The sequence below is a fragment of the Devosia insulae DS-56 genome, assembly GCF_000970465.2.
Lineage (GTDB): Bacteria > Pseudomonadota > Alphaproteobacteria > Rhizobiales > Devosiaceae > Devosia_A > Devosia_A insulae.
Map to the genome: position 1 here is coordinate 1 of NZ_LAJE02000189.1, position 55,411 is coordinate 55,411.

Annotated in this window: 51 protein-coding genes and 1 pseudogene; 23 read left to right on the forward strand and 29 right to left on the reverse strand. The window is 64.8% G+C overall.

The features are described 5' to 3' along the window. Window positions 1-138 precede the first annotated feature (138 nt). Together VW23_RS28590 and VW23_RS13295 are read left to right on the forward strand one after the other, a co-directional pair. Window positions 139-351 carry a hypothetical protein gene (locus VW23_RS28590; protein ID WP_141728327.1) on the forward strand — a complete coding sequence of 71 codons (213 nt, stop codon included), beginning with the start codon at window positions 139-141 and terminating at the stop codon, window positions 349-351. A 266-nt stretch (window positions 352-617) separates the two neighbouring features. After that, window positions 618-1,358 (forward strand): response regulator transcription factor, encoded by a 741-nt coding sequence (locus tag VW23_RS13295; RefSeq protein WP_084646084.1) that lies wholly within the window; start codon window positions 618-620, stop codon window positions 1,356-1,358. 3 nt (window positions 1,359-1,361) lie between these two features. Here VW23_RS13295 and VW23_RS13300 read toward each other — a convergent pair whose 3' ends face one another. The 3 genes from VW23_RS13300 to VW23_RS13310 all read right to left on the reverse strand — a co-directional run bounded on the left by VW23_RS13300 (window position 1,362) and on the right by VW23_RS13310 (window position 5,655). Beyond that, on the reverse strand, window positions 1,362-3,818 hold the full coding sequence (locus VW23_RS13300) for a PAS domain-containing protein (RefSeq protein WP_176730389.1): 2,457 nt from the start codon (window positions 3,816-3,818) through the stop codon (window positions 1,362-1,364). A gap of 127 nt (window positions 3,819-3,945) precedes the next feature. Next, complete coding sequence (locus tag VW23_RS13305; protein WP_244513569.1) at window positions 3,946-5,043, reverse strand: MBL fold metallo-hydrolase; 1,098 nt, start codon at window positions 5,041-5,043, stop codon at window positions 3,946-3,948. 144 nt (window positions 5,044-5,187) lie between these two features. Beyond that, on the reverse strand, window positions 5,188-5,655 hold the full coding sequence (locus tag VW23_RS13310) for a DUF4126 family protein (RefSeq protein WP_069910048.1): 468 nt from the start codon (window positions 5,653-5,655) through the stop codon (window positions 5,188-5,190). Window positions 5,656-6,101: 446 nt separating this feature from the next. Between VW23_RS13310 and VW23_RS28985 the strand changes: the two genes are divergently transcribed. After that, the gene (locus VW23_RS28985; RefSeq protein WP_069910049.1) at window positions 6,102-6,506 is read left to right on the forward strand and encodes a helix-turn-helix domain-containing protein; all 405 of its coding nucleotides are present in this window, start codon (window positions 6,102-6,104) and stop codon (window positions 6,504-6,506) included. Between the two features lies 1 nt (window position 6,507). Beyond that, complete coding sequence (locus VW23_RS13320; protein WP_069910050.1) at window positions 6,508-7,323, forward strand: universal stress protein; 816 nt, start codon at window positions 6,508-6,510, stop codon at window positions 7,321-7,323. An 85-nt stretch (window positions 7,324-7,408) separates the two neighbouring features. Here the strand turns inward: VW23_RS13320 and VW23_RS13325 are convergent, their stop codons facing one another. Continuing rightward, window positions 7,409-7,675 (reverse strand): hypothetical protein, encoded by a 267-nt coding sequence (locus VW23_RS13325; RefSeq protein WP_069910051.1) that lies wholly within the window; start codon window positions 7,673-7,675, stop codon window positions 7,409-7,411. 241 nt (window positions 7,676-7,916) lie between these two features. Beyond that, a complete protein-coding gene (locus VW23_RS28990) occupies window positions 7,917-8,210 on the reverse strand; it encodes a hypothetical protein (RefSeq protein ID WP_176730390.1) in 294 nt (97 codons plus the stop codon). A gap of 3 nt (window positions 8,211-8,213) precedes the next feature. On the opposite strand from VW23_RS28990, the gene VW23_RS13330 reads away from it, so the two are divergent. The 3 genes from VW23_RS13330 to VW23_RS13340 are packed head-to-tail and all read left to right on the forward strand — an operon-like array spanning window position 8,214 to window position 12,499. Then, complete coding sequence (locus VW23_RS13330; RefSeq protein ID WP_176730391.1) at window positions 8,214-11,408, forward strand: PAS domain-containing sensor histidine kinase; 3,195 nt, start codon at window positions 8,214-8,216, stop codon at window positions 11,406-11,408. Beyond that, on the forward strand, window positions 11,405-11,776 hold the full coding sequence (locus VW23_RS13335) for a response regulator (protein WP_069910053.1): 372 nt from the start codon (window positions 11,405-11,407) through the stop codon (window positions 11,774-11,776). Before VW23_RS13330 ends, VW23_RS13335 begins: the two co-directional genes overlap by 4 nt. 39 nt (window positions 11,777-11,815) lie before the next feature. Then, window positions 11,816-12,499: a response regulator transcription factor gene (locus tag VW23_RS13340; protein ID WP_069910054.1), complete on the forward strand. Its 684-nt coding sequence runs from the start codon at window positions 11,816-11,818 to the stop codon at window positions 12,497-12,499. Window positions 12,500-12,712: 213 nt separating this feature from the next. Here the strand turns inward: VW23_RS13340 and VW23_RS13345 are convergent, their stop codons facing one another. The 6 genes from VW23_RS13345 to VW23_RS13370 all read right to left on the reverse strand — a co-directional run bounded on the left by VW23_RS13345 (window position 12,713) and on the right by VW23_RS13370 (window position 18,219). Next, window positions 12,713-13,804: a redoxin domain-containing protein gene (locus tag VW23_RS13345; protein ID WP_069910055.1), complete on the reverse strand. Its 1,092-nt coding sequence runs from the start codon at window positions 13,802-13,804 to the stop codon at window positions 12,713-12,715. 79 nt (window positions 13,805-13,883) lie between these two features. Further along, entirely contained in the window at window positions 13,884-15,125 is a 1,242-nt protein-coding gene (locus VW23_RS13350) for an epoxide hydrolase family protein (RefSeq protein ID WP_244513571.1), read from the reverse strand. A 123-nt stretch (window positions 15,126-15,248) separates the two neighbouring features. Further along, window positions 15,249-15,536 carry a UBP-type zinc finger domain-containing protein gene (locus VW23_RS13355; protein ID WP_069910057.1) on the reverse strand — a complete coding sequence of 96 codons (288 nt, stop codon included), beginning with the start codon at window positions 15,534-15,536 and terminating at the stop codon, window positions 15,249-15,251. Between the two features lie 5 nt (window positions 15,537-15,541). Next, a complete protein-coding gene (locus VW23_RS13360; RefSeq protein ID WP_069910058.1) occupies window positions 15,542-16,312 on the reverse strand; it encodes an alpha/beta fold hydrolase in 771 nt (256 codons plus the stop codon). A 34-nt stretch (window positions 16,313-16,346) separates the two neighbouring features. Then, a complete protein-coding gene (locus tag VW23_RS13365; protein WP_069910059.1) occupies window positions 16,347-17,072 on the reverse strand; it encodes a sensor histidine kinase in 726 nt (241 codons plus the stop codon). An 88-nt stretch (window positions 17,073-17,160) separates the two neighbouring features. Next, the gene (locus tag VW23_RS13370; RefSeq protein ID WP_069910060.1) at window positions 17,161-18,219 is read right to left on the reverse strand and encodes an alpha/beta fold hydrolase; all 1,059 of its coding nucleotides are present in this window, start codon (window positions 18,217-18,219) and stop codon (window positions 17,161-17,163) included. Window positions 18,220-18,580: 361 nt separating this feature from the next. Between VW23_RS13370 and VW23_RS13375 the strand changes: the two genes are divergently transcribed. Continuing rightward, window positions 18,581-19,876 (forward strand): epoxide hydrolase family protein, encoded by a 1,296-nt coding sequence (locus VW23_RS13375; RefSeq protein WP_069910061.1) that lies wholly within the window; start codon window positions 18,581-18,583, stop codon window positions 19,874-19,876. A gap of 70 nt (window positions 19,877-19,946) precedes the next feature. Next, on the forward strand, window positions 19,947-20,699 hold the full coding sequence (locus VW23_RS13380) for an SDR family NAD(P)-dependent oxidoreductase (protein ID WP_069910062.1): 753 nt from the start codon (window positions 19,947-19,949) through the stop codon (window positions 20,697-20,699). A 125-nt stretch (window positions 20,700-20,824) separates the two neighbouring features. Here VW23_RS13380 and VW23_RS13385 read toward each other — a convergent pair whose 3' ends face one another. The 3 genes from VW23_RS13385 to VW23_RS13395 are packed head-to-tail and all read right to left on the reverse strand — an operon-like array spanning window position 20,825 to window position 22,461. Further along, window positions 20,825-21,295 carry a DUF3237 domain-containing protein gene (locus VW23_RS13385; RefSeq protein ID WP_069910089.1) on the reverse strand — a complete coding sequence of 157 codons (471 nt, stop codon included), beginning with the start codon at window positions 21,293-21,295 and terminating at the stop codon, window positions 20,825-20,827. Window positions 21,296-21,297: 2 nt separating this feature from the next. Then, the gene (locus VW23_RS13390; RefSeq protein WP_069910063.1) at window positions 21,298-22,215 is read right to left on the reverse strand and encodes an alpha/beta fold hydrolase; all 918 of its coding nucleotides are present in this window, start codon (window positions 22,213-22,215) and stop codon (window positions 21,298-21,300) included. Between the two features lie 9 nt (window positions 22,216-22,224). Continuing rightward, entirely contained in the window at window positions 22,225-22,461 is a 237-nt protein-coding gene (locus VW23_RS13395; RefSeq protein WP_069910064.1) for a tautomerase family protein, read from the reverse strand. A 153-nt stretch (window positions 22,462-22,614) separates the two neighbouring features. Here VW23_RS13395 and VW23_RS13400 point away from each other — a divergent pair, with 153 nt between their 5' ends. The 5 genes from VW23_RS13400 to VW23_RS13420 all read left to right on the forward strand — a co-directional run bounded on the left by VW23_RS13400 (window position 22,615) and on the right by VW23_RS13420 (window position 25,758). Next, complete coding sequence (locus VW23_RS13400; RefSeq protein ID WP_069910065.1) at window positions 22,615-23,478, forward strand: enoyl-CoA hydratase/isomerase family protein; 864 nt, start codon at window positions 22,615-22,617, stop codon at window positions 23,476-23,478. Between the two features lie 37 nt (window positions 23,479-23,515). Next, window positions 23,516-24,040, forward strand: coding sequence for a hypothetical protein (locus VW23_RS13405; protein ID WP_069910066.1), 525 nt, complete (start codon window positions 23,516-23,518; stop codon window positions 24,038-24,040). A 25-nt stretch (window positions 24,041-24,065) separates the two neighbouring features. Further along, the gene (locus VW23_RS13410; protein WP_069910067.1) at window positions 24,066-24,704 is read left to right on the forward strand and encodes a cysteine hydrolase family protein; all 639 of its coding nucleotides are present in this window, start codon (window positions 24,066-24,068) and stop codon (window positions 24,702-24,704) included. Between the two features lie 129 nt (window positions 24,705-24,833). Continuing rightward, entirely contained in the window at window positions 24,834-25,463 is a 630-nt protein-coding gene (locus VW23_RS13415; RefSeq protein ID WP_069910068.1) for an NADPH-dependent FMN reductase, read from the forward strand. A gap of 10 nt (window positions 25,464-25,473) precedes the next feature. Beyond that, entirely contained in the window at window positions 25,474-25,758 is a 285-nt protein-coding gene (locus VW23_RS13420; protein WP_069910069.1) for a hypothetical protein, read from the forward strand. A 68-nt stretch (window positions 25,759-25,826) separates the two neighbouring features. On the opposite strand, the gene VW23_RS13425 is transcribed toward VW23_RS13420, so the two are convergent. The 7 genes from VW23_RS13425 to VW23_RS13460 form a co-directional block, all read right to left on the reverse strand. Continuing rightward, window positions 25,827-28,139 (reverse strand): ATP-binding protein, encoded by a 2,313-nt coding sequence (locus tag VW23_RS13425; protein ID WP_069910070.1) that lies wholly within the window; start codon window positions 28,137-28,139, stop codon window positions 25,827-25,829. Between the two features lie 691 nt (window positions 28,140-28,830). Further along, window positions 28,831-29,898, reverse strand: coding sequence for an ABC transporter ATP-binding protein (locus VW23_RS13435; protein ID WP_069910071.1), 1,068 nt, complete (start codon window positions 29,896-29,898; stop codon window positions 28,831-28,833). Window positions 29,899-29,927: 29 nt separating this feature from the next. Beyond that, entirely contained in the window at window positions 29,928-30,842 is a 915-nt protein-coding gene (locus tag VW23_RS13440; protein ID WP_084646074.1) for a carbohydrate ABC transporter permease, read from the reverse strand. 3 nt (window positions 30,843-30,845) lie between these two features. After that, window positions 30,846-31,736: a carbohydrate ABC transporter permease gene (locus VW23_RS13445; RefSeq protein ID WP_069910072.1), complete on the reverse strand. Its 891-nt coding sequence runs from the start codon at window positions 31,734-31,736 to the stop codon at window positions 30,846-30,848. 61 nt (window positions 31,737-31,797) lie between these two features. After that, window positions 31,798-33,096, reverse strand: a complete 1,299-nt coding sequence (locus tag VW23_RS13450) for an ABC transporter substrate-binding protein (RefSeq protein ID WP_069910073.1) — start codon at window positions 33,094-33,096, stop codon at window positions 31,798-31,800. 23 nt (window positions 33,097-33,119) lie between these two features. Beyond that, complete coding sequence (locus VW23_RS13455; RefSeq protein WP_201788046.1) at window positions 33,120-34,778, reverse strand: MGH1-like glycoside hydrolase domain-containing protein; 1,659 nt, start codon at window positions 34,776-34,778, stop codon at window positions 33,120-33,122. An 82-nt stretch (window positions 34,779-34,860) separates the two neighbouring features. Continuing rightward, a complete protein-coding gene (locus VW23_RS13460; RefSeq protein ID WP_176730392.1) occupies window positions 34,861-35,733 on the reverse strand; it encodes a phytanoyl-CoA dioxygenase family protein in 873 nt (290 codons plus the stop codon). A gap of 482 nt (window positions 35,734-36,215) precedes the next feature. On the opposite strand from VW23_RS13460, the gene VW23_RS13465 reads away from it, so the two are divergent. Then, entirely contained in the window at window positions 36,216-37,094 is an 879-nt protein-coding gene (locus tag VW23_RS13465) for an aldose epimerase family protein (RefSeq protein WP_069910074.1), read from the forward strand. Here the strand turns inward: VW23_RS13465 and VW23_RS13470 are convergent. After that, window positions 37,054-37,950, reverse strand: a complete 897-nt coding sequence (locus VW23_RS13470; RefSeq protein ID WP_069910075.1) for a 2-dehydro-3-deoxygalactonokinase — start codon at window positions 37,948-37,950, stop codon at window positions 37,054-37,056. The two genes, VW23_RS13465 and VW23_RS13470, sit on opposite strands and share 41 nt — an antisense overlap. A gap of 128 nt (window positions 37,951-38,078) precedes the next feature. Here VW23_RS13470 and VW23_RS13475 point away from each other — a divergent pair, with 128 nt between their 5' ends. From VW23_RS13475 to VW23_RS13510, 8 genes are all read left to right on the forward strand, one after another. Continuing rightward, complete coding sequence (locus VW23_RS13475) at window positions 38,079-39,005, forward strand: dihydrodipicolinate synthase family protein (RefSeq protein ID WP_069910076.1); 927 nt, start codon at window positions 38,079-38,081, stop codon at window positions 39,003-39,005. Then, on the forward strand, window positions 39,005-40,174 hold the full coding sequence (locus tag VW23_RS13480) for a mandelate racemase/muconate lactonizing enzyme family protein (RefSeq protein WP_069910077.1): 1,170 nt from the start codon (window positions 39,005-39,007) through the stop codon (window positions 40,172-40,174). The genes VW23_RS13475 and VW23_RS13480 overlap by 1 nt, the downstream gene beginning before the upstream one ends. A 27-nt stretch (window positions 40,175-40,201) precedes the next feature. Then, complete coding sequence (locus tag VW23_RS13485; RefSeq protein ID WP_069910078.1) at window positions 40,202-41,461, forward strand: ABC transporter substrate-binding protein; 1,260 nt, start codon at window positions 40,202-40,204, stop codon at window positions 41,459-41,461. Window positions 41,462-41,529: 68 nt separating this feature from the next. Beyond that, window positions 41,530-42,486 carry a carbohydrate ABC transporter permease gene (locus VW23_RS13490; protein ID WP_084646080.1) on the forward strand — a complete coding sequence of 319 codons (957 nt, stop codon included), beginning with the start codon at window positions 41,530-41,532 and terminating at the stop codon, window positions 42,484-42,486. A 13-nt stretch (window positions 42,487-42,499) separates the two neighbouring features. Beyond that, window positions 42,500-43,330, forward strand: a complete 831-nt coding sequence (locus tag VW23_RS13495; protein ID WP_055884301.1) for a carbohydrate ABC transporter permease — start codon at window positions 42,500-42,502, stop codon at window positions 43,328-43,330. Window positions 43,331-43,334: 4 nt separating this feature from the next. After that, the gene (locus tag VW23_RS13500; RefSeq protein WP_069910079.1) at window positions 43,335-44,465 is read left to right on the forward strand and encodes an ABC transporter ATP-binding protein; all 1,131 of its coding nucleotides are present in this window, start codon (window positions 43,335-43,337) and stop codon (window positions 44,463-44,465) included. A gap of 12 nt (window positions 44,466-44,477) precedes the next feature. Further along, entirely contained in the window at window positions 44,478-46,181 is a 1,704-nt protein-coding gene (locus VW23_RS13505) for an SMP-30/gluconolactonase/LRE family protein (RefSeq protein ID WP_069910080.1), read from the forward strand. Next, window positions 46,181-46,933, forward strand: a complete 753-nt coding sequence (locus VW23_RS13510) for an SDR family NAD(P)-dependent oxidoreductase (RefSeq protein ID WP_069910081.1) — start codon at window positions 46,181-46,183, stop codon at window positions 46,931-46,933. The genes VW23_RS13505 and VW23_RS13510 overlap by 1 nt, the downstream gene beginning before the upstream one ends. 82 nt (window positions 46,934-47,015) lie before the next feature. On the opposite strand, the gene VW23_RS13515 is transcribed toward VW23_RS13510, so the two are convergent. From VW23_RS13515 to VW23_RS13540, 7 genes and pseudogenes are all read right to left on the reverse strand, one after another. After that, window positions 47,016-48,599 (reverse strand): FGGY-family carbohydrate kinase, encoded by a 1,584-nt coding sequence (locus VW23_RS13515; RefSeq protein WP_069910094.1) that lies wholly within the window; start codon window positions 48,597-48,599, stop codon window positions 47,016-47,018. A gap of 66 nt (window positions 48,600-48,665) precedes the next feature. Beyond that, window positions 48,666-49,289, reverse strand: a pseudogene (locus VW23_RS29490) (HAD family hydrolase); the annotation flags it as partial. A 63-nt stretch (window positions 49,290-49,352) separates the two neighbouring features. Continuing rightward, complete coding sequence (locus VW23_RS13520) at window positions 49,353-50,831, reverse strand: mannitol dehydrogenase family protein (RefSeq protein ID WP_069910082.1); 1,479 nt, start codon at window positions 50,829-50,831, stop codon at window positions 49,353-49,355. An 18-nt stretch (window positions 50,832-50,849) separates the two neighbouring features. After that, entirely contained in the window at window positions 50,850-51,851 is a 1,002-nt protein-coding gene (locus VW23_RS13525) for an ABC transporter ATP-binding protein (RefSeq protein WP_055885866.1), read from the reverse strand. 10 nt (window positions 51,852-51,861) lie between these two features. Further along, a complete protein-coding gene (locus VW23_RS13530) occupies window positions 51,862-52,686 on the reverse strand; it encodes a carbohydrate ABC transporter permease (protein ID WP_069910083.1) in 825 nt (274 codons plus the stop codon). A 183-nt stretch (window positions 52,687-52,869) separates the two neighbouring features. Next, a complete protein-coding gene (locus tag VW23_RS13535) occupies window positions 52,870-53,742 on the reverse strand; it encodes a carbohydrate ABC transporter permease (RefSeq protein ID WP_069910084.1) in 873 nt (290 codons plus the stop codon). A gap of 254 nt (window positions 53,743-53,996) precedes the next feature. Further along, window positions 53,997-55,304, reverse strand: coding sequence for an ABC transporter substrate-binding protein (locus tag VW23_RS13540; RefSeq protein ID WP_069910085.1), 1,308 nt, complete (start codon window positions 55,302-55,304; stop codon window positions 53,997-53,999). Window positions 55,305-55,411: the final 107 nt, after the last annotated feature.

The following is a 55,411-nucleotide window of genomic DNA, read 5'->3' on the forward strand; positions in this document are numbered from 1 at the left end:
CAGGGGGGTGGGGGGGTGGGCGGGGGGGGGTGGGTGGTCCGAGGGGTGGAGGTGGGCCGATGGGCGGCGGTTGCCGGAGGGGGGTGGGGTACGTGATGGGCGGTGGCTACGCGATGGGTGGTGGCTAGCGGGTGGTTGGTGGCTACCCGATGGGTGGTGGCGGCGCAATGGGTGGTGGTGACCACTGGGGTGGCGGCGACCATGGCGGTGGCGGTGACCATGGAGGTGGCGGTGACCACGGCGGTGGCGGTGGTGACCACGGCGGTGGCGGTGGTGACCACGGTGGTGGCGGTGGTGACCACGGTGGTGGCGGCGGGCGCCGTTAACGCCGTGACGAACCCCACCAACTAGTGGCGCTTGAAGTTGCACCCGTCACCCGTGAGTCGGGCGACGGGTGTCGATTCAAAGAACGACGGCTCTCCGGGGGCGTGAGGCGATCGGTCCGCTGATCGAGGCAAGTCGCGAGCGGGTTCGCCGGTTTGCCAACTCTCGAAGTTGCAGAGGTTGAGGTCGTCTGTCTCGGCGATCGATACCAAAAGGCTATGGAGGAGGGAAAGTCCGCCGCTTATCTCGAATGGCATCTGCGAATTCGGGCGACGAGCAACAGGTGCCCCTCAATGAGAGATCCATTCACCACTATATTGGATGAGCCGCACGCCGGCAGCAGACCGCGGGCTTTTCACCGGCGTTTGTACCATGGGGATGGTGCGAGGCCGTCCGTCGCCGAAGACCCGATCGTCTTCATTGTCGATGCCGAGAGACGCAGTCGCGAAGCACTTCAGCAGCTGCTGGAGTCGGTGAGCATCAAGTCGCTGGCCTTCGGGTCTGTGGACGACCTTCTGGTTCGAGGTCTGCCTGACAAGCCCAGCTGTCTGGTGCTCGACGTGAGACTGCCAGGCATCGGCGGGCTCACGTTTCAGGAGCAACTCATCCGGTCGGCCATAGAGATCCCGATCGTCTTTCTCACCGGTCATGCCGACATTCAGATGACGGTTCGGGCCATGAAGGCCGGCGCCGTCGATTTCCTCACCAAACCAGTCCGAGATCAGGACGTCCTGGATGCCGTGACCGTCGCACTGCAGCGTGACCTGCGCCGGCGTAGCAGGCTTCACGCTCTGGCAGAGCTGAGGGAGAGACTGTCGCAGCTTTCGGAGAGGGAGCGAGAGGTCATGCCGATGATTGCGGCAGGTCGCATGAACAAGCAGGTCGCCGCCGCACTGCACATCAGCGAATCCACGGTGAAGATTTACCGTGGCGGCGTGATGCGGAAAATGCGGGCAAGAACGGTTCCCGATCTGGTCCGCATGGCTGACACCCTTGCCATCACGATCGATCGGCCGATCGATCGGGACTGGTAACGCTCACGCCTGGTGCTGACCGCCTGCCGGGCCTTTCGTGGCGGCAATGCAGGGGATGGAAAAGGTAAAGGTCACGCCCGGACCATCCTCATTGGTCGCGGCCCGAAGCTTTCCACCATGACGGTCAATAATGGAACGGCTCACCGACAGGCCGATGCCCATCCCGTTCGGCTTGGTCGTGTAGAACGCGTCGAAGATCCTGGCGATATCCTCGGCAGGGATGCCGGGACCGTTGTCCCGCACCGTCAGGGTCACGTTGCCGGCTTCCGCCTCGGTGGCCTCGACGATGATCTGACGAGAATCCCGCTCAACGCTGCCAACGGCATCTGCTGCGTTGAGCACCAGATTGAGCACGACCTGCTGCAGCTGGATGCGGTCGCCTTCGATCCTGGGCAGTGCGGCATCCAGTTTCGACTTGAGGATGATGCGTCGCCGCTGCATTTCGTGCGCACAGGTCGCGAGGACTTCCTGGGCGGCTTCGTTGAGATCGAAGGGTTCAGGATTGAGGTCCTGCTTGCGATAAAGGTTCCTCAGGCGTTTGACCACCTCAGCCGCCCGGTTGCCGTCGCGGATGCTGAGCTGCGCCGTCCGTATCGCGCCCTCGATGTTCGGTGGATCGGCCGCCAGCATGCGCAGGCAGGTGCTCGCATTGGTGATGATCCCCGAGAGCGGCTGATTGACCTCGTGGGTGATCGAGGCGGCCAGTTCGCCCAGACTCATGACCCGCGTTACATGCGCGAGTTCGCTTCGAAGCTGGTCAGCGGCATCGTCGGCGAGCCGCTGTCGGGTGACGTCCTGTGCCACCCCGACGCTTTCGAGGCGGCCGTCCTCGTGGGTGATCACCCGGAACGCGGTGCTGATGTACTTGATGCGACCGTCCGGAAACAGCAGCCGTTCGACGTTCGGCGGGCTGTTTTCTCCCCGGAAGGCGCGTTGCGCCTTCTCCTGCACCCACGCCTCGTCATCGGGATGCACCTTGGCCATCAGGTTGGGATAGACCGGCTCCATTCCATCCGGGACTTCGTAGATGCGATGCATCTGGGTCGACCAGAACAGCTTGTTGGTCTTCATGTCCCAGTAGAAAGATCCCGTTTCGCTGATCCGCTCAGCTTCCTCGAGCAGGAACTTCCGCCGCCGCAGCTGATCCTCCGCCCAGAAGCGCTCAATGGCGATACTGGCGATCTGTGTGGTGCGGTCGATGATGTCCTGGTGCGCCGGTAGCAGCTTCTGTGACGTGCCGCGGCAGATGCTCAGGCTGCCCAGGATCGTGCCGTCCTTGGAGGTGACCGGAGCGCTCCACATCAACTTGAGACCTTGCGCGAGGAAGTGAGCCCTCGCCGGCGTATCCGTCCACAGAACGGGGCTGCCGAAATTGTCCTCGATCACCTGCATCCTGCGGCTGATGGCCATGTCGCACGGCGATGCCTTCTCGGCGACGCGGCTGCCGATGATCGCCGCGACGTAGTTCTCGGGAAACGATGGTGCCTCGACATGTTCGAAGACCGTGCGGCTCGCATCGAGTGTCCGGATCTCGCACAGCGAACCGGGCAAGGCGGCTTCAACCACGCTGCAGAGCTTTGCCAGCACCTCATGCAGCGGTCGCCCCCACGCAATCAGTTCGAGCAGTTGCCGCTCGCCCGCAAGAAGCAGCGTCGCTCGCTTCTGCTCGTCTATATCGACCTTTACGCCAAACCATTTGACCACATTGCCGTGCTCGTCGCGCAGCGGGTGGGTACGGAAGTTGAACCAGCGGTAGGTTCCGTCGTGGCGCCGCACCCGCGCCTCGATATCGCCTCCCGTGCCAGCCGCGTCGAAGCGCTTCCAGGCAGACAAGACGGTCTGTTGATCATCCGGATGGACCACGCTTGTCCACTGCCAGTCGACGAGCTTCTCGATCGGTAGACCGACATAGTCGAGGTAATGCCGATTGAAGAAGTCGGCGGTGCCGTCGCTCCGTGCCGACCAGGCCAGCGCTGGGATGGTGTCGATGGTCAGTTGCAGGTTCTGCTCGCTGGCCTTCAGCGCATCCTTGGCGAGCTTGCGGTCGTGCACGTCAACCAGCAGCACATGCCAGGCGACAATGCTGCCGTCTGCAGCGCGCCGTGGACGGCCGTGATTGTCGAACCAGCGGTACTCGCCATCGTGCCGGCGCAACCGCTGCTCGATGGTGTATGGGGTGCCTGAGGCGATCGACTGCCCGAAGAGTCTCGCCACATTGGGCATGTCGTCCGGATGGACGATGCCGTTTGTTCCCCACTCCCTCAGCTGGTCCAGTCTGTGGCCGCAATAGTCCTCGATCTCCCGGTTGACCTGCTCGACGCGTCCGTCCGGCGCGAGGACCGCGACCAGTCCAGGGATCGCTTCGATGAACGAGCCTACACTTTGGGCCCAATCCACCTCGGTTTGCTGGTCATTGGCAGGTAAAGATGGTTGCCCGTCATACGAAGATGCATAGTTCATGCAATGCCCCGCCGGTCCATTGAGACCCGCTCCCATACCACCAAAAGGGCGGCATGGGAGCGGTCCATCACGTGACCGATACCATGGTATCGGCATCGGCCGGGCTGTTCGCAGCTCCTGTCCAGCTTCAGTCGATGCGCAGGCTCTGCTCCATCGCGTAGCATTGGTCCCAGATGTAGACGTCGAACGCGGCAAGCCTCGGCTGCCATTTCGGGGTCACGGCATTCACGCACTGCACGACGACCCGGTCGATATAGTTGTCGAACACCGCCCAGGGGTTGGCGAAGTCCGCCGGGTCCATCTCCTTTTCGGGGGCGGTGGTTTGGAGGGACGTCAGGGCTGCCGCCTTGACGTCGTTCATGAACTCGAGCTGGTCGCGTACGTCCTGGTGCGTCCCGACCCGGTTGACGTGGCCACCGACGAAGGTTTCGAACGGAACCTTGTCGATGTCGGCAACCTGCTGGAAGTAACCGGGGACGTCCTGGGCCAGGGCGAAGCGGCGCCACGGCATCCAGCCCGGGAACACCACGTCGACCACCATCAGCGTTTTCTGCTCCGGGGCGTAGATGAAGATGTTGCCGGGCTCATGCGCCACCCCGTGATAGCTGAGCTCGAGCACCTGGCTGCCGACCTTCAGGCTGTAGGTGTCACCGAAGGTTACCGTCGGCACAGGCCGCTTGGGGTCGGCGGCTCGCGCCAGCAGGCGCTTGGTCTCGTCGTGCGCGATAGTGATCGGGCTTCCGCCCAGATCCAGGACGCCGCCGATGTGGTCGATGTGGGAGTGGCTGTAGATCACGTGCGTGACGGGCTGATCAGTGACCTCGGCAATGGCCTTGAGCAGCTGCGCTGAGTACCTTGGTGGCGCGTCCACCATTACGACGCCGGTCTCGTAAACGAGGAACATCGACTGATAGGCGTTGTCGGTGACCAGATAGAGACCACGGCCCAGTTCCTGCAGCCGATAGCCCTTCGCGGCATCCACCGCCGGCGCCGCGGCCTCATCCGGCACCGGAAGGTAGCGATCGACACGTTCGCCGATCGCCGCCAGTTCGGGTTGGTTCGCATAGGGCGCCCCTGCATGTCCTGGCAGCGCGGCGGGGGCGGCACGAGCGGGCCCGGTGAGGCCCAGCCCGAAAGCGAGTGCGGCAATCGCCACGAAGCTTCCGGCTATTGCGATCATATTGGGCAGCCTGGTGCGGCTTGCAGCTGCTGATCTGTTCGGCATGGCAATCTCCTGGTTTGACGGCGCGACACGGGCGCACGCCTTGCCTTGCCAGACCTATGAGCCCCGCTTCCTAGGGGGGAGTGGACCTTCGTGTCGGCGATACCAATGGCTCCACCAAGCCGCAGGCCGGCGTTCCGTGCTCCGTCAGGCCAGCCACGCGGCCGCGAGGGCGAGGCTGATGGCAACAACGTCCTCGAGCAGCGCGACCGGCAGATCCCAACCGCCGATGCGGCCAACCAGCCACCGCCGCGCCGCAAAACCGCCATGCGTTCCCATCACCGCCGCGGCCGCGCCGAGCACAAAGCCGACGAACCACAGTCCTGCGCCGGCGATCGCCAGTGCGCTGCCGGCGATCGCACCGACCACAACGCGGATTGCAAACTGCAGGGGCGCCTTGCGGCTGGGGGTTGTGGGGAGCTTGTCGATGAAAGTTTCGCCCAATGCGACAAGCGTAATTACCCAAGGCACAAGGCCGGTCGAAAGCAGCGCCAGCCAACTGCTGCCGAAGTCGATCCAGCCCCATGCGCCGGCCCACGCAAGGGCGGCGACTGGGGTCGCCGTTCGCAGCCCGCTCGCCAAACCGATCATCAGCGCGGCAACGACGTAAGTCATCGAAGACTCCAGGGATAAGTGAAGCAGGTAAGACGCCCCCCGGGGGGACCACCAACGCGTTGGGCCGCGCGTTGGTGGTCGGCGGAAACCAGCGGGAGGGAGCACTGGTTCCGCGGGGTGCCGTCCGGGGCGAGGGCGGCACCAGGTCTTGCCGCCTGTCTGTGCACGGCCCGCTGTAAGTGCCTCGAAAACTCCAGTCAGTCGATAATACGATGGTGTGTATTCGGAGGGATTTTTCCACACTTACTGCCATCCACCTAACCAATCTAAAGTATGTCCGATACCTTCGTGCAGTAGCTCGCCGACCTGCTGTTCGCCTCTTCTCTCTACGCGCCGCCCGATGGACGGGCGGACAGCAGATGGAGGCAGAAGTGATGCAGTCAGCAACAGTCAGCCCTGGACGGTCAGGGCAGCGCCCGCCAATCGAGGCGCTCAGTGGACCACAAATGGACCGCTTCCTCATGGCGGCTGTTGCCAGGGCGCTGGACGTTCAGCCAGCGCGCGAAAGCGGCGGCCTCTGCGATTGGCAGCTGAAGCGCGTGCGGCGTCACATCGAGCAGAACATTGGCGGCCCCATTCTCGTCAACGAACTGGCCACCGTCGCCAAACTCAGCCAGAGCCATTTCAGCAGGTCCTTCGGGATTTCCACCGGACTCTCGCCTCACGCATTCATTGTCCGTGCACGCATCGATCGTGCCCGTACCCTGATGCGCGAAACCTCTTCGAGCCTCGCCGAGGTCGCCTTCCAGTGCGGTCTGGCGGATCAGTCCCACCTCAGTCGGGTGTTCCGGCGCGTTGTCGGAAAGTCTCCGAGCACCTGGCGTCGGGACGCCATTCAGTCGAGGTCATAGGATGGAAATCCGCTCGATCCTGGTGAATGTGGACCTGGAGCAGGTCGACACGCCGGCACTACGCTTTGCCGTTGATCTGGCTCGTACCCTCGATGCCCGGATCATCGGCATTGGCGCTGACGAGCCACACCTGGTGGTTGGCGAGTTCGATCAGGGCTTTGCAACGCAGCAGGTGTACGAGGCCGAACTGTCGCAGATCACAGCACAGCTGTCTGAGGCCGGCGAGCGGTTCCAATCACTGGTGCCGGCCGGCATCGACGCGCGATGGCGGCCAGCGGTAGTCGGCACCACCAGCTGCCTGATCGAAGCTTCAACTGAGGCTGACATGATCGTCACCGATCCGGGGCCGATGTCGAGCTGGGCGCGGACAGGCAAGGTGGATATCGGCGAGCTCGTGCTGCGCTCCGGTCGGCCGGTCACCGTCGTCGGCGACCGAGCCAAAGGCCCCGAGATCAAGACCGTCGTGGTCGGATGGAAGAATACCCGCGAAGCGCGCCGGGCACTGGCGGACGCCATGCCCTTGCTGCAGCGAGCGCAAGCCGTATCGATTGTTACCGTTGGGGAAGGCGATCGTCGGTCGGAACAGCGCAGCCTCGATGAAGCAACGGACTGGTTGAAGCGCCACGGAGTGGCGGCACGCAGCGAACTGCTGGCGCCTGACCGAACCGTGCCGCTCACAGAGTTGGCGGCTGCGCGAGACGCCGACCTGCTCGTCACGGGCTGCTACGGTCACAGCAGGGGATTGGAGCTGCTGTTCGGTGGCGTAACACGCCGACTGCTCGAGGCTGATCAGTTGACCCGTCTCCTGTCGCACTAATGGGGAGTTGGCGGGGCGACAACCGTTCGCAAGGCAAGTCACCACTGGGCGCCTATGGTGGTGGCCCAGTGGTGATGGGGTTGGGTCAGAAAACCCGCTGCTCGGAGTCGGGGTCGTAATACTCGGTCACGAACTTGCCGTTCTGCAGGTGCTGGACCTTGTAGCAGCCGTTCCAGACCGTGACGGTGGCGCCGAATTTGCCTTCGAGGTGACGGCTCTGAGCAAAGTCTTCCGTATCCCCGGCTTCGTCGTCGCCGGTATAGTCACACTGCGGGGCGGCGGTCGCCGTTCCCGTCAGGGCTGCAGACGACAGCAGTACTGCAGAAAGAGCGACAATAATTGACTGTTTCATGGTGATCTCCATTTCGAGAGGATGCGCTGGTACATTGCACGTCGGAAATGTTGTTCACTAAAGGGCAATTTAGTATTGCACGATGGTGTCGTCGATACCTCAGTATGACGCTCGATCGCCGACCTCCCGTCAGCGGCAGTACCCTCCGATATCACCAATGATTCCGCCGAACCGATACCTAGGTGTCATGGACTGCAAGCGCGGCTGCGGCGACTGTAGCCGGGTGGTGTGCCTTTCGGGCCTAGAGCCGGAATGTGATGCCGCCAGAGAGCGGCGTTCCGGGCAGGTCCGCAGGGCAGACGCGCAACGGGCAGCGTGAGATCGCAAGCGGTTCGGACCGCAGTCGCTCCACCATCTGCACCATTGGTGGGGTTGGCATGATGACATCGGATTTACCGTTGATCGGCTTTACCGGCCCCGCTGCAATCGTGCCGGTCGGCAAGGCAGGTTGGCGCCGCATTTGGTTCGCTTTGGCCGTTCCTGCATGACAACGTTTACAACCGATGCCATCGCCGAGGTGCAGCAGCTCAGACAAGCAATGAGTGGCCTCGCGGCATTGGCGGCGTTGCCCGCGATATGGGTGGGGCGTGATGCGGATTACGTGCTGGAAACCCTGCTGGACGCCCTGCTGAGTGCGCTGAAGGCCGATTTTGTCTGCGTCACCCTCGAAGGGCCCAAGCCAAAATCGCGCATACGGGGCCGAAGCGGTGTTACGCCGGCGCATGATCAACTGCTCCGCGCACTCGCTGGTACATTTGGCGATGACAAATCAGCCTGGCCCCCCGCCGGCGAGATCTCCGTTGGCGCTGATGCAATCTCGATCCTTTCGGCGCCGATGGGCCTGCAAGGCGAGGTCGGTGTTGTGGTCGCCGGAACGCGGCGCCGTGACTTCGACGACGAAACTGGCGGACTGCTGCTGGGGGCCGCGGCGAACCAGGCGGCGCTGGCGCTGCAGGCTGTGCGTCGACTGGACGAGCAGAAGCAGATCGCCAGCGACCTCGACGAGCGTGTTGCGCAACGTACCGCGGAGCTGGCCCGCGCTAACGAAGCGCTGCGCTTTGCAGCCCGAGAGTCGCGCGAGATTGTTGACAACATTCCGACGCTGGTCGGCCTGCTGAGCCCCACTGGCCAGGTCGAACTCGTCAATCGCCAGATCCACGAGTACACGGGCCGGTCGACTGAGGAGCTCGAGAAGTGGGGGATGAGCGATCTGGTGCACCAGGACGACCTGGCTGATGCGCTCGACAGCTTTGTGGCGGGTTTTGCAGCGGGCGAGCCGTTCGAGATCGTCTACCGCATGCGCCGGCACGACGGAATCTATCGCTGGTTCGAAGGTCTCCACCACCCGCTGAAGGATGCCGAGGGGCGCGTCGTTCGGTGGTGCGTGTCGTGCAACGACATCGAGGATCGCAAGCAGGTCGAGGACGCTCTGCGCGAGAGGGAACGTACCTGGCGTTCGGTGATCAACGGCATTCCGGGATTGACCGCGACCCTGTCGCCGCGCGGCATGGTCGAGGCGGTGAACCGCCAGATCGTCGAATACACCGGTTGCGAGCTGGAGGCGCTTCGGGGGTGGGGCAGTAACGGCATCGTCCATCCCGAGGACATGCCGCATGTCGCCGAGATATTCGGCAAGTCGATTGCCGCGGGAGCGTCATACGAGATCGAACAGCGTCTGCGCCGCTTCGACGGCGAGTACCGCTGGTTCAGCAATCGCGGCACGCCCGCTTTCGATGCTTCGGGGCAGGTCGTTCGCTGGTATGTGCTGCTGGTCGACATCCACGAAGCGCGGCTGGTGGCTGACGCCCTGCGGAGCAGCGAGGACAACGCCCGCTCGATCGTCAGCAGCATAGCGGGCATGATTGCCGTATTCACCGCGGATGGCCAGCTATGCGGCGGCAACCAGCAGTTGCTCGATTTCTTCGAGCAGCCGCTCGAAGAGGTGGGCCGCTGGGCCACCAACGGCATGACGCACCCCGACGATCTGCAATACTGCATCGACAGCTTCATGGGCTCGATCGTCAGCGGCGAACCCTACAATTACGAGACGCGCTTCAAGCGGGCCGACGGCGTTTGGCGCTGGTTCAACATCCGCGGTCAGCCGCTGCGTGACGCCAGCGGGCAGATCGCGCGCTGGTATGGGCTGCTGACCGACATCGATGACCGCAAGCGCGCTGAAGAGGCGCTCGAGGTCAGTGAGCGCAACCTGCAGCTTACCGTCGACACCATACCGGCGCTGGCCTGGTCGGCGAGGATCGACGGCACGGCCGATTTCTTCAATCGCCACTACCTCGAGTATGTCGGTAAGACGCCGGAAGAACTCGGTGGGTGGGCGTGGACGGCTGCTGTCCACCCCGACGATATCGCCCGGCTGGGCGCCACCTGGAACTTGGCGCGCGAAACCGGTGGAAACGCAGAATGCGAGGCACGCCTCCTTGGCGCCGACGGCGCCTACCGCTGGTTCATCTTCCGCGCGAACCCGCTGCTTGATGACGCCGGCAACGTCCTGAAGTGGTACGGTATCAACACCGATATCGAGGACCGGAAGCGGGCCGAGGAAAGCCTCAGGCTCAGTGAAGCGTCGCTCGCGGAAGCTCAGCGCCTCAGTTCGCTCGGGAGCTTTCAGTGGCGGCTCGATACCGACGAGCTGACCTTTTCCGATGAACTCTATCGCATCTTCGAGTTCGACACCGCCGAGCCGGCCACTCTCGAGCAGATCGCCGCCCGGGTCGATCCAGACGACCTTCCATTGCTCACCGAGAAGATGGAACTGGCACGGGTCGGCATCGACGACCACTCCTATGACATTCGGCTGCGTATGCCCGATGGTCGCACCAAGCATCTGCGCTCCGTTTCGCGCTCCGGAACCGAGTCCGATGGCAGGCGAGTATTTCGCGGCACGATCCAGGACGTCACCCAGCGCAAGCTGTCCGAGGAGGCGCTCAATGAGCTGCGCACCGAACTTGCGCACGTCTCGAGGGTCAGCACGCTTGGTGCGATGACGGCCTCGATCGCCCATGAGGTCAATCAGCCGCTCGCCGGCATCATCACCAATGCCAGCACCTGCCTGCGGATGCTGGCAATGGACCCGCCGAACATCGAGGGGGCGCTGGAGACCGCGCGCCGCAGCATCAGGGATGGCAATCGGGCCGCTGAGGTCATCACCAGACTGCGCGCCATGTTCAGGAAGACCACCAACACCAGCGAGACCGTCGATCTGAACGAGGCCGCACGGGACGTCATCGTGCTTGCCGGCAGTGAATTGCGTCGGAAACGGGTGGAGCTGGAGACCAACCTCGCGTCCGATCTGCCACCGGTGATGGGTGATCGCGTACAATTGCAACAGGTTATCCTGAACCTGCTGCTCAACGCCGCTGACGCCGTCACGGACATTCGGGATCGCCCGCGGCGAGCCATGCTCAAAACCAGCGAGGACGAAGACGGAAACGTGAGACTAACCGTGCAGGATAATGGGGGCGGGATCGACCCCAGCAGTTCAACCAAGCTCTTCGACGCCTTTTACACGACCAAGGCCAGTGGGATGGGCATCGGGCTGTCGGTGAGCCGTTCGATTATCGAGCGCCACGGCGGGCGCATCTGGGCAAGTGCGAACGATGGTCCGGGGGCGAGCTTCTCGTTCGCCGTTCCGCGTTCGCCCAAGGGATACAATGGAGGGGACGCGACAGCGTACTCCGCGCATACGCAGTTGCGGCCCCAGGGGGAAGGCCAATGACTAAACGTCTTCTTGTGACGGTTGTAGACGACGACGAGTCGGTGCGTGAATCGCTTCCCGATCTGCTGAAGGTGCTCGGCTACTCGGTTCAGGCCTTCTCGTCTGCCGCTGCCTTCCTCGGGTCCGCCGATATCGAGAACAACGACTGCCTCATTCTGGATGTGGCGATGCCGGAGATGACCGGGCCGGAGCTGAGCGTCGAGTTGAGACGACGGGGCTATCGCATCCCGGTGGTGTTCATCACCGCTCATCGCGATTACTCGGTGCCTCCGCTGGTCCCGGGACAAGATGCCGTGCAGTGCCTGCTGAAGCCGTTCAGCGAAGCGGCGCTTATCGCCGCGCTGGATACCGCAATTCCACGAAATTGAACCTGAAGTCATGTCGCAGAATTATGCTTGGAGGTATTTATGGGTATCGCCACTGTTTCTGGCCAGTTGTGGAAGGTAATTCCAGTGACACCTGCTACGCCGGTCGTATTCATCGTCGATGACGACGTCTCCGTCCGGGAGTCGCTGGAACTCTTGGTTCGGGAAGCGGGTTGGCAGCCCGAAATGTTCTCGGATGCACAGGCATTTCTGGAGCACCGGCCTGACCGGGTGCCCGGTTGCCTGATCCTCGACGTCAACCTGCCCGACCTCAACGGCCTCGAGCTGCAGAAGCACGTTGCCACCGAACGGCCGGAGATGCCGATCATCTTCATCACCGGCTATGGTGATGTGCCGATGACCGTGCAGGCGATGAAGGCAGGCGCTGTCGAGTTCCTGCAGAAGCCGTTTGCCGATGACGTGCTGCTCGATGCCATCCGCAACGCCATCGCGCGCAGCGAAACAGCACTGGAGGCGACCGCAGAGATCGACGACCTTCGTCTCCGCCATTCCTCCCTCAGCCCCCGCGAGCTCGAAGTCATGGCGATGGTCGTCTCCGGTTTGATGAACAAGCAGGTTGGCGGCAATCTCGGCATCAGCGAGATCACCGTGAAGGCGCATCGTGGCCGGGTGATGCAGAAAATGCGCGCCAAGTCCTTTGCCGATCTGGTCAAGATGGCCGCGAAGCTTGGGCTTCCCACCGGCGCCCCGACCCAGCAGCGCTGACCCCCGGGGGGCGCGGCGCAAACGCCGTCTGCGAGGCGCACGAGGTCGGTGTCGAAACGGATCTCGGTGCTGCCGCCGCTCAGTCGTCCGGTCAGGCGAACAGTGATCCCGAGGGCGACCGCAACTGCTTACCGGCGATTGTCGGATGCTGTGCCGGCGGTTATCGCCGGGATGAGCAGGTCATACGCAAGCGCGGCCAGTGCGGCCGCCCGCTCATCCGAAGGTGAACACGTAGACGTCGGCGCCAGGGTCGAGGAACTCGACCTCGAACTGCCGGTCGCTGACCACGCCAGGCTGACGCACCAGCTGGTAGAGCCGCTGCTGAATGACCGTGCCATTGCCTTGCGCATCGATATCGACACCGTGTGCATCCCCGGGCGCCTGGCCATCGAGGGTCACGCGGAACCGAACGGTGGCGCCCTTGTGCGACGGCCCCAGGACGAGATGCAGGTCTCTCGCCTGGAACCGATAGCTCAGCCGCCCGCCCGCAGCGTCCGAGCGGATGCCCGATGCGGCAACGGTCCAGGTACCAGACAGCGCCCATGTGTTGAGGTTGAGGTGGGTTGGCGCGCTGTAGGCGCGTGGCTGGTCGGTGGCGAGCGTTTCGGGCGAGACGAAGCCGGTGCCCTGCGCATAGCCCACATAGGTCTCGCCGGACCGCAGCGTATCCCAGTCGGCCGCCACCTCCACGCCTTCGGCCTGTCCGGAAACCAGGCCGCCGGGAACGCCGAGCTGGCCGGCTTCCGCCAGCAACTGCTGGATGACCCGCTCGGCATCCTCGTAGCCACCTTCACCGAACTGGTGGTGGCGGATGCGCCCCGTCGCGTCGGCGATGTAAACCGCCGGCCAGTAGTGGTTGGAGAAAGCCTCCCACACCGAATAATCCGGGTCGAGCGCAATAGGGTAGTCGACGCGCATGGCCTTGGCTGCCGTGCGGACGTTGTCGACATTCTTCTCGAACTCGAACTCCGGCGTGTGGATGCCGATGACCACGAGGCCATGCTCGCGATACTTTTCTGCCCAGGCGCGAACATAGGGCAGGGTGCGGATCCAGTTGATGCAGGTGTAGGTCCAGAAGTCGGCAAGCACCACCTTTCCCTTGAGCCCATCCGACGTCAGGGGCGGGGAGTTCAGCCAGCCGGTGGCCCCACTCAGGGCCGGCAGGTTCGATCGTCTCATGCTCTGGTCCTCTGCAGATGCCCATGGGCCGACATCGCAGCCGGTCAGCTGCACCGCCGCAAACGCTAATCCGCCGCTGCAGAGCAAGCGACGCGAACGGTCGGTCGGATCGCTGATCTGGGACATCGGGGTATCCTGGCCTGTCATGTTGAAGCTTCGCAGGTCGGCCGGACCGCCGGTCGACCCGCGCAATCTCGGTGGTCCGTCAGCGCAGTGACCTGAATGCCGCCCGCAGTTCTGCGGCGTAGAGTTTCGGCTGCTCCCAGGCGGCGAAGTGCCCGCCCTGGTCGACCTCGTTGAAGTAGATGAGGTTGGGATAGGCCTTCTCGGTCCAGCTTTTTGGAGCCTGGTAAATCTCGCCGGGGAACACCGTCACGGCGACCGGGATCGAGATATCCTGGGTCTTCTGCGCCGGAGAGCTGAAGTTGTTGTTGTTGTTTTCCCAGTACAGCCGCGCCGACGAAATGGCGCTGTTGGTCAGCCAGTAGAGCGTGATGTCGTCGAGCATCTCGTCCTGGGTCAGCGAGCGTTCGGCGACGCCGCCGCTATAGGTCCACTGGATGAACTTGTCGTACATCCATGCCGCCAGCCCGACCGGTGAATCGCTGAGCCCGTAGCCGACGGTCTGCGGCCGCGTCGACATCATGGCGCCATAGGCGGCATTCTTGCCGAAAAAGACGCTGAGCTGATTGAACGCGGCCTTCTCGGCGTCGCTGAGCCTGGCCGGCGCTGGATCGCCTGCGTTTATGGCGGGCACCAGCTCGCCCGGCACCGTCGCCGGCATGTTGAGGTGGATGCCGAGCAGGCCGGGCAGGGCGTGCAGCGCCATCACGTCGGCCACCACCGAACCCCAGTCGCCGCCCTGCGACACGTACTTGCTGTAGCCGAGACGACCCATCAGCTCGTGCCAGGCGAGGCCGATCCTGGTGGGGTTCCAGCCGCCGGCTTTCGGGCGTTCAGAAAAGCCGTAGCCGGGCATCGAGGGCACCACGACGTCGAAGGCGTCGGCGACACTCCCGCCATGCGCCGTCGGATTCACCAGCGGATCGATGGCATTGAGCAGCTCGAACACCGAGCCCGGCCAGCCATGCGTCACCAGCAGCGGCAGCGCTCCCGGGTGCCTGGAGCGCACGTGGATGAAGTGGATCTCGAGCCCGTCGATATCGGTGGTGAATTGCGGAACGGCATTCAGTCGTGCCTCAGCCTTGCGCCAGTCATAGGCGGTGCCCCAGTACTGCACCAGCGCCTGGAGCGTCGCGAGCTGGACGCCCTGCGACTGGTCGTCGACGGTTTCCTTGTCGGGCCAGCGCGTGGCCAGCACCCGCCGGCGCAGCTCGTCCAGCTCGGACTGGGGGAAATTCACGCGGAACGGCCTGATCTCCGGTGCGACCTTGGCCGGCTTGGCCTGTCGATCGGTCTTGTCCGCTGCGAGCGTGGTCGTGGACATCATGCGCTTCCTTCGTCTTTTGCGATGGTGCCTGCAGGGTGCAGGCGCAGGGGCAATGGAGGCAGCCGGCTGGGCGAAACTCCATTGCACGATGGTGTCGCCGACACCTTGGTGGGAGGCGCCTCAGGCCCGGTGCGCCGGCACCGGCCCGGGCTCCAGCAGGACGTCGTCGGCATAGCAGTAGCGCCAGTCCTCGCCGGGCTGGAACGATGCGATGATCGGGTGCGCGGTGATCTCGAAATGGCGCCGCGCATGCCGGTTCCTGGAGCTGTCGCAGCAGCCGACATGCCCGCAGCTGAGGCAGATTCTCAGATGAACCCAGCGATCGCCCATGGCGATGCACTCTGGACAGCCATCGAGCGAACTGGGCTCGACGTCGTGGATCGCTGATGCGTGCGTGCAATCGCCCATCGCAGCTACCTCGCCTTGGCTGCCGCTTCGATCAGCTCCACCACCTCGCCTGGATGGGAGATCATCAGCACGTGCGAGGCGTTGTCGATCTCAACCGCTTTCACCACCTTGGCGCGGTCGGCCATGAAGACCTGTGCAGCTGCCGGGATGTTGAGGTCGCCGGAGCCGTAGATGCTGAATGACGGGATCGTCTTCCACGACGCGACGGTGCTGACGCCACCCAGCGCTGCCTCGGTGATCGGGCGTTGCGTCTGCGCCATCAGCGCCGCGACATCGAGCGGTACGTCCGCTGCGAACTGGTCGGGGAACTTCGCCTGCTTGATGTAGAGGTCCTTGCCGCCATCGGGCAAGTCGACCGGCTGCAACGTGTCCCCCAGGGTACTGCCCGGAAATTTGGCGGAGAGCGTCGCCGCGGACTCGCCCACGTCGGGGATGAAGGCGGCAACGTAGACGAGCGCTTTGACGTTGCTGTTGCCGCTCGCTGCCTCGGTCACTACGAGGCCGGCGTAGGAATGACCGACCAGCACGACGTCGCCTTTGATCGATTTGACCAGGGCAGAGAGCTCCGCCGCGTCGCCGGCGAGACTACGCAAGGGGTTCGCCGCAGCGATCGTCGTGTAGCCGTCCTTGTTGAGCTGGGAGATGACGCCGTTCCAGCCCGACGCATCGGCGAATGCACCATGCACCAGTACGATGGTCGGCTTGTCGGCCTGCGCCAGCGCCGCAGGTGCACCCAGCACCGCTGCAAGTGCCACGGCGCCGATCAGGATCTTCATTTTCTGTTCTCCGTTAAAGGGCACGGCCTCGTGCCTATTCGAGATGGCTGGGCAAGCGCAGCAGCACGGAGGTTCCCTCGCCGAGAATGCTCTCGATGGCGACGGACCCACCGCAACTGTCGGCGAAGTCCCGGACGATCGACAGCCCGAGTCCGGTGCCGCGATCTGCGGGTTTGGTGGTGAAGAAGGGCGTGAGCACCTGCCGGAGCAGGTCGCGGCTCATGCCGTGGCCGGTATCGTCGATCTTCAGGGCGACCTCGTAGCCACCGGTGGCGAGGTTGACGGAGTCCTCGTCGAGGAACAGCGAGATCCGCAGCTCGCCGCCGCCAGGCATAGCATCCCGGGCGTTTGCAACGAGGTTCAGCAGGGCGTTCTCGAGATGTCGCCCGTCACAGCGGACGTGCGGTATGCCGTCGCTGGAGTAGATGTCGACCCGCACGGACGGGCCGACGGTCAGCGAGATCAGGTCCCGCATGGCGCCGAGGATTGTCGCCACGTCGACCAGTTCGCGGCTTCGATCCGGTGACCTGGATACACCAGCGATTTCACGGCTTAATGCCGTCGCGCGCTCGACCGACGCCTGGGCACTCTGGGCCAGCCGATGTACTGCGGCCGGGTTGTTTCGATCTGCTTCGCGCTCGATCAGCTGCACAGCACTGGAAATGATCTGCAGAAGATTGCGCAGGTCGTGGACGAGGCCCATTTCGCGAAGCCCGAAACTCCTCACGTCGGCGTCGTTCAGTTGCACGGTCGGCTTCATTGCTTGCCCCTGTGGTGTTTGCTTGAGCGCGCTGCATGATGCCTGGCCGGCAGCGGGTCCGCCGGCCAGGTAACCGTTCGGGTGTCTGTTATTTCGTCGCCGAGCCGGCGACGGCGATCACGGCGTCGGCGAAAGCCTGCGGCGCTTCCTGCGGCAGATTGTGGCCGATGCCGCCCGTGACGTTCCGGTGCTCGTACTTGCCGACGAATTTCTTGGCGTAGGCGGCGGGGTCGGGATGCGGCGCGCCGTTCGCGTCGCCTTCGAGGGTGATGGTCGGCACCGTGATGACCGGACCATCGGCGAGTTTCGCCTCGATCTCGTCGTACCTGGCCTCGCCCTTGGCGAGCCCGAGGCGCCAGCGGTAGTTGTGGACGGTGATCTCGACGTGGTCGGGATTGTCGAGCGACGCTGCCGAGCGGTCGAAGGTGGCGTCGTCGAACTGCCATTTCGGCGAGGCGATCTGCCAGATCAGCTTTGCGAAGTCGTGGCGGTACTTGTCGTAGCCCGCCTTGCCGCGCTCGGTGGAAAAGTAGAACTGATACCACCACTGCAGTTCTGCAGCCGGCGGCAGCGGCGTCATACCGGCCTTCTGGCCGCCAATGAGATAACCGCTTACCGACACGAGGCCAGTGCAGCGCTCCGGCCAAAGCGCCGCGACGATATCGGCGGTCCGCGCGCCCCAGTCGAAGCCGGCGAGGGTCGCCTTGTCGATCTTGAGCGCATCCATCAAGGCGACCGCATCCATGGCGACTGCCGACGGCTGGCCGTTGCGAACGGCGTTCTTCGACAGGAACCGCGTCGTGCCGTAGCCGCGAACATGCGGAACAATGACGCGATAGCCGCGGGCCGTCAGCAGGGGCACAACGTCGACGAAACTGTGGATGTCGTAGGGCCAGCCATGCAGCAGCAGGATCGCCGCACCGTCGGCCGGGCCTGCCTCGACATAGCCGATGTCGAGTTCGCCGGCGTTGATCTGCTTTGTCGGGCCGAAACCATTCGCGGTTGCGCCGCTGGAGCCCGGCGGGGCGGCATCGCCGCCGCCCGAGGCTGACAGTGCGGAGCCGACGGCGCCGAATTGTGTGGCTGCGATGGCGAACGCTGCAGCGCCCAGGAACTCCCGGCGGTGCTGACTGAATTCCTCGATCATTTTTGGTCTCCGTTGAACCGGCGATTGCGGGGGGAAACGAGCAGCCGACCAGCTCCGGGCCTTCACCTCGTTCAAACTCCGCCTGCAGTGAGCACCACGAGTGTAGCGGCGGCGATTGTATTAAAGTGTCGCCGGTACTTTCGTATTTCATGCTGTGAGTAGATCAGGTCAGTCTACGGACGGTGTGTCGGAGTAATACCTAGGTATGGCGCACACCTAGGTGCAATCGACCTTCAATACTGCGGCAGGTCTAGTGCAGGGGTGCCGCTGGGCCACTGGTCGCCACGGCATCACACGTGAGCCGCGCTCCCTTTTCGGGAAAGGCCGGCAGGTTTCAGCCAGAGTGCCAATGGAGAAGAAAATGTCCGTACAGAGTGCGCCGATGGGCCGTCGCGAATTCATGGTCGCTTCCGCGATCGTTGGGGCTGCCAGTGCATTGCTGCCTGCCGTCGCCACCAGTGCTGCTGCAGCACAGGGCGGCGAGGACGCCATCCGTCCGTTCGAGTTTCACGCTTCCGACGAGGCGCTGGCCGATCTGAAGCGCCGCATCAAGGCCACCAGGTGGCCAAGCGAGGAGTTGGTGCCCGATGCCACCCAGGGTGTGCAACTCGCTACCGTCAAGGCGCTCGCCGAGTACTGGGAAAAGCACCACGACTGGCGGAAATTCGAGAGCTACCTCACCTCTCTGCCGCAGTTCGTCACCAAGATCGACGGCGTCGACATCCACTTCATCCACGTCCGCTCCAAGCACAAGAACGCCCTGCCGGTGATCGTCACGCATGGCTGGCCGGGCTCGATCGTCGAGCAGCTGAAGATCATCGAGCCGCTGACCAACCCGACCGCCAACGGCGGCACCGAAGCTGACGCGTTCGACATCGTCATCCCCTCGCTGCCGGGTCACGGCTTTTCCGGCAAGCCGACTGAACTCGGCTGGGATCCGATCCGGATCGCCAAGGCATGGGTCGTGCTGATGCGGCGCCTCGGTTACGACCGCTACGTCGCGCAGGGCGGCGACTGGGGCAATGCCGTCACCGAACAGCTGGCGCTGCTCACCCCAGCCGGTCTGCTCGGCATCCATACCAACATGGCGGCCACCATCCCCGATGACATCGCTGCTGTCCTGGCGGCAGGCGGTCCGGCGCCCAAGGATCTCTCGGCCGACGAGAAATACGCTTTCGACCAGCTCGATACCTTCTACAAGCACGGGCTCGCCTATGCGCAGGAGATGGGCAACCGTCCGCAGACCCTCTACGGCATCGAGGACTCGCCGGTTGGCCTCGCCGCCTGGATGCTCGATCACGACGCGCGCAGCTACGAGTTGATCACCCGCGTGTTCAACGACCAGGCCGAAGGCCTGACCCGCGACGACATCCTGAACAACGTGACGCTCTACTGGCTCACCAATACGGCGGTCTCGTCGGCTCGCCTCTACTGGGAGAGCAAGCTGCCGTTCTTCGCACCCAAGCATGTGCCGTTGCCGACTGCCGTCAGCGCCTTCCCGGACGAGATCTACACCCCGCCGCAGAGCTGGGCCGAGCGCGCCTACCCCAAGCTGATTCACTACAACCGCCTGAAGAAGGGTGGCCACTTCGCCGCCTGGGAGCAGCCCAAAGTGTTCACCGAAGAACTGCGCGCCAGCTTCAAGTCGCTGCGTTGACCTGAAGCCCCGCGGGACGGATTCGCCGTTCCGCGGGCACCCACTGCCACGCGTATAAAGGAGACGCAAAATGGGACTGCTGACTGGCAAGATCGCCTTGATCACCGGCACCGCCGGCGGGCAGGGCAGGGTAGCCGCCCACGTCTTCACCCGCGAGGGCGCGCAGGTCATTGGTTGCGACCTGAACGCCGAACAGAATGAGGCTACGGTGCGCGAGGTCCGCGGGGGCGGTGGCGACATGACTGGCTTTGCGCCGGTCAATCTCACCGATCCCGCCCAGGTCGAGCGCTTCGTCGCAGATGCTGCCGAGGCCTATGGCGGCATCGACATTGTCTACAACAACGCTGCCCTGGCGCGGTTCGGCACCGTGCCGGACATGTCGATCGAAGACTGGCACGCCACCATCGCCGGCGAGCTCGACAACACCTACTACGTCACCAAGTACGCCTGGCCACACCTCGTGGCTCGCGGCGGCGGGGTGATCCTCAACATCGCATCGATGGCCGGCATCATCGGTTTCCCGGCGCCGCCAATGTCGGCGCATGCCGCGGCCAATGCCGGCGTCATCGGCATGACCCGGCAGCTGGCCGTCGAGGGCGCGCCGCACGGCATCCGCGCCATTGCCATCAGCCCGGGCGCCATCGTCACGCGCGAGGCCGACCTCGACGCCGTCACTCGCGAAACCATTGCCAGCCGTACCCTGCTGAAGCGCTGGGGCCGGCCCGAGGAGATCGTCGAGGTTGCCGCCTTCCTCGCCTCCGACCGCGCTTCCTACATCACGGGCGCCAACATCCCGATCGAGGGCGGCACCACGGCCTGGTAGTCGCGCTGCCCCTCGGGCCATAGCATCGTGAGCAGGGCGTTCCCTCCCGTCCTCCTCACTGAGACCGACCGGCAACCACGTCTCCGCCCTCCCTCGGACGGCCTGGTTTGCCGGTCGGCGCATTTTCAGACGATTTCCGAGATCCAGTAGACCGGCCCTTGCGGCAGCCGCACGCCGGTGCCGACGGCGACGATCCGGTTGAGCCACTCATAGCGCGCAGCGGACGTGTCGAATCTCGGCACGATGCGGAAATAATAGGACGCCGGATCGACCTCTTCGCCACGCCCCAGCCGCGCCATCACGTCCGCAGATCCATGGCGGATGCCGGTGTAGGTGATCGCGATCGTCGCGCCATCGTCGCTATGCAGCAGCGCCCGTGCATCGAGCAGCACCGCGCCATCGCCGCGCACCGTCTGCCAGTCGGCGCCACCGGGCACCACCGTGCCGTTGAGTCGGTCACCACCAAAGGTCCCGCCGTCGATGCTGCCAATCCGTCGTCGCGCACCGGGCGGCCCACCGGCATCGACCAGCGTGCCAACGGTTACGTTGAGGACCAGCAGTGGCCGCAACTGCAGTGAGGTGGAAGGGGATATCATGATCACACAGACGCTTTTGCGAGAGAGCGGCCGGCTGCAGCACCCAGCTGCCGGGCGAGAAAGTCGCGGATCAATACCGCGATCTCGTCGAGCTGCTCCTCGAGCGCAAAATGGCCGGCATCGAGGATATGGATTTCGGCCCCCGGGACGTCGCGCGCATAGGCAGACGCGCCATCCACCTGGAAGGACGGATCGTACCGTCCCCACAATACCAGCATCGGCGGCTGTCGTTCCCGCAACCACGCCTGCCAGTCCGGATAGGACGCGACATTGCTTTGATAGTCGTAGAACAGGTCCGACTGGATGCGGTCCTGGCCGGGGCGCGACAGCATCGCAAACTCCTCGGTCCAGCTCTCCGGGTTGTACCGCCGAGGATTTGGACTGCTGCCCACGTGCCGCTGGCGAGCAACCTCGAGCGATGTGAACGCCGACATGACCTCGGCCTCGTGTGCCGAGCGGTCGCGCCAGAAGGTCTTGCGGGCCTCCCAGAGCTGTCCCAATCCTTCGAGGTGGGCCACGGCGTTCTGCACGATGATCGCCTCGACCTGCTCGGGGTGCCTGAGCGCCAGCCGCATGCCGATGGGGCCGCCATAGTCCTGCTGCAGCAGCGAGTAGCGCCGCAGCCCGATAGCCCGGGTGAAGCTGGCGATGATGCGCGCCAGGTGATCGAAAGTGTAGGCGAAATCCCCCGCCGGGGGAGCGTCGCTCAGGCCGAACCCCGGATAGTCCGGGGCAATTAGGTGGTAGCGGTCAGCCAGCAGCGGGATCAGTTCGGCGTACATCTTCGACGAAGAGGGAAAGCCGTGCAGCATCAGCAGGGCCGGTGAGTCGGGCGAGCCGGCCTCCCGGTAGAAGATGCGCACCCCGTCCATGGTGACGGTTCGGTAAGTCAGCGTAGCTGACGTCGACAGCACGGGCATCGCAAACGCTCAGCGGCTCTTGGCAGCGAGCTGCTTGCGGTACTCCGCGACGGGAAGGCCACCCCATCCCCAGTTCTCCATTTCAACCTCCTCGAAGATCACCCAGGTCCAGTCGACCGGCTTGTCGAGCACGTCGAGCAGCACCTGGCTCATCCCCTGGTAGATCGCCGCCTTCTGTTCGGCGGTGACATGGTCGACGCCTGGCTCGGTCCCTTCTCGCGTCAGCTGGACTGTTACGATCGGCATGGCTCGTCTCCTCGAGGGTTGATGTCTCCCATCTGATCGCCCCGCCGGGCTGTCGCTCCATCATCCCTTGGTATCGGCGATACTTTCGCGCTATGGATCGCTGCTCCGCCCATCGCTGATGTTGCTCCCGACAATTCCTCAAGGAGCAGTGCCATGGCCAGCGACCGTCAGCTTTCGATCGATCGGACAACGAAGGGCGTGTGGGTTGTCACCTTCAGCAACCCGCCGATCAACCTGCTGGACCCCGCCACGATCGACGAACTGCAGAGGCTGGTGGGTGAGGCGGAAGCCGACAAATCGTTGAAGGTGATCGTCTTCCAGTCGGCGAACCCGGATTTCTTCATCGCCCATTTCGACACGCGCAAGTCGGCGGAAATGTCCGCCGTGCCGGGCCCGACCGGCTTCACGCCGTGGATCGACGTCGTCATGCGGCTCAGCCACGGCCCGTTCGTCAGCATCGCCAAGATCCGTGGCAGGACGCGTGGCGTCGGCACCGAGTTCGTCTTGGCCTGCGACATCCGGTTCGCCAGCCGCCAGAAGGCGGTGTTCGGTAATCCCGAGATCGGCGTCGGCCTGCCACCCGGGGGCGGCGCGCTCGAATGGTTGCCGCGGGTCATCGGCCGGTCGCGGGCTCTGGAGTTTGCGCTCAGCGGCGACGATTTCGATGCCGATGTGGCTGAGCGGTACGGGCTCGTCAACCGAACCATCGATGACGCCGAACTCGACGGTTTTGTCGATGCGCTGGCGACACGCCTCAGTTCCTTCGACCGCGATGCCCTCGGCCAAATCAAGGCCCAGATCAGCCGCATCGGGGTGCCGACCGGCGAGGAAATCGAAACCAGTAATGGACTGTTCTTTTCCGGCCTGAGCCGGCCGGACGCCGTGGCGCGCCGGGCAAAGCTGCAGACCGTCGGCTACGGCGAGCGCAGCACCTTCGAGCTCAACTTCGGGCGCGTCGTAACCGCCTTGGGTCCTGACGGCAGCGAGCTTTCCTCGGCTGTCAGCACTGCAAACTAGCTCCCATCTGGGCGCCCCCACCAAACGGAGACTGGAAATGAACGACCACGAAATCGTCGACTCAAGTTTCAGCGCCATCATCAACGCGCCAATTGCCAGGATCGATATACCGACCTGGGCCTTCGCGCTTCCCGAGCTCGAATATCAGGGTTGCTCGCCGGCCCATATCGCCGCCGGCTTTACCACCGCTCCGGACGGCAAGCGCATGTCGATCAATGTCGAAACCATCGGCGGCAGCCTGATGGTGCAGCACTATGTCGAAAAGCTCGCCGAGCCGGATCACCTGATCCTCGACTCGATCTCCGACGTCTTCACCCCGAACGGCCACACGACGATCCAGGTCATCTGGGAGCTCAGCGTCAAGCCGATCGATGCAGAGAAGTGCGAGTTCACCAACCACGTGCGGTCGCTCGCCACCCACCACCTGCTGGCCCTGCTGGATCGGCAGGGCATCCCGTTCGAGATCTTCCGGACCCAGCGTCAGCCGATGTCGATCGCCCACAACCGGGCCGAGACACCGCTGTTCGCCGCCAGCCTCGAGCGTGCGGCGCTCCGCAACTGATCTGCAACAGGACTGGATCCCGAAAATGTCACCTCCGAGCTACTCGCGGGGCGCGACGGCGCTCGTGCTGATCGACCCCTACAACGACTTTCTCTCCGAAGGCGGCAAGGTCTGGCCACGCGTCCAGTCCATCGCCGAGGAAGTTGGCCTCATCGCCAATCTGATCGCCATCGATCGCGCCGTCCGGGCGGTCGGGATCCAGGTTTTCTTCGCGCCACATCGCCGGTGGGAGCCCGGCGACTACGAGACCTGGCAGCACCCCAATCCGACGCAGGTCGGCATCATGCAGCGCCACTCCTTCGCGCGTGGGACCTGGGGCGGCGACTGGCACCCGAGCTTTGTGCCAAAGCCGGGCGATATCGTCGCCAAGGAGCACTGGTCGCAGAGCGGCTTTGCCAATACCGACCTCGACCAGCAGTTGCGCCAGCACGGCATCACCCACGTCATCTTTGTCGGCCTGCTCGCCAACACCTGCGTCGAGTCGACCGGCCGCTATGCCATGGAGCTCGGCTATCATGTCACCCTCGTCCGCGACGCCACGGCCGCCTACAGCAAGGAAATGATGCACGCGGCACACGAACTGAACGGTCCGACCTTCGCCCACGCGATCGTCACCACCAGTGACCTGCTGGTCGCCCTGAAGGCTCTGCCGCAGGCGTTGTAGCGGTCGCGCTGCCGATACGATGGTCTCCACGACACCTTGGTGCGATGGAATTGAGGTCCCCCCGGTCCTCACATAGTCGGTGAAAGCGCAGCGGAATTCGCCGGCGCCAACCGATCGAGGATCAGCAAAATGGACAACCCCAGGATCGCCGTCATCATCAGCTCGACCCGTGCCACCCGGTTCGGCGAAATACCGGCGCGGTGGATCTACGAGCTGGCCCTGGCCCGGGGCGATATGGAACTCGAGCTCATCGACCTCCGGGACTATCCGATGCCGTTCTTCGACGAGCCGGCGTCCAATGCCTGGGTGCCGGCGCGGAACGAGACCGCCCTGCGCTGGCAGCGCAAAGTCGCGCAGTTCGACGGCTACATCTTCGTCACCGCCGAATACAATCGCGGCATCCCCGCCGTGCTGAAGAACGCCCTCGATTACTCCTACCCCGAGTGGAATCGGAAAGCCGCGGCGTTCCTCGGTTACGGCAGTGTCGGCGGCGCCCGCGCCGTCGAGCAACTGCGGCTGAACTGCGTCGAGCTGCAGATGGCCCCGACGCGCACCGGCGTCCACATCCAGGGGGCCGACTTCTTCGACGCCCTGCAGAATGGACGGAACCTCGATGCCATCCCCTACATCACAGAGAACGCCACCGTGATGCTCGATGAGCTCTACTGGTGGGCAAGCGTGCTTTCCGCCGGCCGCGCCGCGAGCAGCGAATTCTCGGCGCCACGCCTGCGCGGCGCTGACGACACGCTGGTGGCGTAGGAGCGTCGCCATGCACAACCAGCTTTTCCACGTCACTGCCGGACTGTCGCTGTGCCTGGCGATGATCGAACCGGCTGCCGCGGAAGTCGCCTCAACTGTCGGCTGCGCCGCCCAATCCGACGACCTCGCTTCCATCGACGTGCTCGACGACTTTCCCCTTGATCCGGGCGGCAAGGCCAGCGACTGGCCGAGGTCCCTCCGCATGACGTACCTCGACGCTCAGGGGCGCTACGTCACGGTCTACCACGACCCCGACTGGCAACGACGCCTGCGCCTGGCAAGCTGTCCGCTTTGACTGGCTGATGGAGCGTCGAGGCGGTGGGCGGAGGCAACGGGGTTTCGACGTCTGCCTTCGCCTCGGCGCTAGGGCGTTGCCTGGGCATTGGACTGTTGGTTGCCGGGAATACAGAAGCTGAAGGTCACGCCCGGTCCATCGTTAGGTTCCACCCACAGACGGCCCTGGTGACCTTCGATGATCGAGCGGCAGATTGACAGGCCCACGCCCATGCCGTTCGCCTTCGTCGTATAAAAGGGTTGGAACAGCTTCTCGATGGCGGCGGCTTCGATGCCCTTGCCGCAGTCGCGAACGGCGAGCTGGACGGACCCATCGTCGTTGAGGCCTGTCGTGACCAGCATCCTCCTGGGCCTATCCTGAACCTCGACCATTGCATCGCCCGCGTTGAGCAGCAGGTTCAGAATGACCTGCTGTAGTTGAACGCGATCGGCCAGCACGAGGGGAAGCGTCGTGGCGAGTTCGGTCCGGACCAGCGCCTGGCGCAGCCCAAGTTCGACGGAGGAAAGCGCGATGACCTCGCGTGTCGCGTCGTTGAGATCGATCAGATCGCGGGTGGGAGTCTTGTTGGAGAGCAGCTCGCGCAGGTGCCTGATTACATCGGCGGCACGGCTTGCGTCCCGAATGGTCCGGCGAACCGTCTCGGTGGCACCGGCGACATCTGGCGGATCCGCAGCAAGAAATCGCGCGCTGGTGTTGGCGTTGGTCAGGATCCCGGTAAGCGGCTGGCTGACCTCGTGCGCAATGGACGCGGTCATGGCGTTGAGCGTCGCCACCCGCGCCACGTGTGCAAGCTCCGCCTGCGACTGGCGTAAGCTCGTCTCCGTCCGGATGCTCTCGGTGATGTCGCGGACGGAGCCGACGAAGTCGAGGTTGCGGACGCCCATTGCCCGCCCAGTGCTCTGAACGTACTTCACCCGCCCATCCGGCATCAGCAGGCGGTGCTCACTTTCGAAATCCACGCCGTTCCGCATCGCCGCTTCCACATGCTGCTGCACATGCTCGCGATCGTCGGGGTGCATCCGCTCCCAACCATGCTCGGCGGTAACGCCATTCGACGGGTCGTACTCCATGATGCGGTAGAGTTCGTCCGACCAGTAAACCTCGCCGGTTGCTGCCGTCCATTCGAAGGCGCCGGTACGACTTATCCGCTGACCCTGGGCCAGGAACGCCTCGCTGCGTTTGAGATCGGAATAGAGGGTCGCATTCTCCAGCGAGATCGCCGCCTGCGAAGCCAGCACCCCAAGCAGCCGCACTCGCTCGGCAGTGAATATGCGGGGAGCCGTTGAGTGCTCGAGATAGAGCACGCCGCTCAGTACGCCCTGATGCGACACCGGCAGGCAAGCGACCGAGCGCGGCCGCTGATGACCCACGGAGAATGGATTGCCCGGCGCCGGCACGGATGCATCATCCAGAACAATGGGCTGAGTGGTCAGGACAACCTGGCGGACGATGCTTTCCGGGGCACTCGCCGAGATTGGCTGCTGGCGCATCGTTACGTCGATCCGATCACCAACGACCAACGCCTCTGCGACGGCTTGATAGCCGCCATTGGTGGGCAGTACCAGAACTGCGCGGTCGGCTTCCGAATTCTCCAGTACGGTCCTGATCAGCCGCTCAATCAGCTTGGGCAGCTCGATCTCACTCGAGATTGCGCGAGAGGTGCCGACGATGAGCGCCAGCAAATCGCCTCGCGCGACGCCGGTGTAAAGCCTGGCTGTTTCTGCAAGCAGCGCGGTCAGGACAACTGTTGACGTGACCAGTGAAAACAGCCGGCCGCCATAGAAACCGACGGTGACTGAGCCGCCTCGCCTGAAGCCAATCAGCGCAGTGATGGCGAGCTCGACGATCATGGCGAGGACGACAACCATCAGCCACTGGTCGATTGCCGCGCGCCGACGCACCCACAGCGCGAGGAGTGCAGCAGTGCAGATCAGCATCGTAACGGCCGTCAGCCATTGCCCCTCTTCCGGGGTGAGAGGGGGCAGCAAGACAAGATAGACGACGCACGCCGCGAGGAACAAAGCTGCCGCGGCAATGAGAACGGCAAGGATGTTCGCAGGCGAATGCGGACCGGCCCTGTCGCGGTCTCTTTCACGGAGCCAGACATAGGCGAAGGCGCCCACGGCAATGCCGAGGTGCCACAACAGGTAGATTCTGAAATTGATGCGCAAGCTTTGGCCGGGCGCGTCAAACGGGTACAATGCCTCCGGAAACGTCACCCCGTGCGCAACGACCGCTGCAGCCGAGAAAAAGTAGCCACACGCCAGCGCCAAGAGCGCCCTCGAGCGGGTCACCGAGAAATGCGCGAGGAGCAGACCTGCGGTTATGAGGTCGGTGACAAACAGCGTCGCATCGAGCGCAACGATGTACCCGCTGACCATTGGCAGTGGCAGTCCCGCAAAGGGGATGAGAGCCACCAAACCGAAGATCAGGAATGCAACCCCAGCAAGCGCCGCCCATGTCTGCCGCGGAGTTGGCGGCAGATGAGCCGACGAAATCTGAGGTTGCCCAGCGCCCATGTCACGTTGCTCGCGTCAGTTCGCACCAAGTGCAGAGGAGGTCAGTCCTGCCGGAATCGTGCGGCCTCGGTGCAGCACCCGCGCGATGTGGCGCAACAGGGTGTGACTCGTGCCGCTTTGAATATCCCACCACACGTCAGGTGCACCTATCATGACGTGAACGGGACGCTGCGCTGGCCACGTCGAAACTGCTATTGCACTTTGGTGTTGGTCACGGGAGCGCGCTGGAGAGGCTGTCGCCGCCAGGGAGCGGAGCCTGCAACTGACCGCCAATACCATACCCGCGCTGGTCTGGTCGGCGCGGCCGACGGCAGCTTCGCGTGCGGGGACTATCTGCGCGAGAGAAGTAGACTTGACACCCCAAGGATACCCCAAGGTTTGATCTTAGGACCGACGTTACCTAATCACTTGAAAAGGCACAGCATGTGTCGGTGGGGTTCCCAGATTGATAATCTGGGGGTCAGGAGTTCGAATCTCTTAGGGCGCGCCAATCCTTCTCCGAATGCTGACGCTGTGGTGCCGGGGCACCCGACCTCCGGATTGGTCCGGCCGGTCACGCTGTGGTAGTGGCGCGGGGCGCCGTCAATCCATTCGCGTCGAAGGTGTGCAAGCTCTCGCGTCTGAGGGCCACGGACACCTCGTCGCCGATCTTGTGCTGTGCAGTGTTTGCGGCCTTGGCCAGCATGTCGCGACCCGATGCCAGCCGCAAGTGCACGAAAATCTCGCTGCCCAGGTACTCAACGAGCGTCACCTTGCCCTCGGCTACCAGATCGCCGTCTCGTCCGATGAGGACCTGCTCGGGCCGGATGCCAACACTGATCGGGCCATCCGGCACGACGACCGGCAAGGTGCCGAAATCCGCCACGGTCGCAGCGCCTCCCATGGCGTTCGCCTCGAGAATGTTCATTTTCGGCGAGCCGATGAACGTGGCAACGAACCGGTTGCGCGGGAAGTTGTACAGCTCGTAGGGCGTGCCCACCTGTTCGATGTTCCCCTTCGACAGCACCGCTATGCGTGTCGCCATGGTCATCGCCTCGACCTGGTCGTGGGTCACGTAGATCATTGTCGTGCCCAGCCGGTTGTAAAGGTTGGCGAGCTCGACGCGCATCTGAACCCGCAGCTCCGCGTCGAGGTTCGACAGCGGCTCGTCGAACAGGAACAGTTGCGGCTCGCGCACGATGGCGCGGCCGATGGCGACGCGCTGTTTCTGGCCGCCCGACAGCTGGCGGGGCTTCCGCTCCAGCAGTTCGCCGATCTGCAGGATCTTTGCCGCCTCGGCGACGCGCCGCTCGATCTCGGGGCGTGGCATCCTCAAGTTGGTGAGACCGAAGGCGAGGTTCTTCCTGACGCTCATATGCGGGTAGAGCGCGTAGGACTGGAACACCATCGAGAGGTTCCGCTGGCTGGCCGGCACGTCGTTGACGATCCGCTCGCCGATGGCGATCGTGCCGTCGGTGATCTCCTCGAGCCCCGCGATCATCCGGAGCAAGGTCGACTTGCCGCAGCCCGACGGGCCGACGAGGACGAGGAATTCGCCCGACTTCACCTCGAGATCGATGCCATGCACCACCTCGAGCCCGCCATAGGATTTTCGGACTTCGCTCAGCGTAACCGCTGCCATGGGTATTCCTTACTTACTGAGCCCGCCGGTCACTTCAGACCGGACATGGCAATGCCGCGGATGATCAGGCGCTGGAAGATGATGAAGAAGATGACGATCGGCACGATCGAGAGCACCGACATGGCAAAGAGCTGGCCATAGGCGGAGACCGAATCCTGAGCGATGAAGCTGCGGAGTGCGAGCGGCACAGTGTAGTCGCGCATGTCGTTCAAATAGACCAGTGGCCCGAGGAAATCCTCCCAGGTCCAGATGAAGGAGAAGATCGCCGCCGTCGCCATCGCCGGCACCGAGAGCGGCAGGATGATGGCCCAGTAGATCTTGAACGGGTTGCAGCCGTCGATCATTGCCGCTTCGTCGAGATCGCGCGGCAACTGCCGGAAGAACTGCACCATGAGGAAAATGAAGAAGGCGTCGCCGGCCAGGAAGCGCGGCACGATCAGCGGTAGGTAAGAGTCGACCCAGCCGGCCTTGAGGAACAGGATATACTGGGGGATGAGGACGACGTGGTAGGGGATCATCAGCGTCATCATCATGAGTGCGAACCAGATGTTCTTGCCGGAGAACTCGAGCCGCGCGAACGCATAGGCGGCGAACGAGCACGAGATGACGTTGCCGATGACGCTGAGCACGGTGACGAAGGTCGAGTTGAGGAAGAAGCGGGTGAAGCTCACGGCCATGGCGTTCCAGCCGGCGGTGTAGTTTTCCCAGCGGAGTTCCGATGGCCAGAGGCCGAGATTGCCGAAGATCTGGTTGTCCGGCTTCAGCGAGGACGCCAGCATCCAGATCAGGGGATAGATCATCACCAGTGAGGTGATGATCAGGAAAATGTGCTTCAGGAGCGCCGCGCGCTTGCCGCGCCTGGCCCGCTCTTCGCGGATCGCGGCGGCGATCTGGGCGGTTGTGGGGTGTGTTGGAGCAGCGCCGACGAGGGTGGTATCGGCCATGGCTCAGCTCCGCTCGTTCTCGTAGTGGACCCAGTATTTGGAGGTCCAGAAGGCGACGGCGGTGAAGACCGCAATGATCAGGAGGAGCACCCAGGCGAGGGCAGAGGCGTAGCCCATGCGGAAGTACGAGAAGGCCTCGTTGTAAAGGTAGACGGTGAAGAACAGCAGCGAGTCGAGGGGGGCGCCCTTGCCGCCGGAGATGACGAAGGCGCCCGAAAAACTCTTGAAGGCCTCGATCATCTGGAGGACCAGATTGAAGAAGATGACCGGGGCGAGCAGCGGCAGGGTGATGGCGAAGAAGCGCCTGAACTTGCCCGCGGCGTCGATCTCGGCCGCCTCGTAAAGCTCCTGCGGGATGGCGCGGAGGCCGGCGAGGAAAATCAGCATGGGCGAGCCGAACTGCCAGACGGCCAGCACGATAAGGGTAGTCAGCGAGTAGCGCGGGTCGGAGAGCCAGTTGGGGCCATCGACGCCGACGACGCCGAGCAGCGTGTTGACGAGCCCGTCATTCTCGAACAGTTGCCGCCACAGCACCGCGACGGCGATCGAGCCACCGAGGATCGAGGGCAGATAGAACAGCGCCCGGTACCAACCGATGGCGCGCACGCCCCTGTCGAGGATCATCGCCACGGCGAGGGCGAAAACGAGCTTGGCCGGCACGGAGATGACGACGAAACTGAAAGTGACCGAGAGCGCTTTCCAGAAGCGTCGGTCCTTGACCATGAACTCGTAGTTCTCGAGCCCGATCCAGCTGGGCGCGGCCACGGCGTCATAGTCGGTGAAGCTCAGGTAGAGCGACGAGACGATTGGCCCGACGGCGAGCGCGAAAAAGCCGATGAGCCACGGCAACAGGAATGTGTAGCCGGCGAGATTGCGGCGGATGAACTTGTTCATGCGGCTCCTACTCCTCGAGGCAGCGGGCCCGCCAAGTCAGGCTCGGCGGGCCGGAGTGGGCTTACTTCGCGCGCTGCAGGATCGCCGCAGCTTCGTCCAACCACTGCTGGGCAGCGTCTTCGATCGACATCTGGCCCAGCAGCACGGCGACAGCGCTGCGCTGCTCGAACGCTTCCTCGAGCTCGCGGACGCCGGCCGGCGCCGGCGGCGCGAGCGGCGCAACGTGCGCCTGGATGGCGTCGAAATAGGCCACCGAGACAGCCTCGATCTCGCTGAGCTTGGGCTCAAGTGCGGCACGGACATCGGACTGCTGCGGGATGCCGCGTTCGAGCCCGAGCACGGCCGTCATATCCGGATCGTTGACGAAGGCGTTCATGTAGGCGAGCGCCGCATCGTCGTCGGTCGAATCGCGGCTCAGGCAGATGAACTGGCTCGGCTGGATCGACTGGCCGGGCTTGCCGTCCTTCAGATGCGGGCGCATTCCGGCGCCGAGCTTGTCCTGCGTCAGCGCCTGCGTGCCGACGATCTGGTTCGACCAGGCGTAGGAGATGGCAGACTTGCCGGTGACGATGCCCATCTTGTCGAGGTCGGCCATGCCGGCGATGGCCGCCGAGTCCTCGGCCGAGGGCGTGGCGCCGGCGTCGCGCATATCCTTCCACAGGTTCCAGTAGTCGACGAGAATGTCGGCGCCGAAGGCGAGTTCGCCGGCCTCCGTGAACTGGTTGAGGAAGCCGCGCTGGCCGCAATAGACGCCGAAGCCGCCCCAGTCTGCAGTGAGGTCGTCGGTGCCCTTTGGTCCACCCTTTTCTCCAATCTTGAGGGCGATCGTCTTGATGTCGTCGTAGGTCCAGAGGATCGGATCGGTGTCGATACCGGCTTCCTCGAACAGGCGAGTGTTGTAGAGCGTTGCCATCGAGTTGGCGCCGATGGTGAGCCCGTAGAACTTGCCGCGGAAGGTGCCGGCGGCGATGCCGCTCGGGTCGATCTTCGAGGTGTCGATCTTGCCGGCGGCGACCGCCTCGTCGAGCGGCTTCAGCGTGCCCTTGTCGACATATTCGAGCATGTTGCCGTAGCCGTTCTGGATCACGTCCGGCATGTTGCCGCCGGCGATCTGGGTAGTGAGCTTGGTGAAATAGTCATTGAAGCCGACGGTCTCGCCTTCGACGGCGATGCCGGGGTTTTTGCCGTTGAAGATCTCGATGACGGCAAAGGTGCGCTTGTCGCGTTCCGGGTTACCCCACCAGAAATGGCGGATGCGCTTGTCCTGGGCAAATGCGACCCCGCCCATCGCCGAGGCGAGCGCGGTGCTGCCGGCGAGGCCGGCGGTGCCCTTGAGGAATGTTCTGCGGCTGAAAGTCATGTGTAGTCCTCCCGTGTTGATGTTCAGTCTGAATACGTCGGCGCAACCAGGCCGGGCTGGCGTACGCTCGCCAGTTCCCCGCCCGAAAACTCCAGTTGCTCGTTGGCCGCGACACGAAACGGCAGCTCCACTCCGCCGATCCTGAGGCTGCCCTCGATGGTGTTGACGCTCATGCCGATGAGCGAGCGCAGGTTTCCGGCGCGGTCGGTGACGATCCGCACCCCTCGCGGCGCTTCGAACAGCAGCGCGCCGTCTCGAAACGCAGAACTCGCTTCGGCAGTGTTGACGAGCTCGAAGCGCACGCCATCGATGGTCCGCGCATAAGCCGTATGGTGGCTGACATCGCGATGCTCGATCTGCTGCGGGGTGAGTCCCGTGAACCACAGCGTCCCGTCCGGCCGAGGCAGGATCCCGCTCAGCCGCTCGACGAAATCGATCAGGCAAAGGATTGCCGGCGAATAGGCCTCGGTGAAGCCGACGCGGCCGGTGAACGGGTCCAGCGTTTGCGCGAAGCGCTCCGCCTTGAACAGCGCCGACAGCGTCGCCTGCATCGCCCAGGTGAGTTCGACATATCGTCCGTGATGTTCGAACGCATGCGGCGCGCGGATCAGGCTGAGCATGTTCGACGGCCCGGCCCAGCTGTTGTAGTCATAAGCCGGAGTGAACCGTGGGTCGTCGAGCGCGATCGAGGTGAATGGGAATTTGGCGAAGAATTTCCGCGTGTTGAGCAGGTAACGATGCAGCGCCTGCTCGAACAACGCAGCGTCGCCGATCTCACAGGCAAGGACGCGCAGCAGCACGTCCGATTGCACACGAACGTGTCGCCCGTTGCGGTCGAGATCGTAGAACATCCCGTCGTCGCGATCGAAGCAATGCGCAAACAGCGCCTCGATGCTCTGCTCGGCTCTGTCCCGCCAGCCCTCGCCGTTCTCGCCCAATTCTTCAGCGATCCGCGCCAGGTAGACCCGCTGGCAGGCGACATTGGCGGTGAGATCGGGCGCGACGAAGGGCAGGATCGGGTTGTCCGGATCGTATCGCTTGGGATCGTTGCCGAACGGGCTGTCCGGCACGTGCCAGAAGCGGGGGCTGAGGTCGTGGCCGGTGTCGTAAGTGCAGAACGCTTCGACCCCACCGGTGCCGCGCGTATCGCGCCATGCCGCGAGCCAGGCGTCGTTGCGCACCATCGCCGCATACATGCGACGGAGGAAGTCCGTGTTCCGGCCGTTCGTGGCGTAGTGCGTCCAGACGCTGCGGGCGAACGGGGTAACGAGCTGGATCTGCGCGAAAGCCGGCCCGCTGGCGGTCAGCTTGTAGGGGAACAGCCCGTCGTCCCGCTGTTGCTCGGCGAAGCACGCGAAGGTGGCTTCGGCGATCGACGGCAGGAAACGCGACAGCAATTCGGCATTGATGCTGCCGGTGCTCTCTATCCAGCACCCCAGATAGATGCCGCCCTCATGCAGGATCGGTCGCTCGCTGGCGGCCGGCTTGATGCAACTGAATAGCTCGCGGACGGCGCGCCAGTACTGCCGCTCCATCGCCGCCGACGAGGCCGCAAAACGCACGCCGGACCGGCGCCACTCTTCGAGCGGCGCGGAAGCCGAAGCATCGCCGACCACGCCGATGCTCTCGGCGACTTCGGCGGCTCGGAGCCTCCCCAACAAATCGGCAGCGGCAAACGACAATGCGGTACGTACCTCTTCCCAATATCGTTCCGGCACGTTGGCCGGAGAGGCGTCGCGTTAGCGCGACGCCGGGTCGTTATTGTCAGGCGGTGCGGCCCGGCGGCAGCACCGGTGTGGTGTGCGGCATGACCAGTCCGCGCCGGCGCGGCGTCAGCCGGGCAAGCAGGTCCGGGCTCGGCCGGTAAGGCAGGCGGAACGACCCCCAGCTCGGGCCATAGCGATAGACCGCGATGCGGCGGTTGCCCGGATTGGTGCGCCGCGCCGAGCCATGCGCGATGGCATCGACGAACAGCAGTGCATCGCCCTTCTCGAGATGGCACTCGATGGCGCCGACGACACCGTCGACCGAGCTTTCCTCGGCGCGTCTCTCGATCGCCACGGTTTGGGGATGCCGGACATTCGACTTGTGCGAGCCGGGAATAACCATGGTGGCGCCATCGCCCGGCCCGATGTCATTGAACGCCATCAGAATGTTGACTTGCCCGCAGTGGAACTTGCCGGCGTGGTAGCGGAACTGAGTGCGGATAGTGCCGACATGACCGCCCGAATGCAGCCGCTGCGCCCCGCCGGTGGAGCGGATCGTGCCGAAGCACTCATCGATGAACGCCGGGCCATGATGCCCGTCGAAATTCTCCGGATCGTCGGTGCCGATGAAGTGGATCGCCTTGTCGTACCACGAGGGGTGGTCAAGCAACTCCTCCCAGACCGGGCCCGCCTCATAGAGCTGCTGCAGGATGATCCCCTCCTGTTTGCCCGAATTGTTGACGCTGACGTTGCCCCACCAGCCGCGGCCTGTGATCGACTTCGCCGCTTCTTCGATCTCGTCGTAGGTGGCGTTGCAGGCGGCGACCTGCTGCGGCGTCAGGGCATTCTTGATGATCAGATATCCGTTCAGATCGAACAGATAGGCTTCCATCTCGGTCACGGCAGGCGCGGCCATCACATGCTCGTTCATAGTCCAGTCCTTCCGATACCAAATCCAGGCCCCGGGCGGGGCCATGTGCGGATCGATGAGGAAGGTTTGACGAGACCTGCCGACAACCGGGACCGCACGGTTGAACCTGGGATGGGTCTCTCAGAAGGTTGCAGCAAGCAGGGCCGTTTTGTAGCGGTCCGACCACCGATGCTGCACGTAGCTCACGCTTTACCGCGTACCCCGGCTGGGCCTTCGGGTTTGAAACCCGCGGCCCATTACGTGTCTCCGGCCGATCCTGGGGGATTATTCCCTCTCAGATGCGAGTATGTTCAACACGCGCGGTCATCATGTCAATCCCGTGGGTAACGGCAACGCTCAGGGCGCGCCGATCCTCCGGCAAAGTTGTGAACCGCAGTGCTGACACCTTTGCCCACCCCCTCCGATCAGCAGAAAATGTCGCCTGCCTCAGCCGGGGATCACGGTCTCGCCGTGGCGGCTGCGAGCAAGCAGGGAGATTTCAGGTGGCATCGATCGAGCTGCGGGCCAATGACCTTGCCGCCGGCATTTCGCCGCTCGGAGCGGAGCTCGTATCCCTCAGTCATCGCCGGCTTGGGGAGTTCATCTGGCAGGCGCAGTCGGACGCGTGGCGTCGCAGCGCACCGGTGCTGTTCCCGGTGGTGTCACACTATCCGCGCGGCCTGGTGATGCTCGGTGATACCCCGATGGATCTGCCACCGCACGGCTTTGCGCCGAGCAGCACATTTGAGGTGCTGGAGGTCACGGGACATTCGTGTCGATTGCGGTTGGCATCGTCGCCGGACACTTTGGCCACGTTTCCCTATGCGTTCGAGCTGAGCGTGGATTTCGCGCTCGATGCGCGAGGGCTGACGCAGGAGATGCGGGTACGCAACCCGGATGCCAATGCCGAGCTGCCCTACATGCTGGGGGCCCATCCCGGCTTCAACTGGCCACTGCCGGGGGCGGGGCGGCGCGAGGCGCATCGGCTGCAGTTCGACGCGGTGGAAGCCGGAGCGACTCAGCCGCTGGGCGGTGCGCCTGTCCCTCGCTACAGCTTTGACGGACGCGTCGCCGTGCCATCCGACATCGACTTTTCGACCGCCTATGGCCTGCCTGATGTCGTCAGTCGTTCGGTGCGGTTCGGCACCGAAGCGACGCATATGACGCTCGATTTCGACGGCTTCGCACAGTTCGCGCTGTGGAGCCGGGGCGTGGCGCCATTCCTCTGTCTCGAGCCGTGGAGCGACATGCCGATCGCCATTACCGAGCCCCGGCAGTTCGCCACCCTGCCAGGGGTTTCGCGGCTGCCGCCGGGCGCCGGCCGCAGTTACAGGCTGCGCTTTACGCCGGGAGGAGCGCAGGTGCGGGAAGGGCAGCGATAGTGCTGCCGATATCGATCCGCGCCGCCGCGGCGGTGATGCCGCGCCGGCTGAGGGCCCTTGTGTAGCGGACGGCATCGGGGCTGCCGCCGAGGACCAGAACCGGCACCGAGCCCAGCGACCATTCCGCCTCGGCTTCGAGGATTTCGGCGCCGGTGACGAGGCCGGCAATGTAGCCGGCGATGTCCGCGCGCGGCAGGCGCTCGAACAGCACGAGGCTGCGGGCGGAAAACAGCCGGCGCAACAGGCCGCCGGCAATCTCGCCGCTCCAGGCCGTCGCGAGGCCCAGCTCGAAACCGGCGTCGGTGATCGCCGCCCCCACGGGAATCAACCGGCTGACCAGCGAGTCGCGGCGCAGCAGCGCGGCGGTCTCGCCGCCCATATAGGTGGCGAGACGCGTGATGCGGCCGGCCTCGACGGCGACATATTTGGTGTGAGCGCCCGGCAGGATGACGGTGGCGGCCGGGTGCCCTCCGGCTGCGGCGATGGCCTTGAGTTCCTCGCCACGCATCACGTCGGGGAGGGGATCGTCGACACTGACGCCGCAGAGGAACAGCAACGGCAGGCCGTCGACCACAAGCCGTTTCCCTTGCGCGGCGATTTCCGCCAACCCTGCAGGGGCCGGCGCGAAGCTGGTCTCGAGCCAGCCGCCCCGTCCGGTGATCATTCCCGAGAGATAGGCGCGTGTGGCGCGCCGACGCCAGTCGGCCGGAACGAACTCGAGGAAACGGGCCTCGAACGCGCCATCCTTCACCTGGTTGACGCCGAACGGCTGACGGATCTCGGCCACCACCGCCCCGGCCGCGTCGATCAGGTCGGCGGCGAAACTCGCTGATGTCCACTCCACATAAATCTGCATCGGATCCCCGTTCTGCTGGTCGGCGCGCTCATCAACTTCGTCACGCGCCCTTGACCGCTAGCACGGCCCGTGGCATCAGTTCCATATTAAAGAAAGTAGTTCCAACATATGGAACATAGGAGTTGAGGATGCTTGAGGGAGTGCTGCCGGTCCTGCCGACGCCGTTCGACGCGTCGGGGCAGATCGATGAGGCCGGCATGGCGCGGGTGACCGAGTTCGCCCTCGATGCGGGTGCGGATGGCGTGGTGTTTCCGGGCGTTGCCAGCGAGTTCGACCACCTGAGCGCCGCCGAGCGCGAGACGCTGGTGCGGATCGTCGGCCGCACCCTCGGTGGCCGCCGTCCGCTCATCGTCGGGGCCAGCGCCGCAACTCCCGCCGAAGTCATCGCCTTCTGCCGCATCGGCAAAGCAGCTGGCGCGACGGCCGCCATGGTCATGGCCCCGGCATCGGTCGGCGCTGATCCCGGGGCACTGGTTGCGTTTTTCGGCGCCGTCGCGGCCGAGGCCGGCATCGACATTATCCTCCAGAACGCACCGGCGCCGGTGGGCAGCGGCCTGCCGGTCGCGGCCATCGCCGAGGTGGTTCGCGCCGTGCCGGCCATTCGTTACGTCAAAGAGGAAACGCTTCCCTCGGGCCCCCGCATCACCGCCTTGCTCGAGGCGGTCGGCGACCGGCTTGAGGGCGTCATGGGCGGCGGCGGCGCGCGCTATGTCTATGACGAGCTCGAGCGGGGGGCGGTGGCGCTGATGCCCGCGGCCGAGATCACCGATCTCCACGCCGCGCTGTTCCAGGCCTATCGCCGCGGCGACCTCGGCGGGGCGCGTGAGCTCTATATCCGCTCGCTGCCGCTGCTGCTGGTGCAGATGATCTACCGGATGTCGCTGACCAAGGAAGTGCTGATGCGCCGCGGCGTCTTCACCAGCTCCGGCGTGCGGGCCCCGCTGCCCAAGTTCGATGCCCACGGCCTCACCGAGATCGACATGATGATCGCCGAGATCGCCGACCTGCTGCCGGTCGGCGCCGCGCCGAAACTGCCTGCCCTGGGAGATGCATGATGACGAGCCGCATCAAATCGGTCGAGAGTTTCACCATCCAGATCGACCGGCAGGACGAGCCCTATCTGGGCGGCCCCAAGAACGGTGAATCGGCCAACGAGGCCGGCTACTTCGTCCGCGCCGAGAACCGGACGGTGTATCCGACCAAGGACCGCACGGTGCTCTGCCGCATCGAGACGGTCGATGGCACGGTGGGCTGGGGCGAGACCTATGGCATCGTTGCCCCGGGCGCGGTGCGGGCCATCATCGATGACCTGCTGTCGACCTTCTTGATCGGCCGCGACCCCTTCGACGTCGCGGTGATCTACGAAGACCTTTACGACCTGCAGCGCGTTCGCGGCCAGCACAGCGGCTATACCCACGATGCGCTGGCGGCAGTGGACATCGCCCTCTGGGATATCTGCGGCAAGCTTCGCAACGCCCCGATCGCCAAGCTGCTGGGCGGGGCGCGCCGCACCGAGGTGCCGGCCTATGTCTCGGGCCTGCCGGGCGAGACGCTGGCCGACCGGGCAAAGTTCGCCGTCAGCTGGCTCGATCGCGGCTTCACCCAGTTCAAGTTCGCCTCGCCGCATGCCGAGAGCGGCGTGGTCGAGGAGTTCCGGGTGCTGCGCGAGGCGCTCGGCCCCAAGCCGATGATCGCCGCCGATCTGCACTGGACCTTGACCGACGTCGAGACGGTGGCGCTGGCGCATAAATGCCTGCCTTACGATCCCTGGTTCCTCGAAGCGGTGTGCAAACCCGAGGATATCGAGGGCATCGGCCGGGCGGCCGAGCATTCGCCGGTACCGATCGCAGCGGGCGAGGAATGGCGCAACGTCTTTGATCTCCGCGCCCGCCTAGAAGCCGGGCCGCTGGCCATCGTGCAGCCGGAGATGGGGCACACCGGGATCACGGCGTTCCACCGCATGGGCCTCCTGGCCCAGGCGCACCACCGCCAGATCATCCCGCATGCCACTATCGGCACGGGCATTTTTCTCGCCGCCAGCCTGCAGGTCAGCGCGACGCTGCAGAACCTCAGGGGGCACGAATTCCAGCACTCGGTGATGGCGCGCAACGCGCCCTATGTCGAGACGGCGCTCGAGGTGCGGGAGGGCAAATACCTGGTGCCCGACAAGCCCGGCCACGGCGCCGAGCCATCGGCCCGGGCGCTGGCCACGATGGTCAAATAACACGTCACATTTGGGAGGATATTGACGATGAAGCTTTCGAGAACATTCGCCGCGCTGCTCTTGGCCGGCATCGTCGCGCTGCCGGGGCTCGCCGCCGCCGAAACGCGGCTGAACTTCGTGTCCTGGCAGAAAGGCGAGAAGGGCTATGGCGACTGGTGGCAGGCCGTCATCGACGAGTTCGAGACGACCCATCCGGACGTCAAGATCGATTTCACGCTGATGCCGCGTGACGGCTATTCGGACGCGATGATCACCCAGTTCGCCGCCGGCTCGGCGCCCGACATCGTGCATCTCACCTCGTTCGAATATGTCACCTTCGCCGAGAACGGCTGGCTTGAGGACCTCGGTCCCTGGATCGAGAAATCGGGCATGGATCTCAACGGCTGGGCCGGCCAGAGCGTCTGCGAATGGGACGGCAAGACCCAGTGCATCATGATGCTCTATTTCGGGTACATCATGGCCTATAACGAGCAGATCCTCGCCGAAGCCGGTATCGCCGAGCCGCCCAAGACCTGGGACGAGTTCCTCGCCGCGGCCCGGGCCACCACCATCGATCGCGATGGCGACGGCATCAAGGATGTCTACGGCACCGGCGTGCACATGGTCTCGGCCAATTCCGGCTGGACCAACGACATGCTGATCTACGTGCTGTCGGCCGGCGGCCGCTGGACCAATAATGAAGGCAAGGTCACCATCAATACCCCCGAGACCATCGAGGGGATCAACCGCTGGCGCACGCTGGTGGATGAGGGGCTGGTGCCTCCGGGTGGGGCCGAGCTCGACCAGCTGTTCATCGAAGGCAAGGTCGCCATGCGCCTCAATGGTCCGTGGATCAACGCCTTCCTGCAGAAGGCCGATCCGGCAATCCAGCCGCACCTGAAATATGCGGCCTCGCCGATGCAGCCGCCGCTGGGTGGGGCCTCCAATGTGCTGACGCTGGCGGCCGAGACGCCGCAGGAAAAGAAGGAACTGGCCTGGGAGTTCATCCAGCTCGCCACCAGCCAGAAGTTCCAGGAGCTCTATTCCGAGCTCGGCGCCTCGCCGGCGCCGCGTCCGGGTGCAGTCGGCCCGGCTTCGTTCGAGAAGGTGCCGCACATGCAGCTGTTGATCGACGCCACCAACGCCGCTTCGGCTGCCGGTGTCGACCGCATGCCCAAGGGGCTCGAAGCGCAGAACAACGAGTTCACCAAGCTCGCGGCTGAGCAGTTCCAGCGCATGATTATCGAGAAGCTGCCAACCGAAGCCGTCGCCGCGACCGTGCAGGCCGAAGCCGAAGCGCTGCAGTAGCGACAAGCGGGTCGCGCACTGGCAGGTGCGCGGCCCGCTTCCAGTCATCTTGAGGAGGAGAGGCTGATATGACCGACCTGACCCAGCCGCGCCCGGTAACGGCGCCGGTGCGCCGCAGTTCCGGCCTGTTCGGCATCGACCTCGCGAGCCCGCGCCACGCCAGAAAGCTCGGCTACCTGCTGCTGCTGCCGGCCGTGCTGCTGATCCTCGGCATCCTCGTCTACCCGATGCTGCTCGCCATCGAGATCAGTTTCCACGACGTGAAGTTCGCGACGCTCAGCTTCGGCGCCAGCGACTACACGCTCAAGAACTACGTCAAACTGTTCACCTCGAGCGATTTCTGGAACGCCATCGGCGTCAGCGCCAAGCTGCTGGTGGTGGTGACCAGCATCTCGATGCTGGTGGGGCTCGGCGCGGCATTGCTGGTTAACCAGCAGTTCCGTGGCCGCGGCGTCGCCCGCATGCTGATCGCGCTGCCCTGGGCCATTCCCGAAGTGGTGGCGGTGATCACCTGGCTGTGGATCCTCGATGCCTCGTTCGGCGTGCTCAACTGGATGCTGCTCAAACTCGGGGTGATCGGCTTGCCGATCTCCTGGCTCAACCAGCCGCTGCCGGCCTTTTCGGCCGTCACCATGGTGATGGTGTGGAAGGGCTTCCCCTTCATTTCCATCATGATCCTCGCGGGCCTGCAGTCGATCCCCGAGGAATACTACCAGGCGGCGCGGGTCGACGGCGCCAATGTGTGGAAGCGCTTCATCTGGATCACGCTGCCCTGCCTGATGCCGGTGCTCGGCGTGTCGCTGGTGCTGACCGTGCTCTGGGTGTTCCGCGACTTCTCGATCATCAACGTGCTGACCGGTGGTGGTCCGGTGGGCGCCACCGAGACGCTCGCCATCATGACCTATGAGGAGGCCTTCTCGTTCTTCCGCATGGGCTACGCCTCGGCGCTGGGCGTGGTGACGCTGATCATCTGTGCGCTGATCAGCGCCTTCCTGGTCAAAAAGACCAGTCACGCCGTGTTCTGAGGGAGGGGGCTCGATGAAACGCAAGCTCTGGCAATCCATCCTGCTCTACGCGACGGTGATCGTCGCCTGCGCCGTGGTGCTGTTCCCGGTCTACTGGATGGTGGTCACCTCGCTGCAGCCGCCCGGGTCGCTCCGCGCCTATCCGCCGCATTTCCTGCCGCCCGACCCGCAGTGGCAGACCTATATCAGGCTGTTCATCGAGACCGACATCCTGCGCTGGATGGCCAACTCGGCCATCGTCGCCGTCACCGCCACCGGCATCTCGATGGTGGCCGCGGTGCTGGCCGGCTACAGCCTGTCGCGCTACCAGACGAAAAGCAGTGAGAATGTCGGCCTGTTCATCCTGATGAGCAAGATGCTGCCGGCCACCATGCTGATTATCCCGCTGTTCGGCATCATGCGTTCGCTGGGGCTGATGGGCTCGCTCTGGTCGCTGATCTTTGCGCATGCGACCGCGATCGTGCCGTTCGCCACCTGGATGCTGAAGGGCTATTTCGACTCCATTCCCAACGAGCTCGAGCAGGCGGCGCAGGTCGATGGCTGCACGCCCTGGGGCGCGCTGTTCCGGGTGATCCTGCCGGTGGCGGCGCCGGGGCTGGCCGCCACCTCGCTCTATGGGTTCGTGCTGAGCTGGGCCGATTATCTGTTCGCCCGCACCTTCCTCGCCAACAATGCCGACAGCTGGACGGTCAACCTGGGCATCGCCACCTTCAAGGGCGAGTACCAGACCGACTGGAACCTGGTGATGGCCGCCTCGCTGTTGGCCGCGCTGCCGATCATGATCGCCTACCTCTTCCTGCAACGCTTTCTCGTCGGCGGCATGACCGCAGGCGCGGGGAAATAGTCCGATGGCCGATATCCAGATCCAGAACCTCAACAAGCGCTACGGCTCCTTCCAGGCGCTCCACGACATGTCGCTGGACGTCAAGGATGGCGAGTTCATCGTCTTCGTCGGCCCGTCCGGCTGCGGCAAGTCGACGGCGCTGAAGATCCTCGCCGGGCTCGAGGCCGCCAGCACCGGCAGCATCATCATCGGCGGCGAGGACGTGACCGAACTGGCGCCGGCCAAGCGCGATATCGCCATGGTGTTCCAGAACTACGCGCTCTACCCGCATCTGACGGTGCGGCAGAATATCGGCTTCGGCCTGATGATGCGCGGCACCGACAAAAAGCAGATCAACCAGCGCGTCGAGCGGGCGGCCCAGGCGCTCGAAATCAGCGACCTCTTGGAGCGCCGCCCCAAGGCCCTGTCGGGCGGGCAGCGGCAGCGCGTGGCGCTGGGCCGGGCGATCGTGCGCGAGCCGCAGGTGTTCCTGATGGACGAGCCGCTGTCCAACCTCGACGCGGCCTTGCGCGTGCAGATGCGGGCCGAGATCACCGCGCTGCAGCGGCGCATCGGCGTCACCACCATTTATGTCACGCACGACCAGACCGAGGCCATGACCATGGCCGACCGCATCGTCATCATGCGCAAGGGCGTGGTGCAGCAGATCGGCTCGCCCGACGCGCTGTTCAATCGCCCGGCCAACATGTTCGTCGCCGGCTTCATCGGTTCGCCGGCGATGAATTTTCTCCGCGGCAAGGTACAGCGCGACGATCGGGGCCTGTTCGCCGATGCCGGTGGCCTCAGGCTGCCGGTCGTCGAGGCGGCGGCATCCTACCTCGGCAAGACCGTGATCTGCGGCATCCGCCCGGAATCGCTGGATCTGGCGCGCGGCGATGCGCCGGCGCTGGAGATCACCCCGACGCTGGTGGAGAGCCTCGGCACCGAGGCCTATGTGCATTTCAAGCTGCCCGGGCAGCAGGTCGCGACCGCGGTGGCGGGCGAGCACGAGCACCAGCCGCTCGGCAACGGCACGCTGATCGCCCGGCTCTACGACGTCGGCACACCGCTTTCCGGGGGGACAATCCGGCTGGGTCTGAAGCCGCAGGCTTCCGTCCACCTGTTCGACCCGGCTACAGAACAGGCTATCAGCTAAGCCGGAGCCGCAATGCCGATCGATGCAAAGCAACTGGGCGGGCACGAAATGCCCATGGGCACCTCGGCCCTGGGCAAGGGGCTCTACGTGCTCGACCTGCTCGGCGAGGTCGAGCGGCCGCAGCGCTTCACCCAGTTGCTGAAACTCACCGGCTTTCCCAAGGGGACGCTGCATCGCATCCTCGAAGCGCTGATGGAGTTCCGGCTGATCCGCTTCAACGAGGCGGACCAGACCTATCGGCTGGGGCCGCGGCTGTTCGAACTGGCGCATAAGGTGTGGGACGAGTTCGATCTCCGAGGCGCCGCCGCCCCCGAGCTCGACCGGCTCGCCGATCTCACCCACGAGACGGTGTCGCTGTGCGAAATCGAGAGTGGCGCGATCCTCTATATCGACCGGCGGCTGGGCGCGGACGCGTTCGGCTTCCGCATCGAGGTGGGGCGCCGCGCCCCTTTGCACTGCACCTCGGGCGGCAAGGCGCTGCTGGCCTTCCTCGCGCCGCACCGGCAGCATGAACTGATTGCGGAACTGCGCAATTCCGGCGATCCGACCAAAGTCCCACCGGACGAGCCGGGGCTCTTGGCCGATCTCGGCCTCACCCGGGCTCGCGGTTATGCGCTGTCGATCGAGGAGCATGTCGCGGGCGTAGTGTCGGTGGCGGCGCCGGTGCTCGACCATCGGCATGAGCCGATCGCGGCGATCGGCGTCTCCGGTCCGCGCGAACGCATTTCGGTCGAGCGCCTCCACACCATCGGCCGCGACCTGATGGAAGCGGCCCGCCGCATCTCGGGCAATGTCGGAGCCACCGCGATGAGCATCAATGCCCCGGACCGGCCGCGCATCGCGGTGGCGGCCAATGCCGAGTGCGTCCTGCCAGTGGCGGCGCACCTGGGCGAGGGACCGATGTGGAGCGACACCGACAGCCGCCTCGTCTGGCTCGATATTCTGGCGCCTGCGGTGCACGTGTTCGATCCGGCCAGCGGCCAGGATACCACCACCAAGGTGTCGCGCATGGTCACCGCCATCGCCCCGCGCGCTGCCGGCGGCTATGCGGTGATGACGCAGAATGGCCTCGAGCTGCTGGACATCGCCACCGGCGAGCTGACGCCGGTGGTCGACCCCGAAGCCGACATCGAGACCAACCGCTTCAACGACGCCAAGTGCGACCGCCGCGGGCGGTTCTGGGCCGGCTCGATGGCCCTCGATGCGTCGCGGCCGGCCGGCTCGCTCTATTCGATCGAAGCGGATGGCAAGTGGCGGCGGCACGATACCGGTTTTACCGTTTCGAACGGCATGGGCTGGAGCCCGGATGACCGGCTGATGTACTTCGCCGACTCGGCTGAGGGCTGTGTGTTTGCCTATGACTTCGACATCGAAGCCGGCACCCTGTCGAACCGCCGCAGCGTGATCCAGATTCCGCCGGTCGAAGGCAAGCCCGATGGCCTCACCGTCGATGCCGAAGGCTATATCTGGGTCGCGGTGTGGGACGGCTGGGCGGTGCGCCGCTACGCCCCGGACGGCCGGCTGGACCGGGTCGTCGGCGTGCCGGTGCCGCGTCCCTCGAGCTGCTGCTTCGGCGGCGACAAGCTCGAGACGCTCTACATCACCTCCGGGCGCATCCGCCTCGCCGAGCGCATGCTGGTGGAGGCGCCGCTGTCCGGCGGCATCTTCGCCATCGCGGCCGGCGTGCGTGGACAGCCGAGCGGAGTCTTCGGCTAATGAATCTCTCCAACCGCTATCCCAGCCTTGCCGGCCGTCCGGTGCTGATCACCGGAGCCGGCGCCGGTATCGGCCGCGCCATGGCGCTGGCCTTCGCGGGGCAGGGGGCTGCGGTCGGTCTCATCGACCGCGATGCAGCCGGGCTCGAACGCACGGCCGGGATGATTGACGGCACGGTCGTCACCCGGGTCGCCGATGTGACCGATATCGAGGCGCTGCGCGGCGCCATTGCGGCGATCCGCTCCGAGCTCGGGCCGATCCGCATCCTCATCAACAATGCCGGCAGCGATACGCGGCACGACTTTCGCACCGTCACTCCGGACTATTGGGACGACCGCATGGCAACCAACCTCCGCCATCTCGCCTTTGCGGCGCAGGCAGTGACGCCGGACATGGAAGCCGCCGGCGGCGGCGTCATCATCAACCTCGGCTCGACGTCGTGGATGCAGGGCGCCGCCGGCCTCATCGCCTATGGCACGGCGAAGGCGGCGATCGGGGGCTTCACCCAGTGCCTCGCCCGCGATCTCGGCGAGACAGGGATCCGCGTCATGTGCATCGCCCCGGGGCGGACGGTGGTCGAACGAACCACGACCGATCCCGCCTATGTGGCCGGAACCATCGGGCGGCAGGCCGTGAAACACCTGGTCGAGGCCGAGGACATTGCCAGCCTGGCGCTGTTCCTCTGTTCCGACGATGCCCGCATCTTCACCGGCCAGACCATCATCGCCGATGGCGGCCACCTGATGCGCTAGCGTCGTAGCGCCCTGGCGAATACCGACAGGTGGTGACCAGGCGCCCGGGCACAGGGCGCGCAAGCCAGTCTCACCAAGGGGTTCAGCCGACTGCTCCCAATGCGGCCAGCTCGGCGCGGTGGCGCTGCATGGCGAGCTGGATACGATAGTCGCGCTCGAGGCCGGCTCGCGCGTCTGGGTGGGGAGAGAGCTCGGTGCTGGGCTGCACCATTGCCGCGCAAGCCGACGGCATATCGGGGTAGAGACCCGCTGCGGTGGCCGCCACCATGGCAACGCCGAGGAGCGTTGGATCCGCAGCCGTCGACACCACCACCGTGCAGCGGGCTGCATCGGCGTAGAGCTCCATCAGCAATGGGTTGTGGCTATGCCCCCCGGTGACGTGCAGCGTTTCGATGCCGTAGCCGCGCGCGGTGAGGGTATCGAGGATGTGCCGGACCTGCACGGCGATCGCCACTGCGGTGCGCCAGTAGAGGCGGCAAAGGCTGTCGAAATCGCTGTCCAGTGACAGGCCGGAGATTACCCCGAGGGCGCGTGGGTCGGCCAGCGGTGAGCGGTTGCCGTGAAAGTCCGGCAGCACGTTGAGCTGCGGCGCCAGGTCGGCGCCCTCGCTGGCCCGCAGCTCCGCCACGCGCTGAATGACGCGATGGTGCAGTTCCGGGGTAGGGTCGCCACCCGCCGCATTGGTGCGCAACACATGATCGAGCAGGGCGCCGGTGGCAGATTGCCCCGCTTCGTTGAGCCAGCTGCCAGGCAGCACGGCGTTATGATAGGGGCCCCAGACGCCGGCAGTGGGCATGGGCTGGTCGGACAGCGCCATGACGCAGCTCGATGTGCCCGCGATCAGCGCCGGATGTCGGTGGAGGTTTGCGGCATCGTTGGCAAAGCCCGCGAGGACACCTAGGGCGCCAGCATGCGCGTCGATCAGGCCGACGCCGACGACGCAGCGGCTGGTGAGGCCAAGCTTCGCCGCGGCATCCGCCGTCATTGGCCCCAGCGACTGGCCGATCCGGCTCGCCGTCTCGGGCAGCCCGGCGCGCGCGAACAGCTCATCGAGACCCATGGCGGCAAGGAAGTCCCGCTGCCAGCTGGGGCTTTCATGCGTGAGATAGGTCCATTTGCAGGTGAGTGTGCACTCCGAACGCGCGTTCGAGCCCGACGCCTTCCAGCTCAGGAAATCGACGAGGTCGAAGATCTGGCCGGCCCGGGCCCAGCTCTGAGGCGCATGGCGCTTAAGCCACATCAGCTTGGGCACTTCCATCTCCGGCGACATGGTGCCGCCGATGAACTCGAGCACCCGATGGCCGCTCGCTGTGCATTGCTCGGCTTCGGCCTGCGCCCGATGATCGAACCAGGCAATGGTGTCCCAACGCGCATCGCCGCCCGGACTGACGGGTAGGGGCGCGCCGTCGTCATCGCGCACCACCAGCGAGCAGGTCGCATCGAAGCTGATCCCTGCTGCCTCGTGCGCCGCGACGCCCGCCAGCCGCATTGCCATGCGCACCGCCTCGGCGACCGCGTCCCAGATCTGCTCGGAATCGTATTCGGCGATATCCGAACCCACCCGGCTCAGCTCTAGCGGGTGCTCCGCCCGGCTGACCAGGCGCCCCGACGGCGTAACGAGACCGGCTCGCGCGCTCGCCGTCCCCACATCCACGGCGACCAGCATTGCCGCCTCGCCCGCGTCGCGCGCCGCCTGGAGTTCCAGCAGGCCGGGCAGCGACCGCATGTCCTCGATGATCGCATCGGGCGCCAGCGCCTCGATCTCGGGCCGGAGCCCGCTGGGCCCGATATGGCTGCCGCCGACATAGGCGAAGACCCGCATGCCTGCCGCCTGCGCCGCCAGTATCCCGGCCGGCGAGTCCTCGATGACGAGGCAGTTTTCGGGCGCGACGCCCATCTCACGCGCCGCGTGGAGAAACAGGTCGGGCGCCGGCTTGCCGTTCCTGACCATACTGGCCGAGTAGACGTGTCCCTCGAAGCGGGGGAGGAGGCCGGTGAGCTCGAGGCTCAGCCGGATCCGCTCGAGCTGACTCGATGACGCGACGCAGAATGGCAATTCGAGCCCCGCCAGCACCTCGCCAATCCAGCCGGTCGGCTTCAACTCGCGCCGGTACAGCGCATAAAGCCGGTCGCGCATGCCACTGAGCGAGGCGTCGCTGAGGTGTGCCCCATGGCTCTGGTTCAGGCTTTCGGAGATCGAGGCAAGGCTGCGCCCCAGATAGGAGCGGAACGCCACCTCGCGTTCGATGGCGATGCCCTGCTCGGCGATCAGCTCGAGCAGCATCCGCATCGCCAGCGGCTCGCTGTCCACCAGCACGCCGTCGCAGTCGAAGATGACGAGCTTGATCGGCGCCATGCTGCCCTCCCGGCTTATCGGTAGCCGGGCGACATCCGCTTCGGCAAGATTAGTGTCAGAAGCTCAGAGGGTCCCGCCGAGATAGGCTTCGAGCGTCGCCTTGGTGCCGCGTGACCAGAGGCTCGACAGCGCCGTGGTGAAGGCCGCGACATAGGTTGGGTTGCTGGCGAGCGGCCCGAAGATATCGCCCATCGACAGCCAGGCCACCGGATCGGATTTCGCCTGCTTGGCCAGCGCCGTCAGCCGCTCCCAGTTCGGATCGTTCGGTGGGATCGGCTTGCCGCTGTCGCTTTCGCCGTAGCAGTAGCGGGCCCACAGCGCCGAGACCAGCGCCAGCCCGGTTACCGATTGGCCCGCTGCCAGCCGATCCGCCGCCGAGGGCAGGATGAACTTGGGCTGCCGGTTCGAGCCATCGAGGCAGAGCCGCTGGATGGTGTCGCCGATCTTGGGGTTCGAAAACCGCCGCTCGATCAGCTGGTAATAGTCGCCCAGATCGGTGTCGGGCACCGGCGGCACCACCGGCACGATCTCCTCGCGTTCGACCTTTTCGAGGAAAGCCCGAACCAGCGGATGCTCCATCGCCTCGTGCACGAAATGGATGTCGAGCAATCCGGCCGGGTAGGCGATGGTGGCGTGCCCGCCATTGAGAATGCGGATCTTCATATGCTCGTAGGGCGCCACATCGGGGACGAACTGCACCCCCACCTTTTCGAGTGCCGGTCGGCCGGCCGGGAAGTGATCCTCCAGCACCCACTGCTTGAACTCTTCGCAGAATACCGGCCAGGCATCGACGATGCCGAAATCGGCCTCCAGCGCATCACGCTCGCGCTGCCCGGTTGCCGGGGTGATGCGATCGACCATGCCGTTGGGGAAGGCCACCAACTCCCGCACCCAGCTGGCGAGTTCCGGGTTGATCAACTCGGCGAGCCCCGCCACGGCATTCTGTGTAACGTGGCCATTGCCGGGGATATTGTCGCAGCTCATCACCGTGAACGGCTGGATGCCGCGCTCCCGGCGCAGTTGCAGGCCGAGCAGGATCAGCCCGAACACCGTCTTCGGCGCCTCCGGGTTGACGCTGTCGGCGACGATGTCGGGATGGTCTACATCGAACCGCTGCGAGGCCGGATCGATATAGTAACCGCCTTCCGTGACGGTCAGCGAGACGATCCGCACTTTCGGGTCGGCTAGTGCCTCGCCGATCGCCGCGACGTCGCCGACCGGCAGAAAGTCGATCATCGCGCCGGTGACCCGGGCGCTCGTTCCGCCCGCTTCCTGCTCTACCACGGTGGTGAGGTAATCCTGCCCCAGGAGCTTTTCTCGCATCTCGGCGTCGTTGGCCCGGACGCCTGCGCCGACCAGGGCCCAGTCGTGGTCGAGCCCCAGGTTGAACAGACTGTCGAGATACACCGCCTGGTGGGCACGATGAAAATTGCCGACGCCGAAATGCACGATGCCCGGCGTCAGCGAGCCGCGCTGGTAGTGCGGCACGCCGGCGGTGGCAGCGATCTCCGGCAGGTCTTCGGCGGAGAGTTCTAGCGGCATGGGTCTAATCCTGGGTGGTCAGCGGAGCGCCTGGCCGGCGCGGTCGAAGCGATAGATACGGCCCGGCTCGGGCGAGAGCCAGACCTGTTCGCCGGGATGATAGTCGTTCTCGCCGCCGGTGCGCACGGTCTGGAGGCCCACGCCATCGACATGCACATGCAGGAACGTGTCGGAGCCGAGATGCTCGGCGACGCCGACCTTGCCCTGCCACTCCCCCGCATCGCGCGAGATCCGCACATGCTCGGGTCGCACTCCGATAGCCTCGGCCTGGTACTTGCCGGCCGCGGCGCCCTCGAGAAAGTTCATCTTGGGCGAGCCGATAAAGCCGGCGACGAACCGGTTGGCCGGGCTCTTATAGAGTTCGAGCGGTGTGCCGAACTGCTCGACCCGGCCGGCGTTCAACACCACGATGCGGTTGGCCATCGTCATGGCTTCGACCTGGTCATGCGTCACATAGACCATGGTGGTCTTCAGCTGCTGGTGCAGTTCGGTGATCTCGATGCGCATGTTGACGCGCAGCGCCGCATCGAGGTTCGACAGCGGTTCGTCGAACAGGAACGCCTTGGGCTGGCGCACGATGGCGCGGCCGATGGCGACGCGCTGTCGCTGCCCGCCGGACAAGGCCCGAGGCTTTCGGTCAAGGTAGTCGGTGAGGTTCAGCACCCGCGCCGCATCCGCCACCTTCTGCTCGGCAATCGCCTTGTCGATATTGGCCATCTTCAGCGGGAAGGCGATGTTCTGGCGCACCGTCATATGCGGGTAGAGCGCGTAGGACTGGAACACCATGGCGAGGCCGCGATGCGCCGGTCCCTTGTCGGTGACGTCGACGCCGTCGAGTTTGATCGCGCCGGAGGTCGTGTCCTCGAGGCCGGCGATCAGTCGGAGGAGAGTCGACTTGCCGCACCCCGAGGGCCCGACGAAGACGACGAACTCGCCATCCTCGATTTCGAGCGAAACATCGGGGATGACCGGATGGCCACCAAAAGTCTTGTTGACGTGTTCGAGTGTGATGGAGCCCATCTGAAATCCCCTATTTCACGGCGCCGAAGGTGAGACCGCGCACCAGCTGCTTCTGGCTGAACCAGCCGAGCAGCAGGATCGGCAGGATCGCCAGCACCGATGCGGCACTCAGCTTGGCGAGGAACTGGCCTTGCGGCGAAGAGAACGATGCAATGAAGGCGGTCAGCGGCGCTGCATCATCGGTGGAAAGCCTGAGCGTCCAGAACGCCTCGTTCCAGGCGAGGATGACGTTGAGCAGCAGCGTCGAAGCGATGCCCGGCACCGCCATCGGCAGCAGCACATAGACCAGTTCCTTGCCCAGCGTTGCGCCATCCATGCGCGCCGCCTCGAGGATATCGACCGGGATTTCCTTGAAGTAGGTGTAGAGCATCCACACCACGATCGGCAGGTTCACCAGCGTCAGGATGATGCTGAGCCCCAAGAGCGTATCGAGCAGCCCGGTATTGAGAAAGATCAGGTACATCGGCACCAGCACGCCGGCGGCCGGCATCATCTTGGTCGAGAGCATCCACATCAGCACGTCGCGGGTTTTCGGCGTCGGCGTGAACGCCATCGCCCAGGCCGCCGGCACCGCGATCAGCAGCGCCACGATGGTCGAGCCGATCGAGATCACCACCGAGTTGAAGAACGGCCGCAAGTAATCCTGCTGGTCGAGCACCGCCGCATAGCTCTCGAAGGTGAAGGACGGGATCATCGAGAACCCCGCCGCGGCTTCGCCCTCGGTCTTCAAACTGGTGATGATGGTGTAGAGGATCGGAAAGAAGACGATCAGCGCCACCAGCCAGACGAGGATCGTCATGGTGAGCTTGCGGCGCGTGGATACGGCCCGGGCCATTAGAGTTCTCCCCCAAACTGTGGTGCAGATGTCCTGACTGATAGAGACGGCCCCCTCCCGACCTCCCCCATGAAGGGGGAGGTGAAGAGTCGAGGCTGGGGCTCAATCGTGCGCCAAGCGCCGGCCGGCACCTCCCCCTTCATGGGGGAGGATGGGAGGGGGCCGTCTGCGAGTGGTGGTCGCCTAAGCATCGAGGTTCCTCCCCACCGCCCGCATCAGGAAGATCGCGACAATGTTGGCGAGCACCACGGCGACGAGGCCTCCCGCCGCGCCGGCGCCGATGTTTCCGCCCAACACGCCGGTGTTGTAGATGAGGAAGGGCAGGTTGGTGCTGGCAAAGCCCGGGCCGCCGCCGGTGGTGATCTGGATTTCGGCATAGACGCCGAGCAGGTAGATCGTCTGGATCAGGATCACCACGGTGATCGCCCGCGCCAGGTGCGGCAGGATGATGTACCAGAAGCGCCGGAACACATTGGCGCCGTCCATTTCGGCGGCTTCCTTCTGTTCCTCGCTCAGCGATTGCATCGCCGTCAGCAGGATCAGCGTCGCGAACGGCAGCCACTGCCAGGCGACGATGACGATGATCGACAGCAGCGGGTAATTGCCGAGCCAGTTGACCGGCTCCTGTCCGAAAAACCGTGACACCGCGGCGAAGACTCCCCAGGTCGGGTTCATCAACTCATGCTTCCAGACCACCGCCGCCACCGGCGGCATGACGAAGAAGGGCGAGATCATCAGGATCCGGACGATCCCCTGGCCCCAGATCGGCTGGTCGAGCATCAAAGCGAGCAGAATGCCTAGGCCCACGGTGATCACCAGCACGCCGACCACGATCAGCAGCGTGTTGATAATGGCCGGCCAGAAGGCCGGATCGGTGACGAAGAACTCGAAGTTCGCGAAACCGGCGAAACCCTTGATGTTGGGGTTGGTGAGCCGGTAGCGCTGGAAGGCAAACCAGATGGTCAGGGCCAGCGGCACGATCATCCAGATCAGCAGCACGAAGACCGAAGGCGCCATCATCCAGCGGGCGAGGCGATGCGACTGCTTGGTAGCCATGGTGCCGTTTCCCCAAATGCGCCGGTCCTCACCGGCCGTCTTGCGCAATCTATCCCCCGCACCGGGTCACCCCGGCGAAGGCCGGGGCCCATCCTGAAATCTCTCGGCGTCCACAGCGAGAGCAAGTATCTCAGGATAGGTACCGGCCTTCGCCGGCATGACGCTGCGTGTGGGTGGGGCTGCGGCGACGGCAGCCCGCTGATCCGAAAGGGCCCGGCAGCGTGGCCGCCGGGCAGTCGCTCGGGAGGAGAACCTCAGTAGTAGCCGGCCGCCTTCATCTCGCGGTCGACGCTCTGCTGCGCCTGGGCCAGCGCGTCATCGACGCTGGTCGAGCCGGCGAGTGCCGCCGAGAACAGCTGGCCGACCGTGGTCGCCATGCCGGCGAACTCGGGGATGGCGACGAACTGCACGCCGGTATAGGGCACCGGCTTCACCGCCGGATTGGTCGGGTCGGCGGCGTTGATCGAGTCGAGCGTCATCTTGGCGAAGGGCGCCGCGGCCTGGTAATCGGCGTTGGCGTAGAGCGAGGTGCGGGTGCCCGGCGGAACGTTCGCCCAGCCGTCCTTGGCGGCGACCAGCGCCAAATAGTCCTTGCTGGTTGCCCAGGAGATGAACTTCTGCGCCGCGTCGGCCTTCTGCGAGCCGGCCGGGATGGCGAGCGACCAGGCCCAGAGCCAGTTGCCGCGCTTACCGAGCCCGGTGTCCGGGGCGAGGGCGAAACCGACCTTGTCGGCCACTGAGCTTGCCTTGGCGTCGGTCACGAACGAGGCGGCGACCGTGGCGTCGATCCACATGCCGCACTTGCCCTGCTGGAACAGCGTCAGGTTCTCGTTGAAGCCGTTCGAGGAGGCGCCGACCGGGCCGGCATCCTTCATCAGGTCGACATAGAACTGCAGCGTGTTCTTCCATTCCGGCTGGTCGAACTGCGGCTTCCAGGCTTCATCGAACCAGCGCGCGCCAAACGAGTTCGACATCGCGGTGAGGAACGCCATGTTCTCGCCCCAGCCGGCCTTACCGCGGAGGCAGATGCCGTTGATCTCGGCGGCGCGGTCGGTCATTTTGCGGGCGGCGTCGGCGACGAACTCCCAGGTCGGGGCATCCGGCATGGTCAGCCCGGCCTTCTCCATCAGGTCCTTGCGATACATGATGAAGCTCGACTCGCCATAGAACGGCGCGGCGTAGAGCTTGCCATCGGCGCTGAGACCGCCGCGAATGGCCGGCAGCAGGTCGTCGACATCATAGGTGTCGCCGAGATTGTCGAGCGGCAGCAGCCAGCTGTTCTTGGCCCAGATCGGCACTTCGTAGGTGCCGATGGTCATCACGTCGAACTGGCCGCCCTTGGTGGCGATATCGGTGGTGACGCGCTCGCGCAGGATGTTCTCCTCGAGCGTCACCCACTGCAGCTGGATATCTGGGTTCTTGGCGGTGAAATCGTCGGTCAGCCCCTGCATGCGAACCATATCGCCATTGTTCACGGTGGCGATGGTGAGGGTGGTCTGGGCATACGCCGTCGAGCCGAGCGCAAGCACCAGCGCGCTCGAGAAAAGCGGAAGCAGTTTCATCAATGTCCTCCCATCGGCGAGCATTTGTCTCGCCGCTGAGCAATTACTCACAAACTTTAGTATGATGTCAAGCGGGTGGAACGCCTTCTGCTCCCCTCCCCCTTGAG

Excerpts from the sequence above, each read along its gene's own strand:
- VW23_RS13440 (WP_084646074.1), bottom strand. The coding sequence starts at position 30,842 with ATGGCCGATACCACCCTCGTCGGCGCTGCTCCAACACACCCCACAACC.
- VW23_RS13435 (WP_069910071.1), bottom strand. The coding sequence starts at position 29,898 with ATGGCAGCGGTTACGCTGAGCGAAGTCCGAAAATCCTATGGCGGGCTC.
- VW23_RS13420 (WP_069910069.1), top strand. The coding sequence starts at position 25,474 with ATGCACAACCAGCTTTTCCACGTCACTGCCGGACTGTCGCTGTGCCTG.
- VW23_RS13325 (WP_069910051.1), bottom strand. The coding sequence starts at position 7,675 with ATGAAACAGTCAATTATTGTCGCTCTTTCTGCAGTACTGCTGTCGTCT.
- VW23_RS13365 (WP_069910059.1), bottom strand. The coding sequence starts at position 17,072 with ATGAAGCCGACCGTGCAACTGAACGACGCCGACGTGAGGAGTTTCGGG.
- VW23_RS13330 (WP_176730391.1), top strand. The coding sequence starts at position 8,214 with ATGAGTGGCCTCGCGGCATTGGCGGCGTTGCCCGCGATATGGGTGGGG.
- VW23_RS13460 (WP_176730392.1), bottom strand. The coding sequence starts at position 35,733 with ATGAACGAGCATGTGATGGCCGCGCCTGCCGTGACCGAGATGGAAGCC.
- VW23_RS13375 (WP_069910061.1), top strand. The coding sequence starts at position 18,581 with ATGTCCGTACAGAGTGCGCCGATGGGCCGTCGCGAATTCATGGTCGCT.
- VW23_RS13540 (WP_069910085.1), bottom strand. The coding sequence starts at position 55,304 with ATGAAACTGCTTCCGCTTTTCTCGAGCGCGCTGGTGCTTGCGCTCGGC.
- VW23_RS13500 (WP_069910079.1), top strand. The coding sequence starts at position 43,335 with ATGGCCGATATCCAGATCCAGAACCTCAACAAGCGCTACGGCTCCTTC.
- VW23_RS13495 (WP_055884301.1), top strand. The coding sequence starts at position 42,500 with ATGAAACGCAAGCTCTGGCAATCCATCCTGCTCTACGCGACGGTGATC.
- VW23_RS28985 (WP_069910049.1), top strand. The coding sequence starts at position 6,102 with ATGGACCGCTTCCTCATGGCGGCTGTTGCCAGGGCGCTGGACGTTCAG.
- VW23_RS13350 (WP_244513571.1), bottom strand. The coding sequence starts at position 15,125 with ATGTCCACGACCACGCTCGCAGCGGACAAGACCGATCGACAGGCCAAG.
- VW23_RS13505 (WP_069910080.1), top strand. The coding sequence starts at position 44,478 with ATGCCGATCGATGCAAAGCAACTGGGCGGGCACGAAATGCCCATGGGC.
- VW23_RS13425 (WP_069910070.1), bottom strand. The coding sequence starts at position 28,139 with ATGGTCAGCGGGTACATCGTTGCGCTCGATGCGACGCTGTTTGTCACC.
- VW23_RS13535 (WP_069910084.1), bottom strand. The coding sequence starts at position 53,742 with ATGGCTACCAAGCAGTCGCATCGCCTCGCCCGCTGGATGATGGCGCCT.
- VW23_RS13520 (WP_069910082.1), bottom strand. The coding sequence starts at position 50,831 with ATGCCGCTAGAACTCTCCGCCGAAGACCTGCCGGAGATCGCTGCCACC.
- VW23_RS13300 (WP_176730389.1), bottom strand. The coding sequence starts at position 3,818 with ATGAACTATGCATCTTCGTATGACGGGCAACCATCTTTACCTGCCAAT.
- VW23_RS13370 (WP_069910060.1), bottom strand. The coding sequence starts at position 18,219 with ATGATCGAGGAATTCAGTCAGCACCGCCGGGAGTTCCTGGGCGCTGCA.
- VW23_RS13345 (WP_069910055.1), bottom strand. The coding sequence starts at position 13,804 with ATGTCCCAGATCAGCGATCCGACCGACCGTTCGCGTCGCTTGCTCTGC.
- VW23_RS13525 (WP_055885866.1), bottom strand. The coding sequence starts at position 51,851 with ATGGGCTCCATCACACTCGAACACGTCAACAAGACTTTTGGTGGCCAT.
- VW23_RS13335 (WP_069910053.1), top strand. The coding sequence starts at position 11,405 with ATGACTAAACGTCTTCTTGTGACGGTTGTAGACGACGACGAGTCGGTG.
- VW23_RS13415 (WP_069910068.1), top strand. The coding sequence starts at position 24,834 with ATGGACAACCCCAGGATCGCCGTCATCATCAGCTCGACCCGTGCCACC.
- VW23_RS13480 (WP_069910077.1), top strand. The coding sequence starts at position 39,005 with ATGACGAGCCGCATCAAATCGGTCGAGAGTTTCACCATCCAGATCGAC.
- VW23_RS13310 (WP_069910048.1), bottom strand. The coding sequence starts at position 5,655 with ATGACTTACGTCGTTGCCGCGCTGATGATCGGTTTGGCGAGCGGGCTG.
- VW23_RS13355 (WP_069910057.1), bottom strand. The coding sequence starts at position 15,536 with ATGGGCGATTGCACGCACGCATCAGCGATCCACGACGTCGAGCCCAGT.
- VW23_RS13385 (WP_069910089.1), bottom strand. The coding sequence starts at position 21,295 with ATGATATCCCCTTCCACCTCACTGCAGTTGCGGCCACTGCTGGTCCTC.
- VW23_RS13485 (WP_069910078.1), top strand. The coding sequence starts at position 40,202 with ATGAAGCTTTCGAGAACATTCGCCGCGCTGCTCTTGGCCGGCATCGTC.
- VW23_RS13295 (WP_084646084.1), top strand. The coding sequence starts at position 618 with ATGAGAGATCCATTCACCACTATATTGGATGAGCCGCACGCCGGCAGC.
- VW23_RS13395 (WP_069910064.1), bottom strand. The coding sequence starts at position 22,461 with ATGCCGATCGTAACAGTCCAGCTGACGCGAGAAGGGACCGAGCCAGGC.
- VW23_RS13380 (WP_069910062.1), top strand. The coding sequence starts at position 19,947 with ATGGGACTGCTGACTGGCAAGATCGCCTTGATCACCGGCACCGCCGGC.
- VW23_RS13450 (WP_069910073.1), bottom strand. The coding sequence starts at position 33,096 with ATGACTTTCAGCCGCAGAACATTCCTCAAGGGCACCGCCGGCCTCGCC.
- VW23_RS13445 (WP_069910072.1), bottom strand. The coding sequence starts at position 31,736 with ATGAACAAGTTCATCCGCCGCAATCTCGCCGGCTACACATTCCTGTTG.
- VW23_RS13470 (WP_069910075.1), bottom strand. The coding sequence starts at position 37,950 with ATGCAGATTTATGTGGAGTGGACATCAGCGAGTTTCGCCGCCGACCTG.
- VW23_RS13390 (WP_069910063.1), bottom strand. The coding sequence starts at position 22,215 with ATGCCCGTGCTGTCGACGTCAGCTACGCTGACTTACCGAACCGTCACC.
- VW23_RS13475 (WP_069910076.1), top strand. The coding sequence starts at position 38,079 with ATGCTTGAGGGAGTGCTGCCGGTCCTGCCGACGCCGTTCGACGCGTCG.
- VW23_RS13360 (WP_069910058.1), bottom strand. The coding sequence starts at position 16,312 with ATGAAGATCCTGATCGGCGCCGTGGCACTTGCAGCGGTGCTGGGTGCA.
- VW23_RS13320 (WP_069910050.1), top strand. The coding sequence starts at position 6,508 with ATGGAAATCCGCTCGATCCTGGTGAATGTGGACCTGGAGCAGGTCGAC.
- VW23_RS13410 (WP_069910067.1), top strand. The coding sequence starts at position 24,066 with ATGTCACCTCCGAGCTACTCGCGGGGCGCGACGGCGCTCGTGCTGATC.
- VW23_RS13305 (WP_244513569.1), bottom strand. The coding sequence starts at position 5,043 with ATGCCGAACAGATCAGCAGCTGCAAGCCGCACCAGGCTGCCCAATATG.
- VW23_RS13400 (WP_069910065.1), top strand. The coding sequence starts at position 22,615 with ATGGCCAGCGACCGTCAGCTTTCGATCGATCGGACAACGAAGGGCGTG.
- VW23_RS13515 (WP_069910094.1), bottom strand. The coding sequence starts at position 48,599 with ATGCTGGTCGCCGTGGATGTGGGGACGGCGAGCGCGCGAGCCGGTCTC.
- VW23_RS13490 (WP_084646080.1), top strand. The coding sequence starts at position 41,530 with ATGACCGACCTGACCCAGCCGCGCCCGGTAACGGCGCCGGTGCGCCGC.
- VW23_RS13510 (WP_069910081.1), top strand. The coding sequence starts at position 46,181 with ATGAATCTCTCCAACCGCTATCCCAGCCTTGCCGGCCGTCCGGTGCTG.
- VW23_RS13340 (WP_069910054.1), top strand. The coding sequence starts at position 11,816 with ATGGGTATCGCCACTGTTTCTGGCCAGTTGTGGAAGGTAATTCCAGTG.
- VW23_RS13405 (WP_069910066.1), top strand. The coding sequence starts at position 23,516 with ATGAACGACCACGAAATCGTCGACTCAAGTTTCAGCGCCATCATCAAC.
- VW23_RS13530 (WP_069910083.1), bottom strand. The coding sequence starts at position 52,686 with ATGGCCCGGGCCGTATCCACGCGCCGCAAGCTCACCATGACGATCCTC.